This window comes from Bowmanella pacifica (genome assembly GCF_014645355.1).
In the GTDB taxonomy this organism is placed as follows: Bacteria; Pseudomonadota; Gammaproteobacteria; order Enterobacterales; family Alteromonadaceae; genus Bowmanella; species Bowmanella pacifica.
Genome location: NZ_BMLS01000003.1, coordinates 1 through 55,066, shown reverse-complemented (window position 1 = coordinate 55,066; position 55,066 = coordinate 1). Strand labels below are relative to the sequence as shown.

Sequence of the window (55,066 nt, the reverse complement as noted above, 5' to 3'; positions counted from 1 at the left end):
AATACCAACTTTAAGGGGTTTAGCCTGGCCTTCGAGGCTGAAGCAGGCGGGAAAGGTGTCAGCCAAGAAACTGATGACGTCTTTGCTGTTTGAAAACTTCTGTGGGCTATCCATTCGCTTATTTCTAACGGTTAATCTAAGTGTGCGCCAGGGTGCTCATCATCCCAAGTTGCCATTAGTTGGTCAACCCAGTCGTAAAGCTCCTGCTCGTCTATATCTAATAAATACTGATCCTGATACCAGGTTTCCCAGATATGTTGCATCATCAGTTCAAGCTGATGCGTATCAATATCTTCATCGGCTTGTGCATACAGATAGTGCAACAGCTCATTGAGTCGATCTGCTGCTTCACCTGCCTGCTCATCCCAAAATTCCATGTCGGCCGGTGTAGCCAATACCACATGGATATCTATCATTGACTTCACGCCATGGCATCCTGCAGCGCAAGAACGACTTGCTGTAACCCTTCTAGGTCGTCCTGATCAAAACGGGCCAGGCTGGGACTGTCAATATCCAACACGCCAGCAAGTTGTCCGTTGAGATAAAAAGGTAGAACGACTTCTGAATTAGATGCCGCGTCACAAGCGATATGTCCTTCGAACTGATGCACATCTTGCACCAATTGAGGCTGCTGTAGCTTGGCTGCCGTCCCGCATACGCCTCTCCCCATGGGGATACGTACACAAGCAGGCTTACCCTGGAACGGCCCTAACACCAATTCATCATCTTGGCGCAAATAGAAACCCGCCCAATTTATATCGGGCAAATGCATCCACAACAAGGCACTGAGGTTGGCTAAGTTAGCAATCAAATCCCTTTCTCCGTTCATCAGTCCTTGGGCCTGCTGAACGACTTCCCGGTAGAGTTCTGATTTAATCTTTGGCATGGTCTGAGAAAACTCTTGTACAAGGCCGCACAAGGTACTGCTAAACCTGCCAAATTAAAACCCCTTTCTTGCAACACTTATGCACAAATAAGAAAGGGGCTGAATCAGCCCCTTGTCTTTGTTCTTCACAGTTTCATTGAATTAACTCAAACTTCACTTGCACCTGGGCGTTGATATTCATCTCACCCGCCATGCTACCGGACGCATCTTTCATCATCATACGAGACTCTAGCATAACCGGAGAAGGTCGATAGCTGGACGCTTCATTGATGGAAAGCACCTTGCCTACCTTGGCACCCAAACTGGCTGCCAACTTCTCGGCACGCAACTCGGCATTTTTCACTGCCAGCTCTAAGGCACTAAGATAAAGATCTTGCTGATTCTCGACATTATGTTGAAAGCCGTCGATACGGGTCGCACCTAGTTTCAACACGCCGTCGAGCACTTTATCGTACAAATTGAGTTCTCTCAGACTGACCCGAATCTGCCTGGCCAGTACGAAGCCTTTTTGCTCGGAGCCCTTATCTGAGTGTTCGTACCAAGGATAGAGCTGAACATGTAAGGATTGAATATCCTTCTCTTTCACGCCCTGCTTAAGCAAAAAGTTCACCAGCTTACTGGTTTTGTCGCTCACCTCGCTATTGAGTTTGGCCACAACCGGGCCCTTTTCCTCAACATACAGGCTGAACTGGAACAAATCCGGCACCGCACTTACGTTAGACTGACCCACCACACTGATAGCATTTTCCTGCTCTTGCGCTACCGCAGACATAGATGCACCAGCCAACAGCAATACAGCAATCAATTTTTTCATGCAAATTCCTTAGTGAATGAAACTGATGCCAGTATGGCGTTTTAGCCTGAACCAAGTATGAACTTAAGTTAGCTCGATGCTGATAAGCAGCGAAGCTACAGGCCATTTTGATTAAAATAGACCGCTGCACCGGCAACAAAGTTTACCTGAATATGGCGCCCATCCCTGTTACCCCAGATACACTCCCGGTTGGCCACCAGATCCTCACAATGATCGGCGTTACCAAGAATATCCATCACCTCTCGGTAACTCATTCCCGCTTTGAGTTGGTCATAGTTGGACAGGGTTAACTTAGAGCAAGCGCTAAGGCTCAGAAGTGTCAAAAGCAAGATAAGCTGTCTCATACGCATTCCTTTTGTACTGTTGTCCCCATTCATATAGCACAAAATTTACGCGTCAGATGTAAATCAGCTTTCCTTGCCTACCTCTTCTTGTGCGCTCTTGCCAGGTGGTTCTAACTGCAGCTTTTCTGCCAACAATACCGCTTGGATTCGACTATAAACATCCAGTTTACGGAAGATGGCAGTAACGTGGGCCTTTACCGTAGCCTCAGTAATACCTAACTCATAGGCTATCTGCTTGTTCAACAGGCCGTTGTGGATCAGATACAACACTTTGTATTGTTGGGGGGTGAGATCAGCGACTTTCTGCGCCAGGTCTCTATCCTCTTCGCTGATTTTTTGGATCTTGTCGCGCAGTGCTTCCGGAACCCAGTTGTCGCCCTCAAGAATGCTATTGATTGCAGCGGCAATTTGTTCCGAAGAGGAAGATTTAGGAATAAAACCCAATGCCCCAAACCCCATAACCTTAGAGACGACCTCCAGGCTCTCGCTACCGGAAATCACCGCAACAGGGACAGTGGGGAAATCCTGCCGAACACGAATAAGACCATAGAGATCGCCAGAACCGGGCATATGCAGGTCAAGCAACACTAAATCCACATCATCGTGTTCACTTAACGCCTTGATGGTCGAATCCAGTGAATCTGATTGAACCAGTGATAAGGCAGGAAATTTTAGTTGCAATGCACTACCCAGTGCTTCCCTGAACAGGGGGTGGTCATCGGCAATCAAAAACTTGGCCATGGTGACTCCATTATGACAAGTGACAAAAGGCCGCCTGGCGGCGGCCTCTGACAGTGTCCGCTATTTTGCGCGTTGACACCAGATGAATCAGCGATTCAAACGCTTATCAATGAGTGAATCCACCACAGACGGATCCGCCAGGGTTGATGTATCACCGAGATTTTCAAACTCATTAGCCGCAATTTTACGCAAAATACGACGCATGATCTTGCCGGAGCGAGTCTTGGGCAGACCATGTGTCCATTGAATAAAATCAGGGGTTGCAATGGGGCTAAGGTCATCTCTTACCCATTGACGTACTTGCTTGGTCAGCTCGTCGGTAATTTCCACGCCATCGGTAGGCAACAGATAAACGTAGATCCCCTGTCCTTTAATGTCATGGGGGTACCCCACCACAGCAGCCTCAGCAACGGCTGGGTGTCCCACCAACGAACTTTCAATCTCTGCCGTACCCAGACGGTGGCCCGATACGTTCAGAACATCATCTACACGCCCAGTGATCCAATAGTAACCGTCTTCATCTCGACGTGCGCCATCACCTGTAAAGTACAGATTGTCATAGGTACTGAAATAGGTCTGCTCAAACCTTGCATGGTCACCCCACACGGTTCTTGCCTGACCTGGCCAGGAGTCCTTGATAACCAGGTTACCTTCGGTAGCGCCATCCAGGAATTTTCCTTCCGCATCAACCAACGCAGGTTGTATACCAAAGAACGGGCGAGTAGCAGAGCCAGGTTTTAAATCCGTAGCACCAGGCAGTGGTGTGATCATTATGCCGCCGGTTTCTGTCTGCCACCAGGTATCCACGATAGGACAGCGCTTATCGCCAATTTTGTCGTGGTACCACTCCCAGGCTTCAGGGTTAATAGGCTCGCCAACACTGCCGAGCAAACGCAGGGTTTCGCGGCTGGTGCCTTCGGCAGGGAAATCCCCTTTAGCCATCAGGGCACGAATAGCTGTTGGTGCAGTGTAAAGAATATTAACCTTGTGCTTATCCACCACCTGCGCCATACGACGTACATCAGGATAAGTCGGTACCCCTTCAAACATCAGAGAAATGGCACCATTGGCAAATGGACCGTAAACAATGTAGCTGTGTCCGGTAATCCAGCCCACGTCTGCTGCACACCAGTAGACATCGCCGGGGTTATAGTCGAACACATACTGATGCGTCATGGATGCGTACACCAGGTAGCCACCCGTGGTATGCACCACACCTTTGGGCTGACCAGTGGACCCTGAGGTGTATAGCACAAACAAGGGGTCTTCGGCGTTCATGGCTTCTGGCTCGCAGCTTGTCGCACAACCAGCAACAGCATCATGCCACCACACATCACGCCCCTCTTGCATCAGGGTATCTTCCTGTAGCAATTGGCACACAATAACGTCTTTAATACTGCCTGTACCGTCTTTTTCCAAGGCTTTATCTACGTTGGCTTTAAGCGGTACTTTGTTGCCGCCACGACGGCCGTAGTTAGCGGTGATAACCAGCTTGGCCTGACAATCTTCAATACGATCAGCAATGGCATTCGGTGAGAAACCGCCGAAAATAACCGAGTGCACAGCACCGATTCGCGCACAAGCCAACATGGCATAAGCCGCTTCAGGGATCATTGGCATATAGATAATGACGCGATCACCTTTACTGACGCCCTTGGCCTTCATGGCATTTGCCAATTTGCACACTTCATCGTGCATTTGCTGGTAGCTGATGGTTTTATCAGAGGCAGGATCGTCACCTTCCCAAATAATGGCCGTGGCGTCTGGGTTGGTCTTCAGATGGCGATCTATACAGTTATAGCTGGCATTCAATTGCCCGTCGGCAAACCAATTAATTTTAACATTTCCCCGGGCAAAGCTGGTTGCTTTGACCTGACTGTATGGTTTGATCCAATCCAGTCTTTTGCCCTGTTCTGCCCAAAACCCTTCCGGGTCTTCCACTGACCATTTATACAAACGCAGATACTCTGCATTGTCGGCATGGGTGGCCCGATGTGGATAGGAAGAAACAGGATAAGTAGCATGCGACATTGTCAGATCTCCATGTAATTTTCGATGCAATACTAAGGAGCCGGCCCGGCTAAAGTATTAGACCATAGTCGTACAACATATGGTTAACACCAAATTAAAACAGGCATTACACCCCTTTAACAACAAGATTCCGGCGGTTAGCGGGAATTCTTCGACCTTGGTCGCTTAGACCATGGTCTGATTGAGCAGTTTGTCCTACTGAACAATTGTTAAGCAGACTTTGAACACGAGGAACTGCAATGAAAAGCATAACGAAGAGTCCCCTTGCCTACCTAATAAGCGCGCTGTTTTGTACCTCTGCCGCTCACGCGTCAGTATTGGAAGACACCAAATTCACTTTTGGTGGCTACGTTAAACTTGATGCCATTGCCAGCCAGTATTCCGACGGCAGTTTACCATCTGGTAATATTGGTCGTGACTTTTACATCCCAGGTCTAACGCCGGTTGGCGGCAATGATGAAGGCACAGCCTTTGACATGCACGCGCGTCAAACCCGTTTTAATTTCTCATCCAAAACCGCCTTGGAAAATGGCAAAACCTTGTCAACCAAGATTGAATTGGACTTTATGGCCACACCTAACGGTGATGAGCGGGTCAGTAACTCATACAGCCCGCGCTTACGTATTGCCACTATAGAGTATGATGGATGGTTGTTTGGTCAGACCTGGAGTACTTTCCAGGACGTCTCTGTTTTGCCAGAAAGCCTGGATTTCATCGGTACCACCGATGGAACCATCTTTGTTCGTCAAGCCATGATTCGATACAGCCATGGTGGTTTCCAAGTTGCTCTGGAAAACCCTGAAACCACAGTTACCCCATATGGTGGTGGTGGCCGCATAGTCACCGACGATAACTCTGTGCCCGATTTAGTCTTGCGTTATACCCATAAGGCTGACTGGGGTCATGTGTCAGGCGCAGCCCTTATCAGACAGCTGGCTTATGACAATGGCGTCAATATAGACACCACAGAAACCGCGGCGGCATTTAGTATTTCGGCTAAATTTAATATCGGCAAAGATGACATCAAGGTTATGTATAACGCCGGTTCAGGCATGGGTCGTTATCTGGCGATTAATGCTGCGAATGGCGCCGTGTTGAATGCTAATAACGAACTGGAAGCTATCGACTCAAGCGGTGGTTTTATTGCTTACCGTCACTGGTGGAATGATCAATGGCGCTCAACCCTAAGCTATTCTTTCTTTGATGCTGACAATGAGTTGGACTTAACCGGCACTGGTGTTACAGAAACAACCAGCAGAGTGGCCGTTAACGCCATCTACTCACCCACTAAGGCACTCAGTTTTGGATTGGAATATTCTCACTCCGAACGTGAACTGGAGAATGGCTTGGATGGTGATATGGACAGACTGCAATTTTCTGCCAAGTATGCGTTTTAGGCCTCCTCTTGCCTAAAGCCTGTTCGCCGGTATTTATAATTGATACCGGCGCTTTTATCGGTAAGCCGGGGTTGCCCGGCTTTTTATTTATTCATCCCTTCTTGCTTTGCGCCCAAAGAAACAATGACAGAGCCATAGGTAAGTAACGAAGGACGAGTCATTATCAAACGCTTGTAAACACACAGCAGAGTTAGCTTTAAGGATAAGTATCCGCCAGGGATAGAAAGGCGGGATGAGGATATGATGTTTCTGACATCGCTGACGAATGTTCCCTACCACGTCAGCGTCATCCATGAACATAAAAAAAAACGGGAAGCATCCGGCTTCCCGTTTTCCTGAAAGAACTCAAGCTTAATAGTTAAATATTAAGCCAATGCGCCTTTGGCAGCATTTACCAATGCGCTGAAAGCTGCTTTGTCATGTACAGCGATGTCAGCCAGGATCTTACGATCGATTTCGACAGACGCTTTCTTCAGACCGTTGATGAAACGGCTGTATGACAAACCATTCTGACGGGCCGCAGCGTTGATACGTGCAATCCACAGTTGACGGAATTGACGCTTACGCTGACGACGGTCACGATACGCGTATTGGCCGGCTTTGGTAACCGCCTGTACGGCAACGCGATACACCCGTGAACGGGCTCCGTAGTAACCTTTGGCTTGCTTCAGTACCTTTTTATGACGGGCACGTGCAATAACACCACGTTTTACTCTTGCCATGTTTCAGTCTCCTTTAGCTTAAGCGTACGGCAACATGCGCTGGATCAACGCAGTATCCGAGTCATGGGCCAGTTTCTTGCCACGCAGGTGGCGTTTACGCTTAGAGCTCTTCTTGGTCAGGATGTGACGCAAGTGAGACTGCTTGCTTTTAAAGCGACCGGAAGCTGATTTTTTAAAACGCTTCGCGGCACCGCTGTTGCTTTTCATTTTAGGCATTGCTAAAACTCCGCATTGTTTAAGTTACAACCAAGTAGTAAGGCGACCTTGACGCGCAGTCATCAAAGTACTTGATGAGCCTTACTTACCGTTTAGTGGGGGCAAGCACCATGATCATCTGTCTGCCTTCCACCCTGTTGGGGAAAGACTCACAGTTGGCAAGATCTTCTAAGTCGGTTTTAATCCGGTTCAGAAGTTGAATGCCAATTTCTTGGTGAGCCATTTCACGTCCGCGGAAACGGATTGTGACTTTGGCTTTATCACCCCCTTCAAGAAAGCGACGCAGGTTGCGCAGTTTGACCTGGTAATCGCCTTCATCAGTGCCAGGGCGGAATTTCACCTCCTTGACCTGAATTTGCTTCTGCTTTTTCTTTTGCTCTTTCTGAGCTTTACTCTTTTCGAAGATGAACTTGCCGTAGTCCATAATCTTACAGACCGGCGGTTCGGCATTCGGGCTAATTTCCACCAGATCCAGCTCGACTTCTGCGGCTGATTCAAGTGCCTGGGCCAGGGAGACTATGCCTGCCTGTTCACCATCCTTGCCAATCAAACGAACGTCTTTTGCTCTTATTTCTTCGTTAATACGGGCTTTTGCCGAATCTTGGCCCTTCGTGTTAGCACCTTTAATATGCTCTTCCTCCGAAATTATTCGATAATCTTGCTAGTGACCTGTTGTTGGGCCTTACTAATAAACTCCTCCAGGGAGAATTTGCCCAGGTCTTCGCCTTTCCGAGTCCTTACTGCTACTTCGCCGGCTTCCATTTCTTTGTCACCGACAACCAACATATAAGGAACACGCCTTAGAGTGTGCTCGCGGATTTTAAAGCCAATCTTCTCGTTTCTCAAGTCAGACTTTGCTCTAAAACCAACTTCTTGTAACCTTTTTGCCACATCGGCGGCATATTCGGCCTGATTATCGGTAATATTCATCACTACCATTTGCATGGGAGCAAGCCACAGTGGGAAGAAACCGGCGTATTCTTCGGTGAGAATACCGATGAAACGTTCCAGTGACCCCAATACCGCACGGTGAATCATTACCGGCACTTTACGCTCGCCGTCTTCGGCCACATAAGTGCTACCCAGACGACCAGGCATGGAGAAGTCCAACTGCACTGTACCGCACTGCCAGGCACGGTCTAGACAATCATGCAGGGTAAATTCAATTTTCGGGCCATAGAAAGCCCCTTCACCAGGCAGATACTGGAATTCAATGCCTTTGCTATCCAGCGCTTCGGCCAGTGCTTTCTCGGCTTTATCCCAGGCTTCCTCGGAACCCACACGTTTTTCCGGACGGGTAGACAGTTTGACCACGATCTTATCAAAACCAAAGGTCTTGTATGTTTCGTAAATCATATCGATACAACCACCCACTTCACTCAGTACTTGCTCTTCGGTACAGAAGATATGCGCATCATCCTGAGTAAAGCCACGTACACGCATCAGGCCATGCAAGGCACCTGACGGCTCATTACGGTGGCAACAACCAAATTCCGCCATACGTAGCGGCAGGTCACGGTAAGACTTTAACCCCTGGTTAAAAATCTGCACGTGGCCGGGACAGTTCATGGGTTTCACTGCGTAAATACGTTTTTCCGACTCGGTAATAAACATATTCTCAGCGTATTTGTCCCAGTGTCCTGATTTCTCCCACAGGGTGCGGTCCATCATTAATGGGCCTTTTACTTCGCCGTAGCTGTATGTGCGTAGTTTTTCACGGACAAACTTTTCCAGTTCAGTGTAGATAGTCCAGCCATCGTTATGCCAGAACACCATACCGGGTGCTTCTTCCTGCCAATGGAACAAATCCAGCGCCTTACCAATTTTACGGTGGTCGCGCTTTTCCGCTTCTTCCAGTCGCTGCAAATAGGCTTTGAGCTGTTTTTTATCTGCCCAGGCGGTACCGTAGATACGCTGCAACATTTTATTGTCGCTGTTACCACGCCAATAAGCACCGGCTACTTTCATGATTTTGAAATGCTGACAGAAACGCATATTGGGTACGTGTGGTCCCCGGCACATGTCCATATATTCTTCATGGTGGTACAAACCCGGACGGTCATCACGGCTGATGTTTTCATCCAGAATTTCAATCTTATATGACTCGCCACGGGCGGCGAAGGCATCGCGAGCCTCCTGCCAGCTTACGACTTTCTTCACCACGTTATAGTTAGTGTTGGCCAGCTCCTGCATGCGCTTTTCCAATTTATCCAGATCTTCCTGGCTAAGCGCATGTTCCATGTCAACATCGTAGTAAAAACCGTTGTCAATGACAGGACCAATGGCCATTTTGGTATTCGGCCACAACTGCTTAATCGCATGCCCCAACAAGTGCGCACAGGAGTGGCGCAGGATTTCCAGCCCTTCATCATCCTTGGCAGTGATAATCTGCAAAGTCGCATCGGTACTGATAAGCTCACAGGCATCAACCAACCGACCATCAATACGGCCGGCTATGGTGGCTTTAGCAAGACCAGGACCTATGTCATTGGCGACATCCATTACGGAAACAGGATTATCAAATTGACGTTGACTGCCGTCGGGAAGTGTAATTACAGGCATGAAAATTCCTTAACAGTGGTGACACAAACCAAGCGCCACTTGTTGGTCAAAAAACAAAAAACACCCACAACGGGTGCTATCTAATTTGGCGTCAGGTCTGCTACCATCAGACCAGGCGCAACTATATCTATTTCATGGCCTGGATGCAATTTTCACTCCCCGTTTTACTGAGCTTACTGCTTTTTAGCACTGAGGCCCTGGCGGATTGCGAGGTTAGCGGGAGTCAATGGCAGCACGTTAAGTCGAAACACCAAATTGAACTGTATCGACGCAAAAGCGACTCCGCGGTAGATGATGTCATGGCAAAAACGCTGCTACGCAGCGATCTCAGCGCCTTTATTCTGCTGCTACGAGATACCGAGCAAGGCCCAAAATGGATTGCCAACGCCAGGCAGATCACCCTGTTGGATCGCCCACAGACGAATCAGGACTTAGTGCATAGCGTTTTTAACGCGCCCTGGCCGATACGTGATCGCGACCTCGTAACGCGCTCCCACTATGAACAGGATCCAGACAGCTTGGTGCTAACACTGATTGTTGAAGATGCATCCGAGTCCTTACCCAAAATCCCAACCATGGTGAGACTACAAGGGGTATGGTCAAGCTGGACCTTAACCCCCTTCCCCGCAAATCAATTAGAAATTTGTTATCAGGGTAGCGCCGATGCAGCGGGCAACATCCCGCACTGGTTGGCCAATCGAATGCTGCTTGATGGCACCTTTAAGACTTTTGTGGCGCTTAGAAAGATTCTGCCCAATTCCATCTACCAGAATAAACCCTTGCGAGGTATTCAAGAACCAACAGAAAAAATCCCTAACGGCGCTTAACAAATTTGTCTGCTGTTCCATACTATGAAGAATGTCGGGCAACCCATTATCCGAGCATGTGGCATTTTATTAGCGAACAGATCAGCGAGAACCTGGGACAGGATTTTATCTGCGAGGATATCCGTCAGGTACATCAACAATTTCATACCCGCAGCTTCAGGGTGACAGACGGTCGTCAACGCTACTTTATTAAAGTCGCCGACGCTGCCGCCTTGCCCCGCTTAGAATGTGAGTCTCAGGGGCTGGAACATCTACGTATAGAGCACAATATCAAACTGCCCACCGTGATATGTGCAGGACGGGTATCGCAGTACAGTTTTTTGGTGCTCGAATACCTGAAGATGTCAGAAGGTTCAGCCGACTTGTGGTTTCAGTTTGGCCGCAGCTTGGCAACCCTGCATGGCACCAATGTCCAAGCTCAATACGGCTGGGATGAAGATAATTTCATCGGCAGCACCATACAGCCCAATGCCTGGCAAAAGAAATGGTGTCACTTTTTTGCTGAGCAGCGAATTGGCTATCTGCTGCAGCTGCTGCAAGAGAAAAACATTTTGACCATCTCTGTTGATAATGTGGTGACGTCCATTAAGCAGCTACTGGCTGGGCACTGTCCGCCAGCCTCTCCGCTGCATGGTGATTTGTGGCAAGGCAATACCGGATTTTGGAAAAACCAACCCGTCATATTCGACCCGGCTTTTTACTACGGAGATCGAGAAACCGATATTGCTATGACCGAACTATTCGGACGCTTTCCTGAACCTTTTTATCAGGGCTATCAGGAAACCTGGCCCCTGAGTCAGGACTATCAATACCGCAAGCCTGTTTATCAACTTTATCACTTACTAAACCATGCGCTGTTATTCGGCGGCCAGTATATTCAAACCGCCAAACTTCATTTGCAACATTTGGACAGCTAGGGCAAGACAAGGTCATACTAACGGCTTTCAAACACGCGGTAACCAAAACAGCTAATGGAAAAGGTCGTTTTTATCAGTGGTAGTGCCAAACGTCTGGGTGCTGCAACCGCCCAAGCGCTTCACCAGCAAGGCTACCGGATAGTGTTGCATTGCTTGGGTTCTTATCAGCAGGCTGCAGCGCTTTGCGAAGAGCTCAATTTTACCCGCCCAGACAGCGCCGCGCTGGTGCAAGGCGATTTGACACAAATCAGCCAGCTGGAAACTTTAACCGCTAAGGTACTGGCGCAGTTTGGCCGCCTGGACGTACTGATTAACAATGCCTCAAGCTTCTTTCCTACGCCGCTCGATGAAATAAGCCAGCCTGCCTGGCAGACACTGGTGGGTAGCAATATGCAAGCACCCTTGTTTCTGAGCCATTATCTGGCCGATGAGCTGAAACGGCGCAAAGGCACTATTATCAATATGGTAGATATCCATGCGTTTCGTCCGTTAGCTGGCCACAGCGTTTACTGCATGGCGAAAGCCGGACTGGTGAGTATGACAGACGCTGGCCATTGAGTTAGCCCCTGAAGTAAGAGTTAACGCCATTGCCCCTGGGGCTATCCTGTGGCCCGAAGAGATAACAGATCAGAATAAACAACGCATTTTGGCTCAGATCCCATTAGGCCGCTTAGGGCAGGAGCAGGATATCACCGATGCCATTGGCTTTTTACTCAAGGCCAACTACGTTACCGGGCAAACACTCAAGATAGATGGCGGACGCAGCTTAGGGTAACGCCATGAATTGGAGGTGATATGAAAATCAAAACCGTGAATATCAAGTGCCCCCATTGTGGTCATTTGATGCATCTGCAGTTGGATTATAGTCAAGGCGATCAGAACTACTTTGAAGACTGCAGTAACTGCTGTAATCCCATTCATATTAAGATGCACTTGGACGAAGCCAATCAAACCCTGTCTTTTCATGTTGATGCAGACGACGAACAATATTACTGAACTTACATGCTGTTAGGATTTTTACGTCGCGCAGGCGTGATTGCCGGAATTGTTTTGCTAGGCGCTTGCCAACCTGCTGTGCAGCACCGTCTGGATGACTATGCCAGCCGCCTGGGCAATGTGCTCAAACAATCCCCTCCTGAGATAGTACTCCCGCCCCCGTTGCAACTGCCCACCAGGCAACTTTACCAAGCCGAAGAAGTGAATATTAATCTGCGTGATTTCTACGCCTTACGCGATTGCCGCTTATACAGCCTGGTTGCTGAGCGTAATACCGCGCTTGGTAAGTTGCAGGGATTATCGCAGCGCTATATCTATGAACAAAGACTACTCGCTGCCTTAGACGAGTGTCGGCAAGGCCCTTTGGACGCCGAACTCAGTGCAAAGTTGCAGCAATGGCAAAACAGCAAACAACAGGCTCTTGTACCGCTTTGGTCAGCCCTGCTGGATGATAGCGAACTGCGAAGCAGCCTGGCGGGAAACCGCCAGCAACAAATACCTGAAGAAGGCATGCTTCAGAGCAGCCGTGCGGCACTGGATTATTTATTGAGTGTGGCACCCTATTCTGACGAACAGCAAAGCGAACAACTGGAAAGCCACTTGCAAGCCCTGCATCAGGGGCAGCTACCAGCCAGGTGGTATCAAACCCGTCGCATTCTTACCGCTTATCTGAATGCACTTAATCCCTGGCTGGAGGCACAAAATGTGCGCTGCCAGACTGATACAGCGCAGTATCTAAGTAACGTATTTGGCTTGTTTTTTATTCAGGACATTCAGCCACTGGCAGGTCAGCTTAATCGCTATCAGTATGAATTAGCACCGCGCCTGACTAAGCTCTACGATGCGGGCCCCGGTCCAATTCAGCATTGGTTGGCGGAGCGAGATGTCGAGCATCAGGCTTTTGCTTCAGCTCTGCAAACCCATGTAACCTGGTGGCAAACGCTATTCAAGCAGTGTCAGTTACCTTTACCCACCGCTACGCAAAGGGGCTGACATTCTGTAACAATAAGGCGGTAAGTTCGTCGCTGTGTTTTTGTTCCTGGCGTATCTGATGACGCCGCTCTCTGTCTTGCTGTTTATCTCGTACCACTTCCAGCCCCTTGTTGTAGCGAAGCTGTGCCACACAAGCCTGTTGCTGCCGTCTCACTTCCTGATCCGCCTGTGCTACCTTAAGACCTTGCTGTTCACACAATGCCTGTAACTGCGTACGCACCGCACTTAAGTTTTGCAGCCCCATCGCGTTATTGACGGTGCTGGCATTACCCAGTCCACTAGCATGCTGTTGTAACTGAGAAAGCCGGTCACATTCTTGCTGATGTTGGTGCTGCAGTTTGCTCTGGCGCTGCTGCATGCTATCCAGTTTTTGCTGCTGTAAGTTCAAATAACGATTAAGCATCTTCATTTAACAACTCCATCAGACCTGTCAGACTATCGGCCAGGGTGGCGCGTTCCGACAGCGCCTGGCAAAGAAACGCTTCAATGGCGGGATACAACCTGACCGCCTTATCCAATTCCGCATCCTGACCGGCCTGATAGGCACCCAGTGGAATAAGTTCCTGAACCTGACGGTAGCGGCTGTACAAACGTTTTAAGCGGTAGCAGGCCTGCAAATGCGCTTCATCCACAATAGATGGCATCACCCGGCTAATCGACGCACCGATATCAATAGCAGGATAATGGCCAGCTTCGGCCAGCTCCCGATTCAGCACAATATGTCCATCCAGTATCGCTCTTGTACTGTCCACAATGGGATCCTGCTGGTCATCACCTTCGGCCAATACCGTATACAAGGCGGTCATACTGCCCTGACTGGCGTTGCTGTTGCCCGAGCTTTCCACCAGTCTGGTCAGCTTGCTAAATACCGAAGGGGGATAGCCTTTGGTTGCCGGGGGCTCGCCCACAGACAGGGCAATCTCTCGCTGAGCTTGGGCATAACGAGTCAAGCTGTCCATCAACAGCAGTACATTCTTGCCTTGATCGCGAAAGTAAGCGGCCAATCTGTGGCTGAGTTCTGCGGCTCGTAGTCTCAACAGCGGTGATTGATCAGCCGGGGCTGCCACCACTACGGCTTTCTGTAAACCCGCCTCTCCCAGACTGTGCTGAATGAAATCCCGCACTTCCCAACCACGCTCTCCGATTAACCCCACAATTACAACGTCGGCACTGGTAAAGCGGGTCATCATGCCAAGTAGCTTACTCTTACCCACGCCAGAGCCGGCAAACAATCCCATTCGTTGGCCTTTTCCTACCGTAAACAGAGCGTTGAGTGCACGAATGCCCACATCCAACGGCTCACTCACACTTTGACGCTGCATGGGGTTGAGTAGGATAGTATCTGCATCGACTTTGTGTTTGCCCGGACTTAGGGGGCGTTCGTCCAAAGGACGCAACAGACCGTCTACCACCCGACCCAGCAATGAAGGGCCGATTTGCAGTTGTTGTGGCTGCGACTGCGCCTTAACTCTGGCACCGGCATGCAGCTGATTGGCCGTGGTCAGCGGCATCAAATAGGCTGACTGCTTGTCAAAACCCACCACTTCCGCTTCCAGCCATTGCCCCTGTTGCCCTTCCACCTGACAGCGCTGACCCATGTGAAAACGTCCACCATCAACGGTCAGGGTCATGCCGTTCACTTTCGTTAGTCGACCAAAGCTTTGATAAAGCGTTACCGGTTGCAACTGCTCTCGGGCAGATTTAAGACGACCTACTAACTCAGCATTCATCAGCGCTACTCAACAAGGGACGTAACTGGGCTAGCGCCTCATCTAAGCGCTGAGAAAAGGACAACAGGTGCAACTGTGAGTCACCGCAAAAATTCACTTGGCCAGTTGGGACAGTATCGTCAAGTACCAATGGCACAGAATCAATTTGCGTAATGCCCTGTTCCAGCAGCCATGCGCCGCCTTCGGCACAAATTTGCACCCGCTTTATCTTGTCTTCGCCCTGCAGGTTCATCAGAACCTGTTTTATCGCTTTTTGATACAGACTCTTATCCTGGCGAAGCTCTGCATCTAGCACGGTTTTGCTGAGTGCCGCCAGCAGCAAATACAGCTCCTCGCTCAGTTGCGTCTCTTCAATACGTAAACGGGCCTTGAGGGATTGCATAAAGTCATCCAGGCGGGCCTGGTTTTGTGCCTGTATGTCCGCCATCTGGCGAACCACATCAGCGTCGGATTGTTGTTGATACTCGGTTTTCAGTGCTTGGCGGGCCAATGCCTCACCCTGCTCCTGACCTTGTTCAAAGCCTTGCTGGCGACCTTTTTCGAATGCGTCATCAAGCCGCTGCTGCATGGATTGATGCTGAACATCCCGGCTCAAGGCCGGGAAACGAAAACGCTCGCTCATGGTCACTCCAATACGGCTTCAGGATAAAGCCGATAGTCCACGTCGCCGCGATTCATCATTTGACGAACCATGTCCATGATTTCGGTTCTGGCCGCTTCTACCTTACGCACGGGTTGGGGTCCCATGGCATCAATTTGCTGTTGATAAACCTGTGCCAGACGTTTGGGCAGCGAGGCCATCAGACTGGTAACAAACTCAGCCTGTGCCCCTTTCAAGGCAATGACCCACAACTCATCAGGGATCTCGTTCATTAACAGTGCCAGCACCTCTTCGGTCTGATTCTGTAAGGTAGCGAAATCAAACATTTTTTCTTCAATGGCGGCGGCAGTTTTCTGGTCGTGACCTTTGAGCAAATCGATGATCTCGGCTTTGTTACCGTTGTATCGATTGACAATATCCGCGACTTTTTGCACCCCATTAACTCTGGCTCCCACCTGCTCACCCACATACTCGATGCAGCTTTCCAAGGTCAGGCGTAAATCATCCATCACATGTTCACTGACTTCGCGCAAGTTGGCGATACGGTAGAGCAGATCTTCATGCCGGTTGGCCGGCAGTTGCGCCAGAATGGCCGACGCTTGCTCAGGTGGCAAGAAGGCCAGCATCAATGCCTGCATCTGCACATGCTCGTGTTCCAGAAAGCGGGCGATAAGCTCGGGTGCGACCCACTCCAGACGCCTTAATTCATCAGCCATGGCGCCGCCGTATATATCATCCAGCATGCCCCGTGCCAGCTTACGACCCACCGCTTTGTCCAGTGCCCGTTCCAGATACAGACGCGAGGCGCCGTTAACACCGCTTTCTTTTCGGTAACAATCAAAAAAGTGTTTCAGGGTGTCAGCCATTTCATCCTGGCTGACATTGGCAATCTTGGCCATACGTTGTGACAGGGCCTGAACTTCTTGCCTGCCCAATTTACGGATCACATTGGCAGCGTTCTCTTCGCCCATGCTGAGCAGCAGAATCGCCGCTTTATCCAAATCGGACATACTTTGCTGCATATCAGCTTCTGCTGGATTCATGTTCCACTCCTTGCTGTACCCAGTACTTGATCACGGAGGTCACCCGTTCAGTTTCACGGCTGGCCAAAAACTGCATATGGGTGATTTGATCTTCAAACTCACTGCCTGCACCTGGCAACGCTAATGCAGTGGACTTTTTGCTGTCGCTTTGCTCGGCATCGACATTATTGTCGGCTTTTGAGAGGGGCGAGCCATCTTCCATCAGCTGCTTGGCCAAGCCAACGGAACTGGGTGTGGCACCCTCTAACTCTGTAGCGTCCGGGCTGCGCTTGCCATTAATAAGATGTGACACCAGTGGGCGCACACCAAATAAGATAAGCGCCAGGGCAATCAGAGTCGCGAACACATAACGGGCGTATTCCTGCACCACAGCCATCTGCCACCAGGGCAGTCCACTTTCTGCAACCGCCACTTCCGGGGCCACGAAGGCAAAACTGGCTATATTGAACTGGTCGCCGCGCTCGGGTTGAAAGCCCGTCGCGGTGCGCACCATTTCACCTAACGCCTGCAGGCGAGTGTCACTCCAACCTTCAGCACTGCCGGCAATAGCATCATTCACCAACACAGACACGCTCATCGAACGAATACGACCCACTTCAAAGCGGGTGTGGGTTACCGCCCTGCCACTTTCAAACTGACGCTGTGTTTCATTGCGCTCGGTGGTACGTTGATTATCTCCTTCTGCCTGCTCGTTTTGAGGCAGAGGCGGACGATTAGCCAATGAACCGGGAATACCGGTCGCTAATTGATCCAATGAACTGTCGGACTTGCTGCTTTCTGTCTTGATCACGGAATTGGGATCAATGGTTTCGCGAGTTTCTTCCACCACACTGAAGTCCACGTCGGCAGAGACCTGAATACGGTAGTTACCATCTCCCAGAATCGGCAGCAGCATAATACCGGCGCGTTGCTCGATATTGCGTTCCAGCTTTTCGATAAAGGCCAGCTTCTTATCGCTCTCCTTACCCACAGGGGTGTCATCAAATAACGCACCGCTAAGTAGCTTGCCACGCTGATCGACCACAGAGACCGACTTACTTTCCATGCCCGGTACGCTGCCCACAATCAGACTGATAATAGCTTCCACTTGCTGCGGCTTAAATTCATAACCCGGGGCTAAGTCCACCATAACCGACGCGGCGGTTTGTTGTTCCTGTCGACCAATAAACAAACTGCGCTTTGGGATAGCCAGGTGTACCCGGCTGTTTCGCACGCCCGCCATATTAATGATGGTACGCGCCAATTCCCCTTCCAGCGCATGTTGGTATTGCATGGACTCCATAAACTGGCTGGTGCCCATATGGATCTTATCGCCAATATTGCTCAGCCCTTCCGGCATGGCCGCCTTGATTCCTCGCGCTGCTAATGTAATGCGCGCATCGGCGAGGCGTTCTTGCGGTACCATAATGTTGCCGGTAGCGGTATCGATACGAAATGCGAACTGCTCTTTATCCAGAATCTCGAGAATATTGGCCTTATCGTAGTGCTCCTGATTGCCGTAAAGCGGCACATAGTTTTTTGCTGAAGTCCAAAGAATAAGCACAATAGCCGCTGCCACTAATGTGGCTAACAGGGCAATAGATGCCAGAGTACGTTCCCCTCTTGACGGCCACCCAAGACGGCTCGACAGATTCACCACTTTCTCACGCAGATTGCCCTGTACCGGGTAGCTCTCTACCTTGTTTGCGATTTCACCTTTCATACTGCTTCCTTACAGCGACATGCGCATGATGTCGTCGATGCCGTTCATCACCTTGTTACGCATTTCCATCAGCATTGAGAAGCTAAGACCGGCCTTTTGGCTGGCGATCATGGCCCCGACGACATCGTCTGACTGGCCAGTATCGACCGCGTGCATCATTTGTCCGGCCAGATTTTGCTGTGCGTTAATGGCACGTACGACCTGGGTAAAGTCTTGTTGAATACCGTCCTGGTGAGCCGGTGCAATTCGCTCACTCGCAGCCAGTTGTTGTAAATCGCTCATCTGGCTGAGCATCAGCCTTTGGGTTTCTATTGGAGACATGCTAATTCCTCTGCTTATGCGATGGCGTCAATGTCCATACCATGCTCACGCATGGCGGCCAGTTTGTAACGTAGCGCGCGGGTGGTCATACCCAGTGCTTCGGCAGTGCGGCTGCGATGCCCACGAAAGCGCTGGAGTAAATCGTAGATATAATCAAATTCAGCCTGGCGTTTGTTTTCCTGCAAGTGGCTGGCACAGATCTGAGCGGCTTTGACATTACACTTAGGTAACCCCAGATCTTCTACCTGCAACTCCATCCCTCTGGCCATGACCAAGGCACGTTGAATAACATTTTCCAGCTCACGCACATTACCCGGCCAGTTATAGGCCAGTACTACACTGCTGGCGTCTTCACTGAGGTAATGCTTGCTATCACCATGTTTAGCAATGAAATGACTGCACAATGGCAGAATATCGTCACGACGGTCACGCAGTGCAGGCCAGCTAAGGGGCAACACGTCGAGGCGATAATACAAATCTTCTCGAAACAAGCCCTGCTCCACTAAATCTCGCAGGTCTCGGTTACAAGCGGCAATAATACGAATATCCAGGGCAATCTTCTGGTGGCTGCCTAACCGCTCCACCTCACGTTCCTGTAACACCCGTAATAACTTACCCTGTAACTCCAACGGCAGTTCAGATATTTCATCCAGCAGCAGTGTGCCGCCGTTAGCCAATTCAAACTTACCAACCTGCTGGCTGACCGCGCCGGTAAAGGCGCCTTTGCTGTGACCAAATAGCATGGCCTCGAGCATATTTTCTGGAATTGCTGCGCAGTTAACGGCCACAAAAGGCTTGTCTGCCCGCTCAGAAACCTTATGAATAAATTGCGCCAGCTTCTCTTTACCTGTGCCGGACGCACCGAGGATCAATACCGATGTTGCGGTCTGCGCAGCGCGATTAGCTAAACGCAAAATTTGCTGGCTGGCATGAGAAACGGCCACCATGTCATCCATGCCCTTACGCATACTGGACGCATTACGGATACAAGTTTTTAACTGAGAGGTAATAAAAGGCTTGAGCAAATAGTCGATGGCGCCACAGCTGAGGGTCTTAGATGCCAGTTCACTCTGCCCTGATTCTACCAGGGTAATAATCTGGGCTGCGGACAAACGTTTATGCAGCAGCACGACCATATCAACCAGTTGCATGTCAGTTTGCTGAGAATCCACAAAGATCAGTTCCGGACTATGTTGATTACAGAGTTCTACCGCCTGATAAATGTCAGTGGCATGCAGTAGAGACAGATCTTCATCACGAATACAGGCCGACTGTTCAGCGCTGGGTGGTAGCTGATTTATCCATAAAAGGTGTTTAGTCATTATTATTTTCCTTACTATCCATTGTCACGTACCAGCCGGATTTGCACCCGCCGGTTTGCTCCCTGCTTATCACTCTTATTACTGGCGATGGGGTAACGGCTACCATGTGCACGCACCTCCATAACCTCGCTTTGCAGTCCAAACTCTGCCAAGCGGCTCGCCACTTCATCCGCTCTGTCCTGAGACAAGGCGCGGTTAGATGCTGCGCTGCCAACACTGTCAGTATGACCGTCAATCAGCACCCTACTGACTTTGCCATCCAGCTCGATATAGCGAACCAGATTCTTTAGATGATTCAAGACCTGTTGCGAACGTATCCAGCGCTGACCAGTTTCGAACGTCACATCGTAGTTTCTGGCCTCTTCCCAGGACAGGGGGGCCATTTTGCGTAAACATTCCTGATAACTGAGCAGCGCCTGCGCGCTGTCGATAGAGGTAAAGGTCAGTTGCAGTGGTTGCTGGTCAACTTCGACAATAAAATCCAGCCAAAACCCCTTGGGGATCTGGCTTAGCAGACGGGTGGGCAACGCATTAAAATGTGCCAGGTCACCCTCAACCACCCCTTGTTCTCTCACATCAAGGCCCCCAGACATACTATCCTCGTGCCAGTCGGCGCGGCGGATCTGTACGTGAGCTGAATTGAATTCATTGTGTGGGGACAAGAGCTGAAGCCTGAGTGACAGTGGCTGACCCGGTGTTTTGACAAAGCTACCTTGCGCTACACCACTAAGGGTTTGCGACAGCCGGCATTCAAAGGCATCCCCCTGTGTTAGCCAATGACCGGCATCATACTCTTGACGGTACTGCTGGGGCTCCTGTGCCATTGCAGGTAGCACAAACGCTGAAGAGATAAGTAAATACCAGCCCTTTTTCAATAAAAATTGCATGACGTTTCCCTTAGTACGTCTTAGGCACAAACAAGCAAAAAAGCCTTGTGCTTAAAGGTGTTCAATACCAGCGGAAACTTTTTATAGAGGCACATCAAAGTGCAGTTTTGCCGCTAAGTTAATGTAGCCCCGCTATCATGACTGCCGTTGCAGTGTTAGACCGGAAGCTTTGCGTCCTGACCTTTCAATCAGTTTGCCTTTTAATTGTCTTAGCCACGCTCTGAACCGAGAATCAGTACAGGGGCAGGAGCTAAGGGTGACTATATCAAAATAAACCTTGTAATCAAACACTGCATCGTCCTAACGGCTAACCACTCAAAGCTGCGTCACATCTAATTATCAAGCCGATAACATTGTTTATTTTCTAACCTAACGCGCCTATCACATTCACCCTGACAGTGTCGGGTATTTCGTTATAGGACAAGACAGCCAAACCCTGCTGAGTAAATGAACGCGCATAACGGGCCAGCAATGGCCGTAACTGCGGGATCACAACCAGTACCGGTGGCACGCCCTGTCTCTGCATCTCATCTTTTACCAGTGGCATCATGCGTTGAAACTGCGCCAACAAGTTGGGTGCCACCGGAAAACTGTCCAATGCCACTTTGCCACCTTGCATAGCCTGGTTTAATGCCCCGCTTAAGGTCTGCTCGAGCTTTTCGTCCAGGCTATAGGCAACCAGCTCATCACGCTCCCCCATCAATTGGCGAACCAGCATGCGTTGCAGCGCACAACGCACGTCGGCAGCCAGTAAAATCGGGTCTTTGGTGACTTCGCTGCTATCCACCAAGGTGTTGGCAATAGTTACAATATCGGTCAGTCCCACCTGTTCTTTAAGCAAATGACGATAAACTTTTAATTGCAGATTGGCGGCTAAGGCTTTATCCAGTACATCGGCCAGACCTGGAGCGACTTCTTTGAGACGTTTATTGACCTGCTGCACATCTTCAAACAAAAACAGCTCTTCTAAATGGCCTTTAATAATCTTACCGGCGTGGGTAGCAATAATAGTCGCCAGATCCACAACGGAATAACCCAAATTCAGTGCCTTGGCCTTGTCATCCGGCGCAATCCACACGGCGCTTAAGCCATATGCGGGATCTTTGTCCAACTCGCCATCCAGGCTACCGTATACATCACCGGTATCCAGAGCCATCAAACGCTCCGGGTTGAGCCTACCGCCAGCAACGGGCACCCCACCCAGCAAAATGCGATACTCCTGAGGATTCAGGCGCAGGTTATCTTTTACCCTCACCTCAGGTAATAAGAATCCTAACTGCTCACACAAGGTTTTGCGGATCCCCCTTAAGGTTTGTACCAATTCCTGGCCCTTGTCCTTATCGGCCAAATAGACCAGTCTGAAGCCCAGCTCCACAGACATACGATCAACATGAGGGATATCCTGCCAGCTTAAGGCTTGCTGCTGTTGACTGATGGTCTCAGTTAACTTTTCAGCATCGTCCAATCCTGTGGCCGGCACACGTTTGTATAAACGCCAGGCCACATAAAATAGCGGCAGACCGAAGCTGACAAAGGCGAAGGTTGGCATTCCTGGTACCAGACCCAGCAGCACCATCAGTGCGCCTGCCGTCAGGATAACCTGGGGAGATGCCAGTAATTGCCCGCCAATCTCTTCGGACATATCGCCTTCATCATTCATTCGGGTAACGATGATAGCGGCGGCAACTGCCAGCAACAGTGAGGGTATTTGCGCCACCAAACCATCACCAATGGTTAGCAGAGCAAAACGCTGGAAGGCTTCCCCCATACTCAGTTCGTGCTGGAACACACCGATACTGACCCCACCTAGAAGGTTAATCACCAAAATGATCAAACCGGCAATGGCATCGCCACGGACAAACTTGGACGCACCGTCCATAGAACCATAAAAATCCGCTTCTTTGGCGATAGTGGCGCGGCGTTCCTTAGCCTGCTCCGGCCCAATCAAACCGGCGTTCAGATCGGCATCTATGGCCATCTGTTTGCCCGGCATGGCATCCAGGGTAAAACGGGCGGCGACCTCGGAGATCCGCTCTCCCCCTTTGGTGATCACCACAAAGTTAATCACCATCAGGATGATGAAGACCACAATCCCCACCACATAGTTGCCGCCTATGACCACTTCGCCAAAGGCCTGTATCACCCGTCCGGCCACATCTGAGCCTTCATGACCGTGCAGCAATACCACACGCGTTGAGGCAATATTCAGGGTCAGGCGCATCAAGGTGGCGACCAGCAGAATGGTTGGAAATACCGAAAAGTCGAGGGGTTTACGGGCTGACACCGCAACCAGCAATACAATAATCGACAAGACAATATTGAAGGTAAATAGCGTATCCAGCGCCCAAGCAGGCAGCGGCAGAATTACCATGGCCAGAATGGCCATCAGCAGCAAAGGGATGGCGGTAAAAGGTTGGGTCAGACTGCGCCAGTTCACATCAATACTCCAGAAACTTAATGCTTAATCAGATTGGCTGGAATATCCAGCTCGGGAATAGGGGCCGGTAAATGGCCGCGTCCGGCCCGGTAGGCCTTCAGTTGCATTACATAGGTCAACACGTACGCCACCGCGGTATACAAACCAGCAGGAACTTCCTGATCGACGCGTGTTGAATGATAAATAGCCCGTGCCAAAGGCGGAATTTCCAGCACTTCCTTGTTATGTTTTTTCGCCACCTCGCGAATACGTAACGCCATGTCATCTGCACCTTTAGCAACCACGTAAGGGGCCTTGGCCTTTCCCTCTGAATAGCGTATTGCCACCGCAAAATGGGTCGGGTTGGTGACAATTACATCAGCCTTGGGCACCCGCTCCTCAATACGTCGATTCGCCATCTGGTATTGGATCTGACGAATACGGTTCTTGATTTCCGGACTGCCGTCTGATGACTTACGCTCTTCTTTCACTTCCTGGCGGGTCATCTTGATTTTGCTCATGATCTTGTGTTGCTGAAATGGCACATCAATAGCCGCCACCAACAACAATAAGGTCACAGTGATCATCAGCGCCAGAAACACCAGTCCCAGGCCGTCTTGAATGGCCGCCGGGAGTGCCTGGTGCTGTAAACCCAGCAGGCGCGTCCATAACTGGGTTAAAAAGCCGTATAAACAGGCTCCCAGTAAGGTCACTTTGACTATCGACTTAAGCAACTCCACAAGCGAGTTGCTGCCGAACATTCTGCCCAGCCCCTTAATCGGGTTCAGGTTACCGCCTTTAAAGGCAAGCAATTCTCGGGAAAAGATAAAGCCCCCCGGCATCGACCCCACCACCCACATGGCAACAAATGACACCGTTAGTAGCGGAGCCAGATTGGCCAACATATCCAGCAAGGCATTGCCCATACTGGTTTGCATCAGCTTGCCGTTGGTCAGCAAGCTATGATCCAACTGCATCGTCTGGCGCATCAGGCGTATAAAAAAGGTCATTAACAACTCGGCGAACCACAATAAGCCAGCCAAACTGAGCATCAGCAACACCACAGTATTCAGCTCTTTAGAACGAGCAATCTGCCCATCCTTACGCGCTTTTTTAAGGCGTTTCTCGGTGGGTTGTTCGGTACGTTCCTGAGCACTGTCTTGAGACATAAACTACCTCATTACCGCACGCATGCTGGTCAGCACTTCGAAGGCCAAGCCGGAAAACAGATTGGCAGTTTGCGCCAGGGTGAGAAAAACACACACAAACCCAAGCAGCAGCGCCATTGGAAATCCCAATACGAACAGGTTTAATGATGGCGCGGCGCGACTCGCTACGCCAAAGGTCATATTGACCAACAGCATGGCCACCACCGCCGGTAAGGACACCAGCAGGGCAGATGCGAATATCCAGCCGAACAACTTAATAATGCCCATCAGATTCAGGGCATAAAGCCCCTCTCCGATGGGCCACAAATGGAAACTTTCAACCAACACCTGCAAGGCCACCAAATGCCCATTGGTGGCAAAGAAAAGCAGTGCGGTCATCAGCCAGAACAGGTTACCCAGCAAGGACATTTGATTGCCGCTGGACGGATCCATCACCATGGCCATGGACAGACCCATTTGCATAGACAAAATCAGTCCCACCTGCGCCATCACCTCAAACAGCATCTTTAACGCCAGTCCCATAATCACGCCGAACAGGACTTGCTCCAGCGTAATCACGGCACCATCCAGGGAAAACGGATCCAGCCTAGGTAAAGCAGGCAACTGAGATAACAACAAGAAAGACAGAAAAAACGCCAGAATAATACGGGACCTTGGCGTAACCGCCGGGTTATCAAACACCGGCATCGCCCACAAAAATGCCGATAAACGCACAAAAGGCCACCACAACTGACCAAGCCAGGCCATGATGTCTGTACCGCTTACGGCGATCAGGGATGTCATCCGAATACACCCGGAATCAGGGTGGACAGATTGGCGAACCAGTCCACCAGAGTTTGAATCAACCAATGGCCGGCAAACACCACCATCAGTAAGGTCAGCAGCATTCTTGGTAAAAAGGTCAGGGTTTGTTCCTGCACTGAGGTGGCGGCCTGTACTACGGCCACCACGATACCAAGCAAAAGCCCCGGCACAATAAGCACCAGCAGTATCTCGATGATGGTAAACACCGCCTCGGCAATAAGCTCTACGGCCAGTTCAGGGCTCACCAGTTTGCTCCAAAGGTTGCGGCCAGGGTACCTGCCACCATAGACCAGCCATCGGCCAACACGAAGATCATCAGTTTAAAAGGCAAACTGATAATCAGCGGCGACAGCATCATCATCCCCATAGACATCAACACACTAGCCACCACCAAGTCGATAATCAGAAAAGGAATAAACAACATAAAGCCAATCTGAAATGCCGTGGTGAGCTCGCTCAGTACAAAAGCCGGAATCAGCACATCAAAAGGAACATCCTCGGCAGCCATGGTAGTAGGCTCGTTTGCTATCAGCAGAACCTGATGCATTTCATTCTCGCGGGTTTGCGCCAGCATAAAGGCACGTAGCGGCTTTTCAGCCCTTTCCAATGCCTGCTCCAAGCCAATTTCTTCGGCCTGAAAAGGCTTAAAAGCATTGTGATAAATGTCCTGCCAGACGGGCCGCATTACCAATAAGGTCAGCATTAGTGCAATGCCAATCAAGACCCGGTTCGGTGGGCTTTGCTGGAGTCCCATGGCCTGACGCAAAATGGCCAGCACAATCACAATACGGGTAAAGGACGTCAGCACCATCAACAAGCCAGGTAACAGTGTCAGCACCGTCATCAGTAGCAGTATCTGCAGCTTGACGTTGTAATCCTGCCCCTGCTCGGTATCCTGCAGGGAAAACAGCGTCAACTCCTGAGCCTGTAAAATACCTGGCATGCAAAGTAGCAAGACAGGTAGCAGGCGCTTTGCCCAATTAACCATGTGCAGCCTCATGTAGGTCCATCACATCTTGCTCGGCTGTCTTAATAAATTTCAGACCGTAGCGGCCATTAACCATGATGACCTCGGCCTTGGCAAACAACATACCATTGACCATTACATCCAGTGGCTCACCCGCCGCCTTATTCAAAGGCAACACATCACCGTGCTGAACCCGGCTCAGTTCCCCCAGGCTTACCTGTGCGCTGGCGACTTCCAGGGTCACGGTTAGTGGCACCTCTTCAAAAAAACGCATATCGGAGCCAGATGCTGCGGTTGCGTCACTGGGTTGCTCGTCCAGTAAGTCGTCCATCGCGTCCAAATCGAGATCGGCCAAGGCCGCATTAAGGTTATCTGTCATGGTGTTACTCTTGTGTTTGGTGGATTTGAAACGCCAGACTGCCGTTTTCTTCGGCAATCTGTCCTTGAAACAACATCTGCTTGTGCAACATAAAGCGCGCCGGGTTCAGCAACTCAATAGGCAATACTTCCCCCTGCAACCCGCGCTTAAGTTGCGACAGCGTCATACGCTTTTGTGCCATCACGACCCTGCCCTGTACCAGAAATTCCTGCCAGGCGTCAGCCGTCATAATCACGCCTTCGCCGTCAACCTCGCGGCCCGTAGTGGCAAACAGACCGACCGGCAACCAGATAAACCAGCTCAGTACTTCACTGGCTAATACCAATCGGACCTTACAAGGCAGGTGTGTGAATTCAGGTGGAGATACAGGTTGCTTAACCAGGCGGGCCGGCAACGCTGACTTTTGTTTGAAAATCACCTGCTGAATGGCCTGAACATGGCGCTGAAACAAGCGACTGGTCACTCGTAGCTCGGTGGGGCTCAGTTCCTGACGGACATTTTGTTCGGACTGTTTGATTATCTCACCACCAAGACACAGATCGGCCAGGTGGTGAGCACAGGTATGATCCATACCAAGAAAAGCTGACTCATCATCCTCATCCAGCAAGTGGCAGCTGAGCATCAGACGGCCAGCTTCTTTTAACCAAACATCCAATCCACTGCCTGCACACAAGGTCAGATCAGCCTCGACTTCACTACAGCCAAAGAGTTGCTGACATTCGAGCTCCAGGGCTTTGGCCAGATCAGCTAGCATAGCCTTAGCCGTCAACTGTGCCTGTTGCTGACGACGATGTTCGCGGGTTAGCGGGTAAGGCTGAACCTCCGTGGTCTGCTGCGCCTTCAGTAAAGGGGTCAGTGCTGCACTGTTACTCATGGACTTCCACCTCTTCTGCTTGTGGTTTGTTGGCGGGCTTATACTTTCGGTTCATCAATAAATTCAACAGGGCGCGGCGCTTGCTGTCCGGCTCTTTTGACCAGTCCAATCCCAGGAACAACAGCTTTTCGCTGATAGGCTGTCTGTGCACTATCTTGGCCGTTAAGCTCATGCCCTCGGCGAAAACCACCTTCACTTTACCTGGTACATTTTTATCTACCGGCACCAGCGCGCCGGCCCCGCCCAGACTCACATCCTTAACAATGGCTTTGCAAAGCGGCCAGGGGAAAAACAGGTTGCGATACAGAGTCACTGCCACACCGCCACTTTGTTGCTCAGTGGGCAAGTCCTCGCGCCCCAGGTACCAGCGGCGGTGCAATCTGCTGTGAGATGGCTGACTCATCGGATGGCCTCCATACGACTGACGGGCTGATTCGCCCTCGCCTCTTCAGCAGCCTGCTGTACGGCCGGACTTTGCTGTGGGGAGAACAGGGCATCCAACTGCGATTGTGCCTCTGGGGTGAGGATCAACAGTTCAACCCGGCGGTTTTCACTACTGCCTGCACTTTGCTCATTCAACAGACGATTAGCCGCAAAGGCCGCGACCTGCGCCACTTGTGCCGGAGGCATGCCGCCAGCAACCAATACCTGACGGGCTTGTAAGGCGCGGTCGCCTGATAGTTCCCAGTTGCTGTATTGGCTGGAGTTAAAAGAAGTGGCATCGGAGTGGCCGGAGATAATCACCTGATTTTTCACTTGCGTGAAAATTCCGCCCAGGCTGAAAAGCAGATCCTCAAAAAACGGCGTCATACTCACCTGCCCGCGTTTAAACATCTGATTTTCTTTGTCATCCCTGATGATGATCCTAAGCCCTGAAGGTACCACTTCCACCAGGAGATTCGATTGTGCCAGTTGTTGCTCGGCCACCTGTTCAAACACCTTGAGCAACATACCCAGCTCTGAAGGTGTTGCAAAAGTGCCTTCCAGCATGGAGTTCAGATGCTCTCCTTTGCCGGCATTTGGATGATCTTCGCCAGCAGGGATATGCAGATATTCAGACATACCAGGTACCGGGTTATCCGGCGGCACACGGTTAGAAGCGCCCTGATCGACGATGGAGGGCGAGCCGCCCAAATCAACAGGGAAAGGACTGTTTCCGGGTTCAAACAGCGCCGGGCTGCCGTCAAATATGGAATGGGTACGCATATAATGGGCAATCTCGGTGCGCTCTTTGACATTCGACACTTCCAGGATCCACAGCACCATAAAAAATGCCATCATGGCCAGGGTAAAATCGGCAAAGGCCACCTTCCAAGCGCCACCGCCTTTGGCTTTGGGGGCACCACGTGTCGTACGACGGATGATGACAGGAGCGTTAGTATTCATCATGCAGCCCTGTTGTTAATCCACTCTTCCATGGTGTTGAATGAAGGTTTGTTTTCCTCGCTAATCAACTTACGCCCGGAATCGGTTGCTACTATCGCCACATGCCCTTTAGCATGGGCCACCAACATCGCTCTGACGCAGTCCAGCACCGCCATTTGCTTTTTAACATACTGCTCCATAGCCGAGGCCAGGGGCGCCATCAGGCAGTAACACCCGAAGATACCAATAAAGGTGCCCACCAGTGCCGCCGCAACGTGATAGCCGATATTGCTTAGCGGTCCGTCAAGGTGTTGCATAGTGATAATAATGCCGCCGACGGCAGCCAGAATACCGAAGCCAGGCATGGCTTCGGCAATGGATGCCATCGCCTGACTGGGCTTAAGTTTTTGCTGCTCGATGCTATAAATTTCCTGCTCCAGCATGGCATCAAAGTCGTGAGCGCTGATCTTGCCCATGCTGAACAAACGCAGGTTGTCGCAAATAAATGTCACCAACTGAGGGAATTCACTAACCCGTGGATAAGCCAGGAAAATGGCACTGGTTTCCGGGCTCTCAACATGCTCATCGAGATCTTTCATACCGCGGGTACGGGCTAAATCCAATAAGGCATACATCACCATCAACAGGTCGTGGTATAGGCTGCTTTCTTCCTTCTGAGCGGAAAACTGATAGCGCAACTGAGACAACATTTCCTTTAGCACATGGGCCGAGTTTCCAACCACCAGGGCACCAATACCGGCACCAAAAATGATGATCATTTCCGCTGGCTGCCAAAGGGTTGCCACATTACCGCCGGCGAACATAAAGCCCCCGACAACCGCGCCCAACACCACCACTAGTCCAATTATTTTTTGCATGGGAATATCCTGTATTTAGCTTTGCAGCCTGCGGGTCAGCATTTCCACTGACTGCTTGTGTAACTGGCAAACCCTGGACTCGGTCAGTTGCAGGGTAAGAGCGATTTCTTTCATATTCAGTTCGTGGGTGTAGTACAGATGCAGCAGCAACTTGTTGCGTGCAGGCAGCGCTGCCAGGGCTTTTTGCAGACTCAGACGCACTTCGGCTTGTACCTGCACATCATCGGCCTGTAATGGGCCACCTTGTTCCATTAGCTGTTCAAGGCTGTCTACCGCCTCGGCCTGCTCCACGTATTGCAGCTCCAGCAATTGACTGGCATCGATTTGCATGGCCGAGCAAATTTCGTTATCGCTGGGCTCGCGCCCTAAAGTTCGGCGCAGCGCTCTTACCTGATCTCGAAGTTTGTGGGCTTGCTGGCGCAACTGACGAGGACGCCAGTCTACCCGTCGAAACTCATCTAGCATGGCACCGCGCACAGACTTAAAGGCATAGGATTCAAAGTGCTCATCTACATCGCGGCCATAGCGGCGAATCGCACCAAGCAATGCCATCATGCCAATCTGCTGCAGGTCGTCGCGATCAACCACCACGCCAACCTGAGTACGCATATGTGCCGCTGCCCGTTTGATCAGATGCCCATAGCGATTAAGCAGTGATGATTCTCCTGCTACCGACCGTTGACTGGGTTGTTCGTGCGAAGTTGTCCATACATCAGTTGCCAGCATGTGGTGTCCCTACTGAATAAACACGTTGGTAATCAAGACCTGTTCCAGCTTACTGGTGACGCCCTGATCGCCCAGCACCTGATTAAACTTATCCAGCAGCTCAGCCTGCACCACTGACACATCCTCAAACATCTGCTTGGCTGACGTTCTGTCAACTTTGGCAAAATGTTGTACCAGGACATTGCGCAGCACGGGTGAGAGTTGCTCCAATACCGGTAAATAAGTCCCATCCTGTGTCACCAGAGACAAATCCAACACCAGATAGCGCGAGTACCCTTCATTGCCAACACTGACAATAAAGCGTTCCATCGGCAAAAAGTGGTTCTGTAATGTTGGCGTCGGCACTTCTTCTGATTTGCCACCATAGGCGATGCCAGCGGCTACACCGCCGCCAAGCAGAGCAGCACCGACAATAATTGCAACTAAGGTTTTCATTACGCGTAACTCCAGTAGTTCTTGTTAGGCCAGGGTATTAAGCCAGCCATCAGCGCCTTTTGTTTGCGCGGGCTTTGCATCATCACTGCCGTCGGACCATTGCCCGGCAATTGCCTGGGGCTGCGCCGAAAAGGCCTGTTGTTGTTGTTTTTGATGGTGAATATCAACTTGAACCTGCACTTCCTGGCCAAGCTTTGCCATCAGATTCTGGCGTAGTTGCTCAAGTTGTTGAGATAAGGCATCACGTATTTGTCCGTGCTGTGCACTCAAGTGAATCGTGGTGCGTTCTTGATCCATACTGATGCTGATGTCGATACTGCCTAATTGAGGCGGATCAAGACGAATATGGGCCCGCTGCAACTGCTGACCCACCTGCAACTGAACTTTGTCACTTAGCATAGTCAGCAGCTTTTGCCCCCACTGCGTGGCCTGACTGCCCAAAGACTCGCTTTTCCAGTGGGCTTCATTACTCACCGACTGCCACACTGAGGTCAGAGCCGTTTGCCCTTCTGATGACATAACAGCATTCACAATGCTTGTTTGAGAGGATGTCATCAGCGCTACCTGAGGCTGTTTGACCAAGCTCTGGGGTGACTGAACGTTAGATGGCAACGGCATGTCCTGGGTCACCTTTGTCAGGGTGGCGTTTTGTCCTTCTTGGCCAACAAGCGTTAGGCTCTGTGCTGAAAGCTCCGCCTTTCCTAACATTGGCTTGGGCTGCGAGGGCGGAGTCAAAGGTGTGCTCACTGGCGCCTCTGATACCGGTAACAGGTTGTATACGGACGACACACTGACCGGCTGCTGAGCAAATGTTGTAGCGTCCTGGACGCCGTCCGGGTCTGTCTCCTGAGTACCCATGTCCAGGGGCGCTTGCCACAGTTTCACTTGTGGCGTGTCGGCAGGCTTTGCAGTATCCGCTTTAGCAGGGACATAACTAAGTTGCGCCAGCAAGTTGTCCATATCTTCAGGCAGGGGTTCATAAACACCAAACGGGGCCTGAGAATGCTCCTCAGTGGGCTGTATGCTACCGCTAAGCTCGACATCAGTTTCGACATCTGGCACCGCGTCGGACAATAAGGTAGGCAGTGGCGATAACGAAGGCAGAGGTAGCCCCTCTCCTGCTGGCATATTGAAATGCATGGATTGACCGGCTTGCTGGGGAGCAATACCCAGCAGGTCACTTCCTGTGTTGTCAATGGGCAGGATCCTCATTGGCGCTGCTCCACCTGACTGGCGGCATAAGCCAGAATACCTTCGCGACTTTGTGATATGCCTTGCAAGCGCGCTTCGGTATCCTGTTGCATCTGCTTCAATTGCACCAGAATGTCGGCATAGTGTTTACGTAGCTGTGCCAAAATGGGAGAAAGATCATTGGTCATACCCATGCTGCGAGCGGTACTGAGCAACTCAGTAATGCGCTGGTCTTCTGCCCTTACTCTGTGCCATTGACTGGCTTCCACCGCCGAGGAAAGCTGCTTTAGCCGGCATTTAAGATTATTAACGATTAAATCCGGATTATTCGGCTGGCGTTGCATATGGTTCCCTGATTTCGTTCGCGCCCCGGTCTATGCCGTTTGGGCTATTAGACGATCACTAAAGCAACCCTAATGCCAAGAGTTATCTATTTGTTTTCATTAGATTTTATTTAAATAAAATGCAGAAAGCGGAAGTGCAACTTCCGCCTGACGGAAGAAGCGCAGCGAAATTTCCTCATGGATAAAAAAAGACCACTGCATGCAGTGGCCAAAAACACATCACTTTAGGAAGTGAGTTATGAGTAAAGGGTATAAAATTCTCAGGCAGCCTGGCTACCCAGGCCCAACCAACCTTGCTGCAGGTCAGTCATAACGGCCTTAACACTGTCCAATTGCTGAACGTCATTTTTCAAACTGGCTTGCAACAACGCCTGCCCACAATGGCCATACAGAGACTTCATATTTTTGGCAATCTCACCACCGTTGTCATGATCCAAAGAGGCATCCAGTCCGCCCAAAATGCGCAGCAGCCTCTCGATACCTTGGGCTTTCTTGTCAAAACGTTTAGCCTGAATATGACCGGCAACGCGCTCCAACTCTTCCAGAAAACCGTCGAACAGCATTAGTACTAATTTATGAATGTCTGCACCGGCAGCGCGCCCTTCTACGGCAGTACTGCGATAGGCCTGAAAACCGCTATCCAACATGATGTTGCTCCTCGTTAAAACTGCCCCATGCTGGACTCCAGCTGGGCAATAGTGACCTGCATTTGGGTAAATTGGCTCAAATAGCGCTTATAGGTCATATCCATTGAATAGTCATGGCGCTTTTGCTTATCAATGACCAAATCCAAACTGGCTTGTAAGGTCTGTGTTTTCTTACTGACAATACCAAAATTGCTAGCGTAGGGATCGATGGCAGTTTCTAACTTAGCCATTACACCATTAGGGCCTGTCAGCATCTCGGTAAACTGTTGCGGATTATCCGCCAACGCCTTTTCTAAACGGCCTGAATCGATCTTTAATTTACCGAACCGATCAAATTCCAATCCGACTGAATATAAGGTTTTACCTTCGAAGGTGCCCTGAAAAGCACCGCGTAACTGACGCTCCATGCTTTTCGCCAGGCTGTCATCTTTAAGGCTCTGATCCTTATCAATACTGGCTAAAATGGCATTGTACTGGTCAACAAAGCCCTGAATATTCTCTTTGGTGGCATCATTATCCTGCCCTACTTCTACCCGAATGGCACTGTCGCCAGCGCTTTGCGCCTGTTTAAGATCCAAGGTAACCCCTTCAATCACTCCTTCCATTTTATTGGAAGAAGAGGTAATAGTGACCGAAGAATTGGCGCCCATTTTCACAATGGCATCCTGGGCTTGCGTCAGCTCCTGCATACCGGCCAACGCGTTGCTCATATCCGCACCTGCTGGATCAGCACCCGCGGTAAAATTTAAATTTATCTGGTTGGCAAGTCCGGACTCTTCACTGGTCAGAACTAAAAAGGTGTCTGTTCCGGAGCGCATCAATGTCGCACGCACACCGCTGTTATCAGCATGATTATTGATGGCTGATGCCAGTTCTTTTACCGTGGCACCCGCACCCAGCGTGGCTAAATCGACACTAAAGGTGGTGCCTGCCACATCAATATCCAATTGCCCGTCGGTGGCCAGCGGCGCATCCGGGTCAAAGGTCATGGCTAGCTGTTGTGCCTGTGCCAACTGTTCTACAAATATGTCATAACTACCGGGAACAGCATTGCTATCGGCGGTGACCGCCAAAGCCGTATTGCTGCTGGTGGCCTGATTGGCCAGTAAACTATTATCGCTCTGGAAATTTTCCAGCTTGGTGAGGAAATCGCTTAAAGAAGACTTTAAGTTATTAAAAGCCTTAATCTGGCTACTAAATAAATTGTGCTTACGCTGCAAGGACTGATCTTTGGCGGCTCGCTCAATTTGTGTGTATTGCTGTGCCAGGTGAGCCGGATCGATACTTAATGCCGATGACATATTGCGTCTCCTCAAAATACAACATGCACTGCCAGAAGCTGGCAGTGCAATCTACAGTGCTAATATTTAGCGCAGCAGAGAACCAATCATTTGCGTAGTGCTGTTAGAGGCGCTCAGTACAGAAATACCCGAGTTCATCAGCAGCTGGTGCTTGGTCATATTAGAGGTTTCTTTAGCAAAGTCGGCATCCATCAACTGACCAGCGGCAGCCTGCGTATTCTCAGCCATGTTGCCAACGTTATTGATAGTGTGATCCAGACGGTTCATGCTGGCACCCAGGGCTGCACGGGCCGCACCGATATTGTCAATCAGCGTATCCACCGTACCCATTGCGGTACCGGAGGTAGTCTGGTCAGTCAGGGCGCCTGGTGCACCCACAGCGCCGGTAACGGCAGTGATTTCCGCAGAAATATTAACCGCCAGGGTTTCCGCAGCGCTTGAGCCAACCTGGAAAGTGACAGCAGCGGAAAACTTACCGCCGTCCAGCAATGCAGTACCTGCACCATATGAGGTGTTGGTCATAATGCTGTCCAGCTCCAACGCCAGTTCTTGGTACTCAGCATCCAGTGCAGTATATTCAGACGCATTGTTAGTACCGTTAGCGCCCTGAGTGGCCAGCTCTTTCATACGGTAAGCAATGTTAGTCATTTCTTCGAACGCACCTTCAGCAGTTTGCATCATGGATTGTGCGTTATTGGCATTATAGATAGCCGCTTCCTGACCACGTACCTGGGCATTCAAACGGTTAGCGATTTGCAGACCGGCCGCATCATCTTTTGCGGAGTTGATGCGATAACCACTGCCCAGTCTTTCCAGTGCAGTAGACAAATCATTATTGGTACGGCTTAACTGGTTTTGAATAGACAGAGAAGACATATTAGATTGAATTGATAAAGCCATCATTTTTCTCCTATGAATTGATGCTCAATAACTAAAGGCGTCCACTGCCGGGTAAAACTAAAATTTATTTTTCACTTTTTTTATTTGGCCGTAAAACATAAAAAAAGCAGGCCTGAGCCTGCTCATTAATCACCTTGCTAACAACCTTATTCGGCCAGGCTATATTGCACCAGATTACGGGTGATATTGCCTTGAGCCATCACCGCGGAAATCGCATGACGCGGTGTGGTAATTTGTTGTTGCAATGCCTCTGCGCTGTCCGAAAGTGACGGCTCCGCTGGCTGCTGTTGCTGAATTTGCTGTAAACGGGCGGTTAATTGCTGACGCTCGCTATTAATTTGCACCAACGCATCGCGAATACGTCGCTGCACTTGCTTAATTTGCTGTTGCTGGGCTTGCACGTCACCGCGTTCCTGCTTCACGCTTCGAGCCAATGCATCCAACGGATGTTCCGGCTCCTGAAGGCTAACCGACACCGGATTACCTGCGGCCACGCGCACCCCTTCACCCACCATGACCCAAGGTTCCTTTAATGGCCAGGCATGTTCGCTTGAAGCGGTAAACAGTAAACGCTGCTGGTTGTCTAAACCCACATTAATATGATGAGGGGAAAAGGCCTGCTGCACGCTACGCAGATTTTGTGCCTCACTTTGCCCGGCGGGAAGCACAACCTGCAAACTTTTACCGCTACGTCCCATCAACAATTGGATCTTCTCATCATGAGGACGTACAGACAGCCAATCTATTTTTGGCGGTAATTGACGGGCAAAACTTCCACTTTGTTGTCCCTGCGCCTGCAACTCGGTGGTTACCCCGGCATTGGGTGCTTTAGCTAGACGTTGTAGCTCCTCTACCCTGGCCTGCGCCACCAGCGAGTTTCCCTGCTGCAATTGCATGCTGAGTTTTTCCAAACCGGCATACAACTGTCGCAGGCTGCGTTCAGATTGTTCCTGTTCAGCCAGTGCACGCCCAATCTGTGCCATGCTGGCCCAACGCGACAAGGTCTGTACTTGCTTATCCTGACGCGATAACGACTTAGCCGACTTAGCCGGCTGCGTGTTCTGCTCCTGAACTTCACGAGTACCCTGCAGGGTTTTCTCGGTAACCCGGGTTAAAGATTGTGCTTGTTGCGTGCTTTGAACTTGCATCATGGCTTAGAACATCGAGAACAGAGATAACTTGGACACACTGGAGTACACTTTCAAGGTGGACTCGTAGGACGCCATGGCTTCATTCATCTTTACATAAGTGGATGGATAGTCCACTTCGCTGATGTCATCTCGTAATCCCTGGGTAAACAGGGCAATATCTTCATTACCCATCACAATAGAGTCTAACGAGGCACGTACGCCACCGATACGGGTAATTTCACCGGTGACGGTAGCCAGAAAGTCGCTGATACTGCCAAGCATCGCTCTGGACTCGTTGCCAACGCCCGCCGCCGGAGGGGCAGCAATCAAGGCCAGATAGTCTTGCATATCATTCAGAAAATCGGCGTTGGGGGCTAAGTTACTGCCAACAACATTAGCATCCACCTGAGAGTCGGCCGACACCGCCACCTTACGCACGTTGTCATCGCCGTTATACTGGTATTGTCCTGCACCATTGACTTCAAAGGGCTTGGTATCGGTCAGACTACCCGAGAAAAAGTAACGGCCATTACCATCGGTGGCATTCAATAAATCCACGATGCCAGGAAACAGCACGGCCATCTCCTGTCCCAGCGCTGCAAGTTCCGCTTCGCCCATGCTGCCATCGGCCGCGGTGGTCATCAGTTCTTGCAGAGAAAACAGTTGGGTAACAATACTAGACAACTGGGTTTCCTGCTGACCCAGGGTAAAGTGCACCGACTCCATATTGTTCTTATACTGGTCCAAAGCCTTAAGCTCGCTATCCAGCGTGAGCAACATCACGGTGCCAAGAGGATCATCCGAAGGCCTGGCAATTCGCTTATTGGTCGCCAGCTGCACAGAATACTCATTAAATTGTTCAGCACCGTGCTGAATATTACGCAAGGTGTTGAGGTGATACTGATGGGTACTGACGCGCATAACCACTCCTAGAACATGGTCATCAGGGTTTTAAACAACTGGTCGGCGGTAGCCACCACTTTGGCGTTGGCCTGATACAGCTGTTGAAAATGCATAATATTGGCAGCTTCTTCGTCCAGATTTACCCCACTGACACTGTCACGGGCAAATCTGGCGTTGTCATTAAGTTTTTGTGCAGTATCTGTGCTGCTTTTAATCTGCCGGCTGGTAATGGCCAGATCGCCAATCAATTTGGTATAACCCTCACCCTGCCCGCCAAAGGCATCCACCAGCTTGGCAATATTGCTGTTATCGCCGGGGCCTCCCGCTGGTACCCAGTTGCCCCCCGCATCAAACTCACCGCCGGTGAAGGCCAGCTTGTCCTGAGTGATAGCTGGGTCTAACCGCAACGTGCCCATAGGATCGGCCGGGTTATAGGTAAATAACGGCGCGCCAGGCTGGCCATTTAAATCAAAGCCTTGTGCGAGCGCAGCATTAACGTCATCCGCCAACTGACTGATCAATTGATTCATCTCGGTTGCCGTGGGCTTCAACACCTGGACATCGGCCGCAATTAGCCCGCCCAGACGCCCACCAACCTTATCGGTGAGGACAAAACTTTGCTGACCAAGCGATGCGGTAATCTGAGTACCATTGACCGTCAACTCGGCAAACTGACTCCCAACCACTAATGGCGCGCCACTTAAGGTACTGATATCCAGTTTGCCGTCTTCACGCAGATGGGTCGATACACCGATGATGCCAGACAGTTCGGTCAGCATGCTCTCACGGGCATCTTCAAGCTGCGCTGTGGCATCACCATTAGCCTTGGCCTGGGCTATCTTATGGTTAAACTCGGCAATTTGCGCCAACATCGCTGAGGCATTGTTACTGAGATCCTGCATCTCCTTGCCGAGCTTCTCTACCTGTCCTTGCATGGCGCCATTTAACTGTGCCAAATCCTGGACCAAGGCTTCGGCAGATGACAGCACCTGCTGGCGGTAAGCCGAGGATTCTGGGGTTGTCATGGCGGCATTTAACGCGGCACTGATATCAGCAATGGCGTCGTTAAAATTCAACGAGTCAGTGCCCATCACCTCTTCCAGGTAACTCACATAGCTCTGTAAGCCCTGGTAGTGACCTAGATCTGCCTGGGTACGCCATATATCGTCATTTAGAAAGCCATCAACAATGCGCTCAACCGACACCACCTTGACCCCGTTAAAGGCGCCTGTGGCGGTGGCATAGTTCGCGCCCTGACGGCTATAGCCAGGCACAGCCTCATTGGCCACATTCTGACCGGCAACAATCAGGCCTATATTGGCCGCATTTAACCCGGATAAGGCATTAGATAATAAGCTCATGAATCACTCTTTAGTGCATCTGTCGGCGCATGCAGCGACTGCGTAAACGCCGGTCCTTGATGAGACAAAGCGACAGGTTCTGCCCATTGCTTAAATTTATTTTCCACTTCGCTCAATCCTTCACCTAATTGGCGGACAATATGCTCGGCTAATCCCAGTTGCTGGCTGCCTGCCATATATTGGGCTAACTGAGCATCATGCATACCGCGAAAGTGCTTCATCTCGCGGCTGTTCAGCAGCCCCGACTCACCGGCCATCACATCACTGGCACTGTGCATACTGTTCAACACCAGTTGCAGGAAAATCGCTTCAAATTGTTCTGCGGCTTTTTGCAATCCGTCGGTGTCCGACATATTAGCGGTGATTTGCTGCAATTGATTAGGGTCAATGGCTAAGCTCTGTGTGCTGTCTATTTTCATCTCTACGCTTCCTAAATCACCACCAAATCCGCTTCCAGTGCACCGGCTTTATCCAGTGCGACCAGAATCGACATCAGCTCTGCCGGGGTTGCTCCCAGCGCATTGACCGCTTGTACTATCACATCCAGCGATGTGCCTTCGGGCCACAACATCATATTGGCTTGCTGCTCCTCTACAGTGACATCACTGGCCTGGAGTGGCACAGTGCGCCCCCTGGAAAAGGGTGCAGGCTGGCTGGCGCCTTCCGTCTCGGTAATAGTGATCGTCAAGTTGCCATGACTGACTGCTGCCCGTTTTACTCTGACCGCGTCATTCATTACCACTGTGCCGGTACGGCTGTTAAACACCACTTTGGGTCTGCTACTGCCCAGCTCCACATTGATGTCCTGCAACATTGACATAAAGGTATTGAGGTCGTTTGGGTCTCTGGGAGCACTGAGGGTAAGCTGTCCCCAGTTTTGCGCTTTCGCCACATCCGGGCCGAACACTTTATTCACTGCGCTGACAATATTTCTGGCCGTTTGATAGTTTGGTGCTTTCAAATTAAGCACCACTTCGCCAGAGGCCTGCTGGCGATCTAATATGGCCCGTTCCACAATAGCACCATTGGGAATGATGCCAGAGGTAGGCACGTTGACCGTAACCGACGAGCCATTTTTACCGCTGGCATTAATCCCCCCAACCACCAGATTACCTTGGGCCAGCGCATAAACCTTACCGTCCACTCCCCTTAACGGGGTAAGCATAAGACTACCGCCATGCAGGCTTTTGGCATCCCCCAGTGAATTGACGGTGACATTAATGGTTTGGCCTGGACTGGACATGGGCGGCAAGCTGGCATGTACGGCAACAGCAGCGATATTTTTGGACTTAGGTAAATCTCGTTCGTCCATTTGCACGCCAAATTGCTTGAGCATATTGTTCAGTGACTGGGCGGCAAACTTCACCTGCGTCTTGTCACCCGAGCCGGGCAATCCCACCACTAAACCGTATCCCACCAGTTGGTTGTCACGGACACCTTGTACATCCACCAGATCTAACAATGACCGCTGCGCCGCAAAAACGTCCATGGCAGCAAACAGCAAACCGGTCAGAAATAAAAAGCGGGAATTGCGCATGGTTTTACCTTAGAAGGGGTTTAAAAAACGCGTAACCAAACTGGTTAGCCAGCCGGGTTCAGAGGCAGAGGCCAGGGTACCCCGTCCCTCATAACTGATTTTTGCATCGGCAATACGCTGCGATGAAATACGGTTAGCCACATCAATATCTTCTGGACGCACCACGCCCATCAGTTCAATAAATTCATCGCCTTGGTTAAGTCGGATCTGCTTACGCCCCATAATAGACAGTGCACCATTGGGTAACACATCCGTCACCCGGACAGTAATCGCACCGCTGAGGTAGTTCTGCTGACTGGCACTGGACTCACCATCAAAACCGACGCCGGACTTAACCTCAAGAGCCAGGTCACTAACATCCCGAGTGCCCGCCACTGGGATACCAAGATCCCACTGCGTATTTTTATCCAAACTACTGTCGGCACTTTTACTGGATAAGGTACGTTCATTGAGCACCACGGTAAGAATATCGCCTATACGGTAAGCACGCTTATCCGCAAACAGCGTAAACATATAACTATCGCTGTAGAGGCTGCCATGACGCTGCTCGAGATGTTCTCCTCGTTCAGAGCGCTGCGCTGAACTAACACTGGGTGGCTGATAATTATCCGGTGTTGACTCAGATACCACCCCGGTACTTGCACAACCGCTCAGCAGCAGGGCCGCAAAAGCCAGATTAACGCCCCTCATGATCAGACACTTTGGTTAATGAAGCGCAGCATTTCGTCTGCAGCCGACACAACCTTGGCATTCATTTCATAGGCGCGCTGGACCGCAATCATGCTAACCATTTCATCCACTACGCTGACATTGGAGCCTTCCACGGTAAATTGCTGTAGTTCACCCAGCGCGTCCTCACCCGGGATCCCTTCCGCCGGCTCACCCGAGGCGGCGGTTGCGCGGTACAAGTTGCCACCTAAGGCTTCCAGTCCGGCCGGATTAACAAAATTGACTGTGGTAATTTGCCCCAATTCAACAGGCGCAGCATCACCTGCCACCACGGCCGTTACTGTGCCATCTCGGCCAATGGCAACCTTAGTGGTATTTTCTGGAATCGCGATATTCTGTAGCAGAGGTAAACCATTGCCATTGACCAGTAAGGATTCTGCATTCAGTTGAAACTGGCCGTTACGGCTATATAAGATTTCGCCATCCGGACTTTCAATCTGGAAGAAACCCTGACCGGCTATCGCCACATCCAACTGGTTACTGGTGGTTTCAAACACCCCTTCGGTGAACTGCTTTTGGGTACCATTGATACGCACCCCAGTGCCCACCTGGATACCAGAAGGCACCTGGTTCAGTTCATCGGCCTGCGTGCCAGGCTGGCGCTGAATTTGGTAAAACAGATCTTCAAATACCGCGCGATCTTTTTTAAAGCCCACGGTACTCACGTTGGCCAGGTTATTGGAAATAGTGGTCATGCGCAGATCCTGCGCTGCCAGCCCGGTTTTACTTACCCACAGTGCTGAATTCATTTACTTCTCTCCTTACCCCTGGCCACCCACCAATTTATTACCGGCCACAGCCAGCTCATCGGCGGTTTTCATCATTTTTACGTTAATTTCAAACTGACGGCTGATGTTCATGGTCTTCACCATTTGTTCTACCGCATTCACGTTTGAACCTTCCAGTGCGCCGCTGCGCACAGTGATAGTTTCATCCCGCGCCAGCGCTTGCTCATCGGCATCCCGTAGCAGTCCATCCAAGCCTTTGATTAATTGCCCTTCACTGCTGACCAATTTGATCCTGGCCTCCTGGGCAATCAAACCGCCGCCAACCGGCACAATATTGAGGGTGCCATCCGCACCGACATCTATATCGCCAAATTCGGGCAGCTGAATCTCTGCACCATCGTCACGCACCCGATAGCCATTGACGGTGACAAAACCTTCACTGTCCACCTGTAAGCTGCCTGCACGGGTATAGGCTTCCTCGCCCTGGGCATCCGTTACCGCCAAATAGCCACCACGGCCGATGGCAATATCCAGATCACGGCCGGTTTCCATAATGGCCCCTTCGGACAGGTCTGTAGTGACCGGCAGCATTTGCGCCTGGTACCGGGTGCGATAGCCGTCGCCACTGACCATCATGGCTTGAGCCTGTTCAAGGTCAGCCTTAAAGCCGGGGGTGCTGATATTGGCCAGGTTATTAGCCGTTACCCTCAGCGCCGTGTTATTGAGCTCAGCACCGGATACCGCGGTATATAGCAATCGTTCCATCGCCCTACCCTCAGGTCGCGTTAAACAGGATTTGCATCATCTCGTCGGCGCTGCTGATGCTTTTAGCATTGGCCTGGTAGTTCTGTTGGAATGACATCAGATCCACCAGCTGTTCACTGATATTAACGTTAGAGCCCATATAAGAGCCGGACAGTAAATCACCACCCGTGCCAGTACCTGGCGCGCCATATAAGGCGTCACCGGACGCAGAGGTTTGATACCAGACCGAGTTATCCCCCGGCTCCAGCCCGTTGACATTAGCAAAGGAGGCTAACACTACCTGACCTTGCAGCTTTGACTCGCCGTTAGTAAAAGTGGCGTAGACTTTGCCGTCTTCGGCCACAGAAACACCGGAAAACTCGCCGGCGGTATAACCATTGGCATCATTTTTATACATGGCAAAACCACTCCCAAACTGGGTAGTGGTGGTCATATCCAAGCTGATGTTTACCGGAGCTGCACCATTGGGGTTACCACTTTCATCCAACGGATTGAAATTCAGTTGCACCTTACGCTGGTTGTAAGGGTCAATTTTATTGTTATCCGGTACACCACCACCTGGAACAACAAAGCCAGGATCAAGAGGTTGCATCTGACCTTCGGCATCAAATGTGACCGACACGACACCGGCACTAACAGTGGCCCCGTTAACATCAACATCCTGGTTACCCACAGTGCCAGGCGTACCGGCTAACTGGGCCGCACTTAAAGGTTTGCCATCCACGAAATACATGACATTCCAAGCATTAGCACCGGTATGATTGAAGTACTGGGTCAGTACATGGCTGTTACCCAGAGAGTCAAAAATTTCGGTAGACTGCGAAAAGTTATAGGCCGACCCGTTACTGGGGTCGAAAGTCGCCGGGGCGACCGGATAAGGAATAGCGTCGCTGGCAGAGCTGAGGTTACCGGCAAAGCTAATGTTGGTACTCGCCTCGGCAGCCATATTACTGCCCTCCACTTTCAGGTCTGTCATCACACCCGGGATCAAATTAGGATCTGGTTGGTCATCAATGCCGTAGCCCTGAAGTTTAGCGCCATTGGCGGCCACAATATTCAGATCATCATCCAAACTAAATTGGCCGGCCTGGGTATAAGCCACACGACCATTATGGGATACGGTGAAAAAGCCCTTACCGGTAATAGCCAGGTCAAGCTCTTTACCCGTTCTGACCAAATTACCATTAGTACTGAAGTCTTCTTTGATATCAGATACCGTAACGCCACCACGCTGACCGCCGTTATAAACTGAAGCAAATTCCGCACTACCGGTTTTAAAGCCAGAGGTAGACGAGTTGGCAATATTGTTACTGGTCACTTCCAGTGCCGATTGGGTACTTTTCAGGCCACTTAAGCCAATTTGAAACATGGACATACAGATATTCCTTGTTGCTAGGCCCGGGCGGCCATTTGATTGATATCAGCTAAGGCAAAATTGCCCAGACCATTGACTTGCAGCAAAATGTCTTCCGCTGAACTTCCCACCGAAATACGCTCAACCTGACCTTCCAGCCAGGTATCCAGGCTGCGAGGCGTGCCATTAATTACCGCATGGGCGCGCACCTGATAGGCACCGGCGTTTTGATCGTTAAACGCGAAGCCCAGCGAGCCGACGCCGCTGTATGCCATTTCCTGCTCTTCCACCAGATTGCCGTCACGGTCATAAAGCTGCACTACTACCTTTTCCGCCTCCATCGGCAGATTCACCTGGCCTTTGATATCCCCGGCTTGTTCCAGTGCCAGGGTGTCACTTTTCACATTCACATTTGTGCCCACCAGTGACGTGGCTTCCAAGACCATCAAACTATCCAGATAACTGACATTGTCCGTCATGCTTTGCTTAATGCTCTGCAGCGACTCGACGTTACTGAACTCTGCCAATTGGCTCACGTACTGGGTGCCATCCAGTGGATCCAAGGGATTCTGGTGACTGATTTGCGCAACCAGCAATTGCAAGAACATATTGGACAGATCAGCTCCCCCATTTGCCGCGATGTTTTCACTTGTTGGCAGGGCCGTTTGGGCATTTTGCGCTTGATTTACATTCATGACCGTCTCCGTTACTGGCCAAGCTTAAGAATGCTTTGCTGCATACTGTTGACCCGGCTCATCACTTCCACCGACGTCTGGTAACTACGAGAAGCAGACATCATGTCAGCCATTTCTTCGAGGGCATTGACGTTGGAGTAAAAAACATAGCCTTCGCCATTGGCCAAAGGATTATTCGGCTCATAGCGCTGCTCCACCTGTTTGGACGACTCCACCACCCCAAGCATTTGTACTTTTGCTGAAAGTGCGGAGCCTGGCTGAGCAGCTTGGTAGACGGCGGAAAAAACCGGCTTAAGGGCACGAAATGCGTCTTCGCTGCTGGCAGCGGCGGTATCGGCGTTAGCTAAATTAGAAGCGATAGTGTCCAAGCGCATAACTTGCGCACGCATGGCGCTGCCGCTGACCTCATAAATACTGTTAAACGACATATCACTCTCCCTTAATGGCTTTATGCAGGCCGTTAATCTTCATATTCAGGAATGTCAGGCTGGTTTGAAAGTCCATACTGTTGGCGGCAAAGTTGGCCTGCTCAACATTTAGCTCAACCGTGTTACCGTCCGCCGAGGCCTGATTGGGAATCCGGTACATCATCTGAGTAGCGGCATCTACACCATCAAAGCGCGGCTTGGTACCCGCAGAGATCCCGCTGGCAACATCGCGCATCACCTCGGCATAATTCACATCCCGCGCTTTAAATCCGGGTGTGTCGACATTCGCGAGGTTGCTTGCAATAATTTCCGCGCGGTTCAGCCTCAGTTGCATGGAAAACGGATGTACACCTAATGCCTTGTCAAAGGGTTCCACGATTGTTCTATTCCTGTTCATCTGGTTGCAGAACTAAAACAAGCTTCATGCCAAAAAATAAAAATGTTATTTTTCATAAAGATAAATGGGGAACATGATCATTACAGCAACAAAAGCGGAAGCGGTACTTCCGCCACGGAAACACCCTAGCTTCCGGTTCGGATGTGGAATACTGGCGATGCTTTTATTGCCCGTTTCTTATGCGGACGACGTACAAAGCCGACTAAAACAACATATCCAGACGGAAATTCAGCGCTTCGTTAACGATGCACCACATCCACCTGAAAAGGTTCAAATCACATTGCGTATGGCCGCTGGTATTAAAGAACAAAGCTGTCATCGTTTGCAGTTCAGCCGAGCCAATGCCAACTCGCTACCTGTTGGGCGAGTTGGTTACCGCATTGAGTGCACCGCCCCGGCGCGCTGGCAAGGGCGTGCGGTGGCAAACATCGCGGTGTGGATGCCGGTTGTGGTAGCGGGCCGAACCTTGCTGCGTGATGAAACACTGTCTGCGGATATGCTAAACACGGCCAGTCGTGACCTTGGCAGTCTGTCTCAGGCCCCCGTACTCAGTGCTGATAACGTGCTAGGCATGACAGTTAAGCGTCGTATACAACAAGGGGATGTCCTGACCTTAGCTGTATTGAGTGCACCGGATGTGATTAAGCGCGGCGATCAGGTGACCTTGATAATACGAAATATGGGCTTTGAAGCCAGCACCCGAGCCGTAGCGCTGGAAGATGCTAAAGTAGGTCAACGATTAAAAGTGGAAAACCTGACATCCGGCCAGACGGTAGATGGTATAGCGCTGGAAAATGGTCTGGTGGAAACACAGATAAAAAAACATTAAAGATTTTCCAACATCTGGTCGCCTGGGATAAGTAGAGCGAAATAGTGAGCAACAACATGAAAATACAAAGCCAGCCAGCGCTGCCGGTGGACAAGCTTCAGCAGCAGGTAAAACAGACTGCCTCTGAGCAGCAGCAACCAGGATTACAACGCCAGGTGAACAATCAAGCGTCCACTTCGGTCAGTGATACCAGTAAATCTGCCTCACAAGCCTTCTCGGCGTTAGCGGAGCACGACGGCGTAGATATGCAGAAAGTACAGCAGATGCGTGATGCCATTGCTAATGGTGAGCTGGTGCTGGACGAAGCGCGTTTAATCGACGCCTTATTGGACATGCACAGATCATGAGCATTAACAGTGTCAAAGGCTTTATTGCCAGCTTACGAGATGACCTGGCAAATCTAAATCAGCTTATTTATGCCCAGGAAAAGCAGTATGAGCTGCTAAGCCGTCGAGAGAGCTCACAGCTGACACATCTGAATCAGGACATTCTGGCAACCCTTGAAACGCTGCGTCGTTCTAATGAGCACCGTGAACAATACCTGCAGGAACTTGGACTCACGCCGGATAAAGCGGGCGCACAACACCTGAAAGAACGCCTGCCCTCTCCCCTTAAAGAAGCCACAGCCCGTTTGCTGGAAGAACTGGCGATGAAATCCAGCGTATGCAGTATGATGAACGAACGCGCTGGTCGCCTACTGGCCAACCAGCGGCAACTACTTAACCGCCTGACCGGGGCGCCTAGCCAGCAGGATTATCCACAATTTCCTATACCGCGCTAATCCAAGCCAATACCTTGGTTTCTTTCACTTTTTAGCAATCGCTTCTAGTATTGTAACTGTTCCCGTCTTAGCATGACGGCTGCAACAATAACAAGCCATCGGTCATGTATACCGGGGAGATTGCCCATGAAGTGTTTGCGCTTTCGTTTATCCTGCTCGTCCTTTTTCCTTTTTGCCCTGTTTCTCAGCGGTTGTAACAAGCAACCTTCGGCGCCTGCCACCGCCCCGCCCCCCTCGGTGAGCGTTTATTACATTGAGGTTCAGGAAGTAGGTAACTATCGTGAGTTTGTTGCCCGAACCGAAGCCTATCAGGAAGTAGAATTGGTGGCCCGGGTCGCCGGTGAATTGGTTGAACGCAATTTCAATGAAGGCAGCTTTGTTGAGCAAGGGCGCCTGCTCCTGCGTATTGACCCTGCAGAATATCAATCCGGCGTTGCCCAGGCCGAAGCGGACTTAAGCAGTAGGATTGCCGCCGCCGAAGGCGCGGAACGTGACCTGAAACGCGGTAAGGAAGTAGCGGGCCAGGGCTATATCTCTCAGTCTGATTTAGATAAGTTAACCACCATGGCGTCTCAGGCCAATGCCGGGGTGGAAGCTGCTAAAGCCGCATTGGAAAAAGCCAAGCTTAACTTGGGCTATACCGAAATTCGGGCGCCCTTCTCTGGCCTGATAGGCAAAGTGGCGTACAGTACCGGCAATGTGGTGGGTCCGCAAAGCGGTCCACTGGCCAGTCTGACAGCCATCGATCCTATTTATGTCAGCTTCCAGGTCGAAGAAGCCGATTACATCAGCTACCGCCAGCGCAACAGCCAGGCTCAGCAGTCGCCTGACCAGGCCCCTTTCGAACTGAGATTACGGCTTCCCAACAACACTGAATATGCACAAAGCGGTACGCTGGATTTTGCCGACACCAAGATTGACCAGAGTACCGGCACCGTTGAACTACGTGCGTTTTTCGCCAACCCCGACCAAATTGTGATGCCGGGCCTGTTTGTTACCTTGATGGTGGAAAGCAAGGACAAAAGTCAGTTGGCTATGGTGCCTCAAGCGGCAGTACAAGACAGCCAGCAAGGCAAGTTTGTGTTGGTGGTGGACAGTAATCAGGAAGTCAGCCGTCGCCCGGTGACGCTTGGCCGTCGAATCCACGCTATGTGGGCAGTAGAGTCCGGCCTCAATGCCGGTGATCAGGTGATTATTGAAGGGCTGCAAAAAGTCAGGCCCGGTATTCAAGTACAAAGTGTGATGAAACGCGTTGACCCTATCACGGGTGTTGTCAGCGATAATCTATAAGGCCGGCCGATGATCAGTAAAATCTTTATTTACCGGCCCAAATTTGCGCTGGTTATTTCCATTGTTATTACCCTGGCGGGTTTAATTGCCCTGACCCAACTGCCGGTCAATATGTATCCGCAGATCACGCCGCCACAGGTACAAATCAATGCGGTTTACCCGGGCGCCTCCGCACAGATAGTGGAAGAGTCGGTCATCAGGCCCATTGAAGAAAAGGTCAATGGGGTGGAAAACATGATGTATATGGAGTCCACCGCCTCGAATAACGGTACAGCCAACATTACGGTTTACTTTAAAGTCGGTACAGATACCGATATTGCCCAGGTGAATGTACAAAACCGGGTGGCGCTGGCCGAAGCCGGGTTACCCGAAGAAGTTAAGCGTCAGGGCGTCTCAGTGAAGAAGCAGTCCAGCAACATGTTGATGGGGGTGACGTTATACTCAGATAGCCCGGAGCTGGATGCCATCTTTCTCTCCAATTACGCCACCAATTATCTGACCGAACCCTTAGGCCGTCTCAAAGGCGTGGCGGCGGCCACGGTTATGGGTGAGAAAACCTATTCCATGCGTATCTGGCTAAACCCTGACAAAATGACCTCACTGGGCATTACCGTGAGTGATATTCGTCAGGCCCTGGGCGAACAAAATACCATAGTGGCTGCCGGAAAGTTGGGCGCTGCCCCTGTCCCGGCGGGGCAACAATTTGAATATGCCATTCAGGCCAGGGGCCGATTGCAAAGCCCGGAAGAGTTTGGTCAAACTATTATCAGATCAAACCCCAACGGCAACTTTGTGCGCCTGCGCGATATCGCGAGAATAGAGCTGGGTTCAAAAGACTACGCCATTGAAGCCAAACTTAATCAGCAGGACACCGCCTTTTTGGTGATCTACCAACTCTCTGAAGCCAATGCCACCGAAGTGGCGGCATTGGTAAAAGCGAGGATGGATGAGCTGAGCCAATCTTTCCCGCAAGGTCTGCACTACTCTATCCCCTTTGACAGCACAGAGTTTATCGAGCGCTCTATTGAAGAGGTGATCGCCACGCTGTTTGAGGCGGTGGCTCTGGTGATTCTGGTGGTTTTTTTGTTTTTGCAAAACTGGCGGGCGACGCTGATCCCTTCTATTGCCATTCCGGTTTCGCTGATTGGCACCTTTGCCTGCATGCTGGCGTTGGGCTACAGCATTAACACTATCACCCTGTTTGGCCTGGTGCTGGCAATAGGCATAGTGGTCGACGATGCCATCATAGTCATTGAGAATGTTGAACGCATTTTAAAAGAAGAGCAGCTAGCGGTTAAAGACGCCGTGGCCAAAGCCATGCAGCAAGTTACCGGCCCTATTATTGCCACCACACTGGTGCTGCTGGCTGTGTTTGTACCAGTAGGGTTTATGCCCGGCATCACCGGCGAACTCTATAAGCAGTTTTCCGTCACTATCTCCTGTGCCGTGCTGATTTCCTCTATCAACGCCCTGACCTTAAGCCCAGCCTTGTGCTCTTTGCTACTACACAAAGATATGCGGCCGGTACGCTGGCTGGCCTTTTTTGAGCGCGGTATTTTATCCAGCACTCATCATTACCAGGGGCTGGTAGGCCACATATTGAAACGTGCAGGTCGTATGAGCCTGGTCGCGCTGCTGTTGTTTGGCGCCACTTTGTGGCTGGTGAAGACTGTACCAACGGCTTTTGTGCCTGGCGAAGATCAGGGCTTTGTATTTGTTGATGTGCAATTGCCAGACGCCGCAGCCAGCAACCGCACCTTAGATGTTATGCATAAGATCGACGACATAGTACGCAACGACCCGGCGGTCAGCGACTTTATCGCCGTTTCAGGCATCTCCCTGTTAGGTGGCGCAGCCTCTAATAATGGCCTGGGCATTGTGGTACTCAAGGACTGGGAAGAGCGTGAAGACCCTGCGTTGGGACTGCAGCAGTTGATTCCAAGACTCATGGGACAGCTTTGGACCTTACCCGATGCACAGATCATGGTGTTTAACCCACCCCCTATTCCTGGCCTGGGGGCCAGTTCAGGTTTTGAGTTCCGTTTGCAAGACAGCGAAGGTCGCGACCCGGTTGCCCTAGCGCAAGTGATGAACGGCCTTATTTTTGAAGCCAATCAACGCCCCGAGCTTACCCGGGTATTCAGCACCTACAGGGCCAATGTGCCGCAATATTTGCTGGAAATAGACCGCAACAAAGCCAAGGCTCAAGGGGTGGCACTGAATGATATTTTCCTGACTCTGCAGGCCCAGCTTGGTTCTTTATACATTAACGATTTCAACCAATTCGGCCGAACCTATCAGGTCATGATGCAAGCTGATGCTGCCTACCGTACTCAGGCCTCAGATTTACAACACTATTATGTGCGAAATGCTCAGGGCGATATGGTGCCTCTGACCACCTTGGCGTCACTACAACCCATCTTAGGGCCAACCAGCATCCAACATTTTAACCTATACCGCAGTGCCAGTGTCAGCGGACAGGCCAGTGAGGGCTACTCCAGTGGGCAGGCGATTGCCACTATGCAAGAGCTGGCAGAAGCCCTACCAACAGGCTACACCTACGAATGGGCAGGACAGTCTAAACAGGAAATGGAAGCTGGCAATATGGCACCCATTTTATTTGGTCTGGCGGTATTGTTTGTTTACCTGTTTCTGGTTGCCCAATATGAAAGCTGGAGTATCCCCTTCTCGGTGATTGCCGCTGTGCCCCTGGCCCTGTTTGGGGCAATGCTGGGTCTTTTCAGCGTGGGACTGGCCAACAATATTTACGCTCAGGTCGGATTGATTCTGCTTATCGGCCTGTCCACTAAAACCGCCATTTTGATAGTGGAATTTGCCATGGAACAGCGGGCTCAGGGCGAGAGTATCTTCGGGGCCGCGTTAAACGCAGCGAGGCTGAGATTTAGGGCCGTATTGATGACCGCCCTGTCCTTTATTTTGGGCGTCCTGCCTTTGGTCTTTGCCAGTGGCGCGGGTGCCGCCAGTCGCGTGTCACTCGGTTTGACTGTGCTATCTGGTATGATAGCGGCCACCCTGCTTGGCACGTTGCTTATTCCTTTGTTTTACGCGCAGGTGCAACGACTCAGGGAGCGGGTTAAAGGACAATCCAAACAACAAGATGGTAACGCGTAACCTGTTATAACTCGAAGGCTGTACTAGCCTTCGAGTAACCAGGCTAAGGCGTCGCCTTCGTTTTCAAAGTAACGGGCCTGTCCCTCAATAAACCAGCCCCCTAGCCGGGTCACAAAGCCTTGCATTGGATTGTGGCCCACCACAGCGATACGATGAAACGCACTGCCGTGTTTCATGCCCAGCTTGAAGTCATCCCATGCTGCTCTGAGCTCCCATCCTTGAAAGTCCCTGGCATCCACTAATGCGTTAATCCTGGGTTTAGTCAGGCCCCCTATAGCCTGCTCTAACATAGGAGTCAGCAGTTGATAATCACTGTGGGTTAGTTTTCCCCATAGCCTTAATGTCAGAAACACGTGTTCGTCATGTCGCTCCAGCCCGATAGCCATTCCATGCCGGTGCATTTACCCTCCCGATTCGCGCATTAAATGGAATTAAAAAGATTATAGGCAAGTTCAGGTGCCGAGGCGTTAAAGGGCGAGTGCCATCACTTTCATACCGATATCGCGGATATCTGTTTGAAAAGGCTACTCGCCCAGCAGTGCAGTCCCTTCTCGGGTGTACAACCGCATCCCTTGAATATTACTGCTTATAGCGCATCAAGCCAGACAAAAGGCTCCTCGCGTCTGCGCGCTTCTTCAACCACCAGGCCAAGCATAGCGAGGCCATCGCCACCCAATAGACGCATAGAGAACAATTATCTGACTACGCGAGGGATGACAAAACACAGCACAAAAGAAAACGGCCCGGTTCTTTCGAACAGGGCCGTTTTCTTTAATATGGCGGAGAGCGAGGGATTCGAACCCCCGGAAGGTTTAACCCTTCGCCTGATTTCAAGTCAGGTGCATTCAACCGAGCTCTGCCAGCTCTCCGTGAAGTGGCGTGCATACTAATGAGCTTTTTGCGCCTTGTAAAGGGTATTTTTTCTTTAAATTACTGAATGATGACAGTTTGAGCAGATTGCTCTAATAAACAGCAATTTGGCGCAAACCGACACCACTACAAGCGGAATTCCTTGAAAATGGAACTAAAGCCCATAAAAATAGCCAAAGAAATCAGCTAGTGTTTAACTGGTTTAACTTCGGAGTGATAAATGGATCAGAGAACCCTTTATAGCAGTTCGTCACAAGCCTCGGTATTGGAGACAAACAAAGTACTGCGCAACACTTATACGTTGCTGGCCATGACCTTGGTCTTCAGTGCTGTGTGTGCAGGCTTGACCATGGCCGTGGGTATTTCCCCATTGGCTGCCATTGGCATGAACATCGGCGCCTTGGTGCTGCTGTTTGTCGTTAACAAAAAAGCTGACACCGCATCTGGTATTTTCTGGGTGTTTGCGTTTACCGGTTTACTCGGTGGTTCGCTTGGCTTCACCCTGAATTACTATGCCGGTTTGCAAAACGGTCCAGAGCTAATTATGCAGGCATTCGGTGCAACCGCCCTGGTTTTCTTTGGTTTGTCAGCATACGCTTTGACCACCAAAAAAGACTTCTCCTTTATGGGTGGTTTCCTGATGATCGGTATGATCGTGGCGTTAGTTGCAGCGATTGCGAATATTTTCCTGCAAATTCCGGCCATGAGTCTGGCCATCAGTGCAGGTATCGTGCTGATTATGTCTGGTTTTATTCTGTTTGATACCAGCCGTATCATTAACGGTGGCGAAACCAACTACATTCGTGCAACCGTGAGTCTGTACCTCAGCATCTACAATTTGTTCACCTCCATCCTGCATCTGCTTGGTGCGTTCGGCGGAGACGACTGATACACTAACGCCCTGCCAAGCAGGGCGTTTTTTTTATCTATGGCGACATTTTCCATTCTAGTAACCTCAGCTCCTTTTGATACTCAGGGCAGTAACAGCGCCCTTAAGTTTATCCAGGCCGCACTGGCACTAGGACACAGTGTTAAAGGGGTATTTTTCTATCAAGCTGGCGTTAACAATGCCAGTGCCTGGCTTACACCTCCCGCTGATGAACTGAATCTGTCCGTTGCATGGCGGGCGTTAAAGGCACAGGGTGTGGAACTTCATGTATGCAGCACCGCCGCCGCCAGGCGAGGATTGCTATCCGAACAAGATAGTCAGGAACAAGGTTATAGCGGCCACAATATTCAGCCCCCTATGACCGCCAGCGGTTTAGGCCAGTTTATGGAGATGCTGGATGTTGATCGGGTGGTACAATTCTGATGACAAGCAAACGAATCGCCATTATTAACCGAACAGCCCCTCACGGCCATAGTCAAGGCCAGGAAGCACTGGATATGACGTTGGTAGCCGGAAGTTTTGGACAGGACGTTGGCTTATTTTTTTTAGATGACGGTGTATTTCAGTTACTTACCGGTCAAAAGCCTGACGCTGTATTACGCAAAAACTACAGCAAAACCTTCGCCGCCCTGGAGTTCTACGACATCGATACCTTAGTCGTTTGCCAGCAAAGCCTGCAGGCCAGAGGGTTAACTCAAGCCGATCTCTGTATACCAGTGCAAGTACTAGCACCCGACGCGCTGCGGGAAGCATTAGCCAGCTTTAACCATATAGTGAGTTTTTAATGATCCTGCATTTGTTACGTGCCAGCCCCTTTTCAGACCAAAGCCTCTGCCAGTGTTTGGGCAGAGTAACTGAGCAAGATGGCATAGTGCTTATGCAGGACGCCGTGTATGCCCTCAGAGGGCAAGAACAAGCCTGGTACAACCCGATGACCTCAGTTTCATCGCTTTATGCCTTGAAGGAGGATATAGAGGCTCGTGGCATCAGCGCTCCGGAGCAGGTTCATGTTATTGGTTACCCTGAATTGGTGACCCTCACCCTTAAATTTGACAACGTAATTAGCTGGTAATGGAACAATCAATAGAATTTAACGGCCGCACTATCCTGGTCGATAAAGCCGGATACTTATTAAACAACCAGGATTGGGACGAAGCACTGGCCCTGCATTTAGCACAACGCGAAGGCATTGAAATGACCGACGCCCATTGGGAAGTGGTGCGTTTTGTGCGTGCCTTCTATCAAGAGTTTAATACCAGCCCCGCGATCCGCGCACTGGTCAAGGCAATGGAAAAAACCTATGGTCCGGAGAAAGGCAACAGCCGCTATTTACAGCGATTGTTTCCAGAAGGCCCGGCCAAACAAGCCACTAAATTGGCTGGTCTGCCGAAACCGGCAAAATGTTTGTAGAGATACCACATTCTGGATGGCAGCTTGTGCTCCTTCGCTAACCACTAACGGGGTCAACTCAATAAGCCGTTGTATATGGTGACAAAAGTTAACCAGAACAGATAGGCAACCATGCCCACTGTGGCAATCAGGGTCAGGTAGTAGAGCACCTTCATCAACAGGCGCACATCAGAGGTGACTTTCATAGGCAAGGCGAGTGGCTTATCTGAAGAGAGTAAAGCACAACTTTTCATCAATGAAAGTTTTCGATCTGATTCGGACCTCGCCACGCTTTGGCATCCATGCTACCGAGGCATACCATCCCTGAGTAAAAACGGGCCAATCGGCCTAATGCCGATCAGTTAAGAAATATTCGAGCGATCGGTTGACCGATCCTTCGAGGCGTTCAGA

The 55,066-nt window shown here is 50.7% G+C and carries 67 protein-coding genes, 1 tRNA gene and 1 riboswitch (1 of these 69 cut by a window edge); of the genes, 17 read left to right on the top strand and 51 right to left on the bottom strand.

Annotated features, from left to right (window positions below; translation table 11 throughout):
- The 7 genes from proQ to acs all read right to left on the bottom strand — a co-directional run.
- Positions 1 to 114: the beginning of an RNA chaperone ProQ gene (gene proQ / locus IEX02_RS10330; RefSeq protein ID WP_188694350.1), read on the bottom strand. Its footprint begins 582 nt before the window's first position; only the first 114 of its 696 coding nucleotides appear in the window; it begins with the start codon at positions 112 to 114; the stop codon falls past the left edge of the window.
- A gap of 17 nt (positions 115 to 131) precedes the next feature.
- Positions 132 to 425 (bottom strand): hypothetical protein, encoded by a 294-nt coding sequence (locus tag IEX02_RS10325; protein WP_188694348.1) that lies wholly within the window; start codon positions 423 to 425, stop codon positions 132 to 134.
- The gene (gene msrC, locus IEX02_RS10320) at positions 422 to 886 is read right to left on the bottom strand and encodes a free L-methionine (R)-S-oxide reductase MsrC (protein ID WP_188694344.1); all 465 of its coding nucleotides are present in this window, start codon (positions 884 to 886) and stop codon (positions 422 to 424) included. Before msrC ends, IEX02_RS10325 begins: the two co-directional genes overlap by 4 nt.
- A 133-nt stretch (positions 887 to 1,019) precedes the next feature.
- The gene (locus tag IEX02_RS10315) at positions 1,020 to 1,700 is read right to left on the bottom strand and encodes an SIMPL domain-containing protein (protein ID WP_188694342.1); all 681 of its coding nucleotides are present in this window, start codon (positions 1,698 to 1,700) and stop codon (positions 1,020 to 1,022) included.
- A gap of 95 nt (positions 1,701 to 1,795) precedes the next feature.
- A complete protein-coding gene (locus IEX02_RS10310) occupies positions 1,796 to 2,044 on the bottom strand; it encodes a DUF3862 domain-containing protein (RefSeq protein WP_188694338.1) in 249 nt (82 codons plus the stop codon).
- Between the two features lie 63 nt (positions 2,045 to 2,107).
- Positions 2,108 to 2,785, bottom strand: coding sequence for a LuxR C-terminal-related transcriptional regulator (locus tag IEX02_RS10305; protein ID WP_188694336.1), 678 nt, complete (start codon positions 2,783 to 2,785; stop codon positions 2,108 to 2,110).
- Between the two features lie 87 nt (positions 2,786 to 2,872).
- A complete protein-coding gene (acs, locus tag IEX02_RS10300) occupies positions 2,873 to 4,816 on the bottom strand; it encodes an acetate--CoA ligase (protein WP_188694333.1) in 1,944 nt (647 codons plus the stop codon).
- 239 nt (positions 4,817 to 5,055) lie between these two features.
- On the opposite strand from acs, the gene IEX02_RS10295 reads away from it, so the two are divergent.
- Entirely contained in the window at positions 5,056 to 6,213 is a 1,158-nt protein-coding gene (locus IEX02_RS10295) for a DcaP family trimeric outer membrane transporter (RefSeq protein ID WP_188694330.1), read from the top strand.
- Between the two features lie 365 nt (positions 6,214 to 6,578).
- Here the strand turns inward: IEX02_RS10295 and rplT are convergent, their stop codons facing one another.
- The 4 genes from rplT to thrS form a co-directional block, all read right to left on the bottom strand.
- On the bottom strand, positions 6,579 to 6,935 hold the full coding sequence (gene rplT / locus IEX02_RS10290; RefSeq protein ID WP_102795354.1) for a 50S ribosomal protein L20: 357 nt from the start codon (positions 6,933 to 6,935) through the stop codon (positions 6,579 to 6,581).
- 18 nt (positions 6,936 to 6,953) lie between these two features.
- Positions 6,954 to 7,151 carry a 50S ribosomal protein L35 gene (rpmI, locus tag IEX02_RS10285; RefSeq protein ID WP_102795353.1) on the bottom strand — a complete coding sequence of 66 codons (198 nt, stop codon included), beginning with the start codon at positions 7,149 to 7,151 and terminating at the stop codon, positions 6,954 to 6,956.
- 85 nt (positions 7,152 to 7,236) lie between these two features.
- On the bottom strand, positions 7,237 to 7,797 hold the full coding sequence (gene infC, locus IEX02_RS10280; protein WP_188695649.1) for a translation initiation factor IF-3: 561 nt from the start codon (positions 7,795 to 7,797) through the stop codon (positions 7,237 to 7,239).
- On the bottom strand, positions 7,797 to 9,713 hold the full coding sequence (thrS, locus tag IEX02_RS10275) for a threonine--tRNA ligase (RefSeq protein WP_188694327.1): 1,917 nt from the start codon (positions 9,711 to 9,713) through the stop codon (positions 7,797 to 7,799). Before thrS ends, infC begins: the two co-directional genes overlap by 1 nt.
- Before the next feature lie 143 nt (positions 9,714 to 9,856).
- On the opposite strand from thrS, the gene IEX02_RS10270 reads away from it, so the two are divergent.
- Genes IEX02_RS10270 through IEX02_RS10250 form a run of 6 tightly spaced genes read left to right on the top strand, consistent with a single transcriptional unit; the run spans position 9,857 to position 13,446 of the window.
- Entirely contained in the window at positions 9,857 to 10,540 is a 684-nt protein-coding gene (locus IEX02_RS10270) for an START domain-containing protein (RefSeq protein WP_188694324.1), read from the top strand.
- Positions 10,541 to 10,545: 5 nt separating this feature from the next.
- Positions 10,546 to 11,457: a fructosamine kinase family protein gene (locus tag IEX02_RS10265; protein ID WP_229702178.1), complete on the top strand. Its 912-nt coding sequence runs from the start codon at positions 10,546 to 10,548 to the stop codon at positions 11,455 to 11,457.
- A 54-nt stretch (positions 11,458 to 11,511) separates the two neighbouring features.
- The gene (locus IEX02_RS10260) at positions 11,512 to 12,015 is read left to right on the top strand and encodes an SDR family NAD(P)-dependent oxidoreductase (protein WP_308422494.1); all 504 of its coding nucleotides are present in this window, start codon (positions 11,512 to 11,514) and stop codon (positions 12,013 to 12,015) included.
- Complete coding sequence (locus IEX02_RS20520; RefSeq protein WP_308422497.1) at positions 12,005 to 12,232, top strand: SDR family oxidoreductase; 228 nt, start codon at positions 12,005 to 12,007, stop codon at positions 12,230 to 12,232. The genes IEX02_RS10260 and IEX02_RS20520 overlap by 11 nt, the downstream gene beginning before the upstream one ends.
- A gap of 20 nt (positions 12,233 to 12,252) precedes the next feature.
- Positions 12,253 to 12,453: a CPXCG motif-containing cysteine-rich protein gene (locus tag IEX02_RS10255; RefSeq protein ID WP_188694321.1), complete on the top strand. Its 201-nt coding sequence runs from the start codon at positions 12,253 to 12,255 to the stop codon at positions 12,451 to 12,453.
- A 6-nt stretch (positions 12,454 to 12,459) separates the two neighbouring features.
- The gene (locus IEX02_RS10250; protein WP_188694319.1) at positions 12,460 to 13,446 is read left to right on the top strand and encodes a DUF3080 family protein; all 987 of its coding nucleotides are present in this window, start codon (positions 12,460 to 12,462) and stop codon (positions 13,444 to 13,446) included.
- Here the strand turns inward: IEX02_RS10250 and IEX02_RS10245 are convergent.
- The 37 genes from IEX02_RS10245 to flgB form a co-directional block, all read right to left on the bottom strand.
- Complete coding sequence (locus IEX02_RS10245; RefSeq protein WP_188694316.1) at positions 13,430 to 13,855, bottom strand: flagellar FliJ family protein; 426 nt, start codon at positions 13,853 to 13,855, stop codon at positions 13,430 to 13,432. The genes IEX02_RS10250 and IEX02_RS10245 overlap by 17 nt on opposite strands.
- Positions 13,842 to 15,176, bottom strand: a complete 1,335-nt coding sequence (locus IEX02_RS10240) for a FliI/YscN family ATPase (protein WP_188694313.1) — start codon at positions 15,174 to 15,176, stop codon at positions 13,842 to 13,844. Before IEX02_RS10240 ends, IEX02_RS10245 begins: the two co-directional genes overlap by 14 nt.
- A complete protein-coding gene (locus tag IEX02_RS10235) occupies positions 15,166 to 15,798 on the bottom strand; it encodes a FliH/SctL family protein (protein WP_188694310.1) in 633 nt (210 codons plus the stop codon). The genes IEX02_RS10240 and IEX02_RS10235 overlap by 11 nt, the downstream gene beginning before the upstream one ends.
- 2 nt (positions 15,799 to 15,800) lie before the next feature.
- Positions 15,801 to 16,820: a FliG C-terminal domain-containing protein gene (locus IEX02_RS10230; RefSeq protein WP_188694307.1), complete on the bottom strand. Its 1,020-nt coding sequence runs from the start codon at positions 16,818 to 16,820 to the stop codon at positions 15,801 to 15,803.
- Entirely contained in the window at positions 16,801 to 18,522 is a 1,722-nt protein-coding gene (fliF, locus tag IEX02_RS10225) for a flagellar basal-body MS-ring/collar protein FliF (protein ID WP_188694304.1), read from the bottom strand. Before fliF ends, IEX02_RS10230 begins: the two co-directional genes overlap by 20 nt.
- A 9-nt stretch (positions 18,523 to 18,531) precedes the next feature.
- Positions 18,532 to 18,843 carry a flagellar hook-basal body complex protein FliE gene (gene fliE / locus IEX02_RS10220; RefSeq protein ID WP_308422493.1) on the bottom strand — a complete coding sequence of 104 codons (312 nt, stop codon included), beginning with the start codon at positions 18,841 to 18,843 and terminating at the stop codon, positions 18,532 to 18,534.
- A 14-nt stretch (positions 18,844 to 18,857) separates the two neighbouring features.
- Entirely contained in the window at positions 18,858 to 20,165 is a 1,308-nt protein-coding gene (locus tag IEX02_RS10215) for a sigma-54-dependent transcriptional regulator (protein WP_188694300.1), read from the bottom strand.
- Positions 20,166 to 20,179: 14 nt separating this feature from the next.
- Positions 20,180 to 21,052, bottom strand: a complete 873-nt coding sequence (locus IEX02_RS10210; protein WP_188694295.1) for an OmpA family protein — start codon at positions 21,050 to 21,052, stop codon at positions 20,180 to 20,182.
- A 119-nt stretch (positions 21,053 to 21,171) separates the two neighbouring features.
- Positions 21,172 to 21,260, bottom strand: a riboswitch (cyclic di-GMP riboswitch).
- A 156-nt stretch (positions 21,261 to 21,416) separates the two neighbouring features.
- Entirely contained in the window at positions 21,417 to 23,489 is a 2,073-nt protein-coding gene (locus IEX02_RS10205; protein ID WP_188694293.1) for a flagellar biosynthesis protein FlhA, read from the bottom strand.
- A gap of 17 nt (positions 23,490 to 23,506) precedes the next feature.
- Positions 23,507 to 24,637: a flagellar biosynthesis protein FlhB gene (flhB, locus tag IEX02_RS10200; RefSeq protein ID WP_188694290.1), complete on the bottom strand. Its 1,131-nt coding sequence runs from the start codon at positions 24,635 to 24,637 to the stop codon at positions 23,507 to 23,509.
- Positions 24,638 to 24,640: 3 nt separating this feature from the next.
- On the bottom strand, positions 24,641 to 25,420 hold the full coding sequence (gene fliR, locus IEX02_RS10195) for a flagellar biosynthetic protein FliR (protein WP_188694287.1): 780 nt from the start codon (positions 25,418 to 25,420) through the stop codon (positions 24,641 to 24,643).
- Positions 25,417 to 25,686 (bottom strand): flagellar biosynthetic protein FliQ, encoded by a 270-nt coding sequence (locus IEX02_RS10190; RefSeq protein WP_188694284.1) that lies wholly within the window; start codon positions 25,684 to 25,686, stop codon positions 25,417 to 25,419. The genes fliR and IEX02_RS10190 overlap by 4 nt, the downstream gene beginning before the upstream one ends.
- Positions 25,683 to 26,429 (bottom strand): flagellar type III secretion system pore protein FliP, encoded by a 747-nt coding sequence (gene fliP, locus IEX02_RS10185; protein ID WP_188694280.1) that lies wholly within the window; start codon positions 26,427 to 26,429, stop codon positions 25,683 to 25,685. Before fliP ends, IEX02_RS10190 begins: the two co-directional genes overlap by 4 nt.
- A complete protein-coding gene (locus tag IEX02_RS10180; protein WP_188694277.1) occupies positions 26,422 to 26,787 on the bottom strand; it encodes a FliM/FliN family flagellar motor switch protein in 366 nt (121 codons plus the stop codon). The genes fliP and IEX02_RS10180 overlap by 8 nt, the downstream gene beginning before the upstream one ends.
- Before the next feature lie 4 nt (positions 26,788 to 26,791).
- Complete coding sequence (locus IEX02_RS10175) at positions 26,792 to 27,661, bottom strand: hypothetical protein (protein ID WP_188694274.1); 870 nt, start codon at positions 27,659 to 27,661, stop codon at positions 26,792 to 26,794.
- Entirely contained in the window at positions 27,654 to 28,064 is a 411-nt protein-coding gene (locus IEX02_RS10170; protein WP_188694272.1) for a PilZ domain-containing protein, read from the bottom strand. The genes IEX02_RS10175 and IEX02_RS10170 overlap by 8 nt, the downstream gene beginning before the upstream one ends.
- Complete coding sequence (locus IEX02_RS10165; protein WP_188694269.1) at positions 28,061 to 29,050, bottom strand: flagellar motor protein MotB; 990 nt, start codon at positions 29,048 to 29,050, stop codon at positions 28,061 to 28,063. Before IEX02_RS10165 ends, IEX02_RS10170 begins: the two co-directional genes overlap by 4 nt.
- Positions 29,047 to 29,904, bottom strand: a complete 858-nt coding sequence (gene motA / locus IEX02_RS10160) for a flagellar motor stator protein MotA (protein WP_188694266.1) — start codon at positions 29,902 to 29,904, stop codon at positions 29,047 to 29,049. Before motA ends, IEX02_RS10165 begins: the two co-directional genes overlap by 4 nt.
- Before the next feature lie 15 nt (positions 29,905 to 29,919).
- Positions 29,920 to 30,630: a FliA/WhiG family RNA polymerase sigma factor gene (locus IEX02_RS10155; RefSeq protein ID WP_188694263.1), complete on the bottom strand. Its 711-nt coding sequence runs from the start codon at positions 30,628 to 30,630 to the stop codon at positions 29,920 to 29,922.
- A 9-nt stretch (positions 30,631 to 30,639) separates the two neighbouring features.
- Positions 30,640 to 31,065: a flagellar basal body-associated FliL family protein gene (locus IEX02_RS10150; protein WP_188694260.1), complete on the bottom strand. Its 426-nt coding sequence runs from the start codon at positions 31,063 to 31,065 to the stop codon at positions 30,640 to 30,642.
- A gap of 24 nt (positions 31,066 to 31,089) precedes the next feature.
- A complete protein-coding gene (locus IEX02_RS10145; protein WP_188694258.1) occupies positions 31,090 to 32,277 on the bottom strand; it encodes a flagellar hook-length control protein FliK in 1,188 nt (395 codons plus the stop codon).
- Positions 32,274 to 32,600 (bottom strand): hypothetical protein, encoded by a 327-nt coding sequence (locus tag IEX02_RS10140; RefSeq protein WP_188694255.1) that lies wholly within the window; start codon positions 32,598 to 32,600, stop codon positions 32,274 to 32,276. The genes IEX02_RS10145 and IEX02_RS10140 overlap by 4 nt, the downstream gene beginning before the upstream one ends.
- 260 nt (positions 32,601 to 32,860) lie before the next feature.
- Positions 32,861 to 33,247 (bottom strand): flagellar export chaperone FliS, encoded by a 387-nt coding sequence (gene fliS, locus IEX02_RS10135; protein WP_188694254.1) that lies wholly within the window; start codon positions 33,245 to 33,247, stop codon positions 32,861 to 32,863.
- Positions 33,248 to 33,261: 14 nt separating this feature from the next.
- Positions 33,262 to 34,548 (bottom strand): flagellar filament capping protein FliD, encoded by a 1,287-nt coding sequence (gene fliD, locus IEX02_RS10130; RefSeq protein WP_188694251.1) that lies wholly within the window; start codon positions 34,546 to 34,548, stop codon positions 33,262 to 33,264.
- A 66-nt stretch (positions 34,549 to 34,614) separates the two neighbouring features.
- Positions 34,615 to 35,448: a flagellin N-terminal helical domain-containing protein gene (locus IEX02_RS10125; protein WP_188695640.1), complete on the bottom strand. Its 834-nt coding sequence runs from the start codon at positions 35,446 to 35,448 to the stop codon at positions 34,615 to 34,617.
- A gap of 146 nt (positions 35,449 to 35,594) precedes the next feature.
- Positions 35,595 to 36,599, bottom strand: coding sequence for a hypothetical protein (locus IEX02_RS10120; RefSeq protein ID WP_188694248.1), 1,005 nt, complete (start codon positions 36,597 to 36,599; stop codon positions 35,595 to 35,597).
- A 3-nt stretch (positions 36,600 to 36,602) separates the two neighbouring features.
- Positions 36,603 to 37,499 (bottom strand): flagellar hook-associated protein FlgL, encoded by an 897-nt coding sequence (gene flgL, locus IEX02_RS10115; protein WP_188694246.1) that lies wholly within the window; start codon positions 37,497 to 37,499, stop codon positions 36,603 to 36,605.
- Between the two features lie 8 nt (positions 37,500 to 37,507).
- A complete protein-coding gene (flgK, locus tag IEX02_RS10110; protein ID WP_188694243.1) occupies positions 37,508 to 38,842 on the bottom strand; it encodes a flagellar hook-associated protein FlgK in 1,335 nt (444 codons plus the stop codon).
- Complete coding sequence (locus tag IEX02_RS10105; protein ID WP_188694240.1) at positions 38,839 to 39,261, bottom strand: rod-binding protein; 423 nt, start codon at positions 39,259 to 39,261, stop codon at positions 38,839 to 38,841. Before IEX02_RS10105 ends, flgK begins: the two co-directional genes overlap by 4 nt.
- A gap of 11 nt (positions 39,262 to 39,272) precedes the next feature.
- Entirely contained in the window at positions 39,273 to 40,379 is a 1,107-nt protein-coding gene (locus tag IEX02_RS10100) for a flagellar basal body P-ring protein FlgI (RefSeq protein ID WP_188694237.1), read from the bottom strand.
- Between the two features lie 9 nt (positions 40,380 to 40,388).
- Complete coding sequence (locus tag IEX02_RS10095; RefSeq protein ID WP_188694234.1) at positions 40,389 to 41,069, bottom strand: flagellar basal body L-ring protein FlgH; 681 nt, start codon at positions 41,067 to 41,069, stop codon at positions 40,389 to 40,391.
- A 2-nt stretch (positions 41,070 to 41,071) separates the two neighbouring features.
- Positions 41,072 to 41,857 carry a flagellar basal-body rod protein FlgG gene (gene flgG, locus IEX02_RS10090; protein ID WP_188694230.1) on the bottom strand — a complete coding sequence of 262 codons (786 nt, stop codon included), beginning with the start codon at positions 41,855 to 41,857 and terminating at the stop codon, positions 41,072 to 41,074.
- 12 nt (positions 41,858 to 41,869) lie between these two features.
- Positions 41,870 to 42,601 carry a flagellar basal body rod protein FlgF gene (locus tag IEX02_RS10085; protein WP_188694227.1) on the bottom strand — a complete coding sequence of 244 codons (732 nt, stop codon included), beginning with the start codon at positions 42,599 to 42,601 and terminating at the stop codon, positions 41,870 to 41,872.
- A gap of 10 nt (positions 42,602 to 42,611) precedes the next feature.
- Positions 42,612 to 43,976, bottom strand: a complete 1,365-nt coding sequence (locus IEX02_RS10080) for a flagellar hook protein FlgE (protein WP_188694224.1) — start codon at positions 43,974 to 43,976, stop codon at positions 42,612 to 42,614.
- 17 nt (positions 43,977 to 43,993) lie between these two features.
- Positions 43,994 to 44,650: a flagellar hook assembly protein FlgD gene (locus IEX02_RS10075; RefSeq protein WP_188694221.1), complete on the bottom strand. Its 657-nt coding sequence runs from the start codon at positions 44,648 to 44,650 to the stop codon at positions 43,994 to 43,996.
- Between the two features lie 11 nt (positions 44,651 to 44,661).
- Positions 44,662 to 45,078, bottom strand: coding sequence for a flagellar basal body rod protein FlgC (gene flgC / locus IEX02_RS10070; protein WP_188694218.1), 417 nt, complete (start codon positions 45,076 to 45,078; stop codon positions 44,662 to 44,664).
- A gap of 1 nt (position 45,079) precedes the next feature.
- On the bottom strand, positions 45,080 to 45,412 hold the full coding sequence (gene flgB / locus IEX02_RS10065; RefSeq protein ID WP_373285000.1) for a flagellar basal body rod protein FlgB: 333 nt from the start codon (positions 45,410 to 45,412) through the stop codon (positions 45,080 to 45,082).
- A gap of 220 nt (positions 45,413 to 45,632) precedes the next feature.
- Between flgB and flgA the strand changes: the two genes are divergently transcribed.
- The 5 genes from flgA (at position 45,633) to IEX02_RS10040 (ending at position 51,507) form a co-directional block, all read left to right on the top strand.
- The gene (gene flgA / locus IEX02_RS10060; protein ID WP_188694214.1) at positions 45,633 to 46,304 is read left to right on the top strand and encodes a flagellar basal body P-ring formation chaperone FlgA; all 672 of its coding nucleotides are present in this window, start codon (positions 45,633 to 45,635) and stop codon (positions 46,302 to 46,304) included.
- A gap of 56 nt (positions 46,305 to 46,360) precedes the next feature.
- A complete protein-coding gene (gene flgM / locus IEX02_RS10055) occupies positions 46,361 to 46,651 on the top strand; it encodes a flagellar biosynthesis anti-sigma factor FlgM (protein ID WP_188694212.1) in 291 nt (96 codons plus the stop codon).
- Positions 46,648 to 47,085, top strand: a complete 438-nt coding sequence (gene flgN / locus IEX02_RS10050) for a flagellar export chaperone FlgN (protein WP_188694209.1) — start codon at positions 46,648 to 46,650, stop codon at positions 47,083 to 47,085. Before flgM ends, flgN begins: the two co-directional genes overlap by 4 nt.
- 126 nt (positions 47,086 to 47,211) lie before the next feature.
- The gene (locus IEX02_RS10045; RefSeq protein WP_188694207.1) at positions 47,212 to 48,375 is read left to right on the top strand and encodes an efflux RND transporter periplasmic adaptor subunit; all 1,164 of its coding nucleotides are present in this window, start codon (positions 47,212 to 47,214) and stop codon (positions 48,373 to 48,375) included.
- 9 nt (positions 48,376 to 48,384) lie between these two features.
- Positions 48,385 to 51,507: an efflux RND transporter permease subunit gene (locus tag IEX02_RS10040; protein ID WP_188694204.1), complete on the top strand. Its 3,123-nt coding sequence runs from the start codon at positions 48,385 to 48,387 to the stop codon at positions 51,505 to 51,507.
- 23 nt (positions 51,508 to 51,530) lie between these two features.
- Here IEX02_RS10040 and IEX02_RS10035 read toward each other — a convergent pair whose 3' ends face one another.
- Complete coding sequence (locus tag IEX02_RS10035) at positions 51,531 to 51,908, bottom strand: SpoIIAA family protein (RefSeq protein ID WP_188694201.1); 378 nt, start codon at positions 51,906 to 51,908, stop codon at positions 51,531 to 51,533.
- A 376-nt stretch (positions 51,909 to 52,284) separates the two neighbouring features.
- A tRNA-Ser gene (locus tag IEX02_RS10030) sits at positions 52,285 to 52,376 on the bottom strand.
- A 221-nt stretch (positions 52,377 to 52,597) separates the two neighbouring features.
- Here IEX02_RS10030 and IEX02_RS10025 point away from each other — a divergent pair.
- Genes IEX02_RS10025 through IEX02_RS10005 form a run of 5 tightly spaced genes read left to right on the top strand, consistent with a single transcriptional unit; the run spans position 52,598 to position 54,676 of the window.
- Complete coding sequence (locus tag IEX02_RS10025; RefSeq protein WP_188694198.1) at positions 52,598 to 53,266, top strand: Bax inhibitor-1/YccA family protein; 669 nt, start codon at positions 52,598 to 52,600, stop codon at positions 53,264 to 53,266.
- Between the two features lie 39 nt (positions 53,267 to 53,305).
- Entirely contained in the window at positions 53,306 to 53,689 is a 384-nt protein-coding gene (gene tusD / locus IEX02_RS10020; protein ID WP_188694195.1) for a sulfurtransferase complex subunit TusD, read from the top strand.
- Complete coding sequence (gene tusC / locus IEX02_RS10015; protein ID WP_188694192.1) at positions 53,689 to 54,051, top strand: sulfurtransferase complex subunit TusC; 363 nt, start codon at positions 53,689 to 53,691, stop codon at positions 54,049 to 54,051. Before tusD ends, tusC begins: the two co-directional genes overlap by 1 nt.
- Positions 54,051 to 54,338, top strand: a complete 288-nt coding sequence (gene tusB, locus IEX02_RS10010; RefSeq protein WP_188694190.1) for a sulfurtransferase complex subunit TusB — start codon at positions 54,051 to 54,053, stop codon at positions 54,336 to 54,338. The genes tusC and tusB overlap by 1 nt, the downstream gene beginning before the upstream one ends.
- A complete protein-coding gene (locus tag IEX02_RS10005; protein WP_188694187.1) occupies positions 54,338 to 54,676 on the top strand; it encodes a TusE/DsrC/DsvC family sulfur relay protein in 339 nt (112 codons plus the stop codon). Before tusB ends, IEX02_RS10005 begins: the two co-directional genes overlap by 1 nt.
- A gap of 53 nt (positions 54,677 to 54,729) precedes the next feature.
- On the opposite strand, the gene IEX02_RS10000 is transcribed toward IEX02_RS10005, so the two are convergent.
- Positions 54,730 to 54,909, bottom strand: a complete 180-nt coding sequence (locus IEX02_RS10000) for a hypothetical protein (protein WP_188694184.1) — start codon at positions 54,907 to 54,909, stop codon at positions 54,730 to 54,732.
- Positions 54,910 to 55,066: the final 157 nt, after the last annotated feature.

Excerpts from the sequence above, each read along its gene's own strand:
- msrC (WP_188694344.1), bottom strand. The coding sequence starts at position 886 with ATGCCAAAGATTAAATCAGAACTCTACCGGGAAGTCGTTCAGCAGGCC.
- IEX02_RS10315 (WP_188694342.1), bottom strand. The coding sequence starts at position 1,700 with ATGAAAAAATTGATTGCTGTATTGCTGTTGGCTGGTGCATCTATGTCT.
- IEX02_RS10310 (WP_188694338.1), bottom strand. The coding sequence starts at position 2,044 with ATGAGACAGCTTATCTTGCTTTTGACACTTCTGAGCCTTAGCGCTTGC.
- IEX02_RS10305 (WP_188694336.1), bottom strand. The coding sequence starts at position 2,785 with ATGGCCAAGTTTTTGATTGCCGATGACCACCCCCTGTTCAGGGAAGCA.
- acs (WP_188694333.1), bottom strand. The coding sequence starts at position 4,816 with ATGTCGCATGCTACTTATCCTGTTTCTTCCTATCCACATCGGGCCACC.
- IEX02_RS10295 (WP_188694330.1), top strand. The coding sequence starts at position 5,056 with ATGAAAAGCATAACGAAGAGTCCCCTTGCCTACCTAATAAGCGCGCTG.
- rplT (WP_102795354.1), bottom strand. The coding sequence starts at position 6,935 with ATGGCAAGAGTAAAACGTGGTGTTATTGCACGTGCCCGTCATAAAAAG.
- rpmI (WP_102795353.1), bottom strand. The coding sequence starts at position 7,151 with ATGCCTAAAATGAAAAGCAACAGCGGTGCCGCGAAGCGTTTTAAAAAA.
- thrS (WP_188694327.1), bottom strand. The coding sequence starts at position 9,713 with ATGCCTGTAATTACACTTCCCGACGGCAGTCAACGTCAATTTGATAAT.
- IEX02_RS10270 (WP_188694324.1), top strand. The coding sequence starts at position 9,857 with ATGCAATTTTCACTCCCCGTTTTACTGAGCTTACTGCTTTTTAGCACT.
- IEX02_RS10260 (WP_308422494.1), top strand. The coding sequence starts at position 11,512 with ATGGAAAAGGTCGTTTTTATCAGTGGTAGTGCCAAACGTCTGGGTGCT.
- IEX02_RS10255 (WP_188694321.1), top strand. The coding sequence starts at position 12,253 with ATGAAAATCAAAACCGTGAATATCAAGTGCCCCCATTGTGGTCATTTG.
- IEX02_RS10250 (WP_188694319.1), top strand. The coding sequence starts at position 12,460 with ATGCTGTTAGGATTTTTACGTCGCGCAGGCGTGATTGCCGGAATTGTT.
- IEX02_RS10245 (WP_188694316.1), bottom strand. The coding sequence starts at position 13,855 with ATGAAGATGCTTAATCGTTATTTGAACTTACAGCAGCAAAAACTGGAT.
- IEX02_RS10240 (WP_188694313.1), bottom strand. The coding sequence starts at position 15,176 with ATGAATGCTGAGTTAGTAGGTCGTCTTAAATCTGCCCGAGAGCAGTTG.
- IEX02_RS10235 (WP_188694310.1), bottom strand. The coding sequence starts at position 15,798 with ATGAGCGAGCGTTTTCGTTTCCCGGCCTTGAGCCGGGATGTTCAGCAT.
- IEX02_RS10230 (WP_188694307.1), bottom strand. The coding sequence starts at position 16,820 with ATGAATCCAGCAGAAGCTGATATGCAGCAAAGTATGTCCGATTTGGAT.
- fliF (WP_188694304.1), bottom strand. The coding sequence starts at position 18,522 with ATGAAAGGTGAAATCGCAAACAAGGTAGAGAGCTACCCGGTACAGGGC.
- fliE (WP_308422493.1), bottom strand. The coding sequence starts at position 18,843 with ATGTCTCCAATAGAAACCCAAAGGCTGATGCTCAGCCAGATGAGCGAT.
- IEX02_RS10215 (WP_188694300.1), bottom strand. The coding sequence starts at position 20,165 with ATGACTAAACACCTTTTATGGATAAATCAGCTACCACCCAGCGCTGAA.
- IEX02_RS10210 (WP_188694295.1), bottom strand. The coding sequence starts at position 21,052 with ATGCAATTTTTATTGAAAAAGGGCTGGTATTTACTTATCTCTTCAGCG.
- flhB (WP_188694290.1), bottom strand. The coding sequence starts at position 24,637 with ATGTCTCAAGACAGTGCTCAGGAACGTACCGAACAACCCACCGAGAAA.
- fliR (WP_188694287.1), bottom strand. The coding sequence starts at position 25,420 with ATGACATCCCTGATCGCCGTAAGCGGTACAGACATCATGGCCTGGCTT.
- fliP (WP_188694280.1), bottom strand. The coding sequence starts at position 26,429 with ATGGTTAATTGGGCAAAGCGCCTGCTACCTGTCTTGCTACTTTGCATG.
- IEX02_RS10180 (WP_188694277.1), bottom strand. The coding sequence starts at position 26,787 with ATGACAGATAACCTTAATGCGGCCTTGGCCGATCTCGATTTGGACGCG.
- IEX02_RS10175 (WP_188694274.1), bottom strand. The coding sequence starts at position 27,661 with ATGAGTAACAGTGCAGCACTGACCCCTTTACTGAAGGCGCAGCAGACC.
- IEX02_RS10170 (WP_188694272.1), bottom strand. The coding sequence starts at position 28,064 with ATGAGTCAGCCATCTCACAGCAGATTGCACCGCCGCTGGTACCTGGGG.
- IEX02_RS10165 (WP_188694269.1), bottom strand. The coding sequence starts at position 29,050 with ATGATGAATACTAACGCTCCTGTCATCATCCGTCGTACGACACGTGGT.
- motA (WP_188694266.1), bottom strand. The coding sequence starts at position 29,904 with ATGCAAAAAATAATTGGACTAGTGGTGGTGTTGGGCGCGGTTGTCGGG.
- IEX02_RS10155 (WP_188694263.1), bottom strand. The coding sequence starts at position 30,630 with ATGCTGGCAACTGATGTATGGACAACTTCGCACGAACAACCCAGTCAA.
- IEX02_RS10150 (WP_188694260.1), bottom strand. The coding sequence starts at position 31,065 with ATGAAAACCTTAGTTGCAATTATTGTCGGTGCTGCTCTGCTTGGCGGC.
- IEX02_RS10145 (WP_188694258.1), bottom strand. The coding sequence starts at position 32,277 with ATGAGGATCCTGCCCATTGACAACACAGGAAGTGACCTGCTGGGTATT.
- IEX02_RS10140 (WP_188694255.1), bottom strand. The coding sequence starts at position 32,600 with ATGCAACGCCAGCCGAATAATCCGGATTTAATCGTTAATAATCTTAAA.
- fliS (WP_188694254.1), bottom strand. The coding sequence starts at position 33,247 with ATGTTGGATAGCGGTTTTCAGGCCTATCGCAGTACTGCCGTAGAAGGG.
- fliD (WP_188694251.1), bottom strand. The coding sequence starts at position 34,548 with ATGTCATCGGCATTAAGTATCGATCCGGCTCACCTGGCACAGCAATAC.
- IEX02_RS10125 (WP_188695640.1), bottom strand. The coding sequence starts at position 35,448 with ATGGCTTTATCAATTCAATCTAATATGTCTTCTCTGTCTATTCAAAAC.
- IEX02_RS10120 (WP_188694248.1), bottom strand. The coding sequence starts at position 36,599 with ATGATGCAAGTTCAAAGCACGCAACAAGCACAATCTTTAACCCGGGTT.
- flgL (WP_188694246.1), bottom strand. The coding sequence starts at position 37,499 with ATGCGCGTCAGTACCCATCAGTATCACCTCAACACCTTGCGTAATATT.
- flgK (WP_188694243.1), bottom strand. The coding sequence starts at position 38,842 with ATGAGCTTATTATCTAATGCCTTATCCGGGTTAAATGCGGCCAATATA.
- IEX02_RS10105 (WP_188694240.1), bottom strand. The coding sequence starts at position 39,261 with ATGAAAATAGACAGCACACAGAGCTTAGCCATTGACCCTAATCAATTG.
- IEX02_RS10100 (WP_188694237.1), bottom strand. The coding sequence starts at position 40,379 with ATGCGCAATTCCCGCTTTTTATTTCTGACCGGTTTGCTGTTTGCTGCC.
- IEX02_RS10095 (WP_188694234.1), bottom strand. The coding sequence starts at position 41,069 with ATGAGGGGCGTTAATCTGGCTTTTGCGGCCCTGCTGCTGAGCGGTTGT.
- flgG (WP_188694230.1), bottom strand. The coding sequence starts at position 41,857 with ATGAATTCAGCACTGTGGGTAAGTAAAACCGGGCTGGCAGCGCAGGAT.
- IEX02_RS10085 (WP_188694227.1), bottom strand. The coding sequence starts at position 42,601 with ATGGAACGATTGCTATATACCGCGGTATCCGGTGCTGAGCTCAATAAC.
- IEX02_RS10080 (WP_188694224.1), bottom strand. The coding sequence starts at position 43,976 with ATGTCCATGTTTCAAATTGGCTTAAGTGGCCTGAAAAGTACCCAATCG.
- IEX02_RS10075 (WP_188694221.1), bottom strand. The coding sequence starts at position 44,650 with ATGAATGTAAATCAAGCGCAAAATGCCCAAACGGCCCTGCCAACAAGT.
- flgC (WP_188694218.1), bottom strand. The coding sequence starts at position 45,078 with ATGTCGTTTAACAGTATTTATGAGGTCAGCGGCAGCGCCATGCGTGCG.
- flgB (WP_373285000.1), bottom strand. The coding sequence starts at position 45,412 with ATGCAACTGAGGCTGAACCGCGCGGAAATTATTGCAAGCAACCTCGCG.
- flgA (WP_188694214.1), top strand. The coding sequence starts at position 45,633 with ATGCTTTTATTGCCCGTTTCTTATGCGGACGACGTACAAAGCCGACTA.
- flgM (WP_188694212.1), top strand. The coding sequence starts at position 46,361 with ATGAAAATACAAAGCCAGCCAGCGCTGCCGGTGGACAAGCTTCAGCAG.
- flgN (WP_188694209.1), top strand. The coding sequence starts at position 46,648 with ATGAGCATTAACAGTGTCAAAGGCTTTATTGCCAGCTTACGAGATGAC.
- IEX02_RS10045 (WP_188694207.1), top strand. The coding sequence starts at position 47,212 with ATGAAGTGTTTGCGCTTTCGTTTATCCTGCTCGTCCTTTTTCCTTTTT.
- IEX02_RS10040 (WP_188694204.1), top strand. The coding sequence starts at position 48,385 with ATGATCAGTAAAATCTTTATTTACCGGCCCAAATTTGCGCTGGTTATT.
- IEX02_RS10035 (WP_188694201.1), bottom strand. The coding sequence starts at position 51,908 with ATGCACCGGCATGGAATGGCTATCGGGCTGGAGCGACATGACGAACAC.
- IEX02_RS10025 (WP_188694198.1), top strand. The coding sequence starts at position 52,598 with ATGGATCAGAGAACCCTTTATAGCAGTTCGTCACAAGCCTCGGTATTG.
- tusD (WP_188694195.1), top strand. The coding sequence starts at position 53,306 with ATGGCGACATTTTCCATTCTAGTAACCTCAGCTCCTTTTGATACTCAG.
- tusC (WP_188694192.1), top strand. The coding sequence starts at position 53,689 with ATGACAAGCAAACGAATCGCCATTATTAACCGAACAGCCCCTCACGGC.
- tusB (WP_188694190.1), top strand. The coding sequence starts at position 54,051 with ATGATCCTGCATTTGTTACGTGCCAGCCCCTTTTCAGACCAAAGCCTC.
- IEX02_RS10005 (WP_188694187.1), top strand. The coding sequence starts at position 54,338 with ATGGAACAATCAATAGAATTTAACGGCCGCACTATCCTGGTCGATAAA.
- IEX02_RS10000 (WP_188694184.1), bottom strand. The coding sequence starts at position 54,909 with ATGAAAAGTTGTGCTTTACTCTCTTCAGATAAGCCACTCGCCTTGCCT.